Origin of the sequence: Plantactinospora sp. KLBMP9567 (assembly GCF_033446045.1) — a bacterium.
Taxonomy (GTDB): Bacteria; Actinomycetota; Actinomycetes; order Mycobacteriales; family Micromonosporaceae; genus Plantactinospora.
The window spans coordinates 342,254-399,924 of sequence record NZ_JAWQRR010000006.1 but is presented as its reverse complement, the minus strand read 5'-3'; the positions used below and the strand labels follow the sequence as shown (position 1 = coordinate 399,924).

51 protein-coding genes and 1 pseudogene (1 of these 52 cut by a window edge) are annotated in these 57,671 nt (G+C 73.3%); 12 read left to right on the top strand and 40 right to left on the bottom strand.

Annotated features, from left to right (window positions below; translation table 11 throughout):
• Positions 1-127: 127 nt before the first annotated feature.
• Positions 128-820, top strand: coding sequence for a response regulator transcription factor (locus R6Y94_RS04610; protein ID WP_318394473.1), 693 nt, complete (start codon positions 128-130; stop codon positions 818-820).
• Positions 817-2,169: a HAMP domain-containing sensor histidine kinase gene (locus tag R6Y94_RS04605; RefSeq protein ID WP_318394472.1), complete on the top strand. Its 1,353-nt coding sequence runs from the start codon at positions 817-819 to the stop codon at positions 2,167-2,169. Before R6Y94_RS04610 ends, R6Y94_RS04605 begins: the two co-directional genes overlap by 4 nt.
• 93 nt (positions 2,170-2,262) lie before the next feature.
• Here the strand turns inward: R6Y94_RS04605 and R6Y94_RS04600 are convergent, their stop codons facing one another.
• Positions 2,263-2,550 carry a helix-turn-helix transcriptional regulator gene (locus R6Y94_RS04600; RefSeq protein ID WP_318394471.1) on the bottom strand — a complete coding sequence of 96 codons (288 nt, stop codon included), beginning with the start codon at positions 2,548-2,550 and terminating at the stop codon, positions 2,263-2,265.
• 66 nt (positions 2,551-2,616) lie between these two features.
• Between R6Y94_RS04600 and map the strand changes: the two genes are divergently transcribed.
• The 3 genes from map to R6Y94_RS04585 all read left to right on the top strand — a co-directional run bounded on the left by map (position 2,617) and on the right by R6Y94_RS04585 (position 5,491).
• Entirely contained in the window at positions 2,617-3,399 is a 783-nt protein-coding gene (gene map / locus R6Y94_RS04595) for a type I methionyl aminopeptidase (protein ID WP_318394470.1), read from the top strand.
• Positions 3,400-3,657: 258 nt separating this feature from the next.
• Entirely contained in the window at positions 3,658-4,161 is a 504-nt protein-coding gene (locus R6Y94_RS04590) for a PepSY domain-containing protein (protein WP_318394469.1), read from the top strand.
• Between the two features lie 73 nt (positions 4,162-4,234).
• A complete protein-coding gene (locus tag R6Y94_RS04585) occupies positions 4,235-5,491 on the top strand; it encodes a DUF6891 domain-containing protein (RefSeq protein ID WP_318394468.1) in 1,257 nt (418 codons plus the stop codon).
• Positions 5,492-5,518: 27 nt separating this feature from the next.
• Here R6Y94_RS04585 and R6Y94_RS04580 read toward each other — a convergent pair whose 3' ends face one another.
• The gene (locus R6Y94_RS04580; RefSeq protein ID WP_318394467.1) at positions 5,519-5,872 is read right to left on the bottom strand and encodes a hypothetical protein; all 354 of its coding nucleotides are present in this window, start codon (positions 5,870-5,872) and stop codon (positions 5,519-5,521) included.
• Between the two features lie 345 nt (positions 5,873-6,217).
• Between R6Y94_RS04580 and R6Y94_RS04575 the strand changes: the two genes are divergently transcribed.
• Positions 6,218-8,044: a long-chain fatty acid--CoA ligase gene (locus R6Y94_RS04575; RefSeq protein ID WP_318394466.1), complete on the top strand. Its 1,827-nt coding sequence runs from the start codon at positions 6,218-6,220 to the stop codon at positions 8,042-8,044.
• 306 nt (positions 8,045-8,350) lie between these two features.
• The gene (locus R6Y94_RS04570) at positions 8,351-9,151 is read left to right on the top strand and encodes an ATP-binding protein (RefSeq protein ID WP_318394465.1); all 801 of its coding nucleotides are present in this window, start codon (positions 8,351-8,353) and stop codon (positions 9,149-9,151) included.
• 118 nt (positions 9,152-9,269) lie between these two features.
• Here the strand turns inward: R6Y94_RS04570 and R6Y94_RS04565 are convergent, their stop codons facing one another.
• Positions 9,270-9,668, bottom strand: coding sequence for an NUDIX domain-containing protein (locus R6Y94_RS04565; RefSeq protein WP_318394464.1), 399 nt, complete (start codon positions 9,666-9,668; stop codon positions 9,270-9,272).
• Positions 9,669-9,723: 55 nt separating this feature from the next.
• Positions 9,724-11,181, bottom strand: a complete 1,458-nt coding sequence (locus R6Y94_RS04560; protein WP_318394463.1) for a PLP-dependent aminotransferase family protein — start codon at positions 11,179-11,181, stop codon at positions 9,724-9,726.
• 128 nt (positions 11,182-11,309) lie between these two features.
• On the opposite strand from R6Y94_RS04560, the gene R6Y94_RS04555 reads away from it, so the two are divergent.
• Entirely contained in the window at positions 11,310-11,960 is a 651-nt protein-coding gene (locus R6Y94_RS04555) for a hypothetical protein (RefSeq protein WP_318394462.1), read from the top strand.
• Positions 11,961-12,143: 183 nt separating this feature from the next.
• On the top strand, positions 12,144-12,599 hold the full coding sequence (locus R6Y94_RS04550) for a hypothetical protein (RefSeq protein WP_318394461.1): 456 nt from the start codon (positions 12,144-12,146) through the stop codon (positions 12,597-12,599).
• Positions 12,600-12,689: 90 nt separating this feature from the next.
• Here R6Y94_RS04550 and hisF read toward each other — a convergent pair whose 3' ends face one another.
• From hisF to hisD, 8 genes are all read right to left on the bottom strand, one after another.
• On the bottom strand, positions 12,690-13,460 hold the full coding sequence (gene hisF / locus R6Y94_RS04545; RefSeq protein WP_318394460.1) for an imidazole glycerol phosphate synthase subunit HisF: 771 nt from the start codon (positions 13,458-13,460) through the stop codon (positions 12,690-12,692).
• 34 nt (positions 13,461-13,494) lie between these two features.
• Positions 13,495-14,220 (bottom strand): bifunctional 1-(5-phosphoribosyl)-5-((5-phosphoribosylamino)methylideneamino)imidazole-4-carboxamide isomerase/phosphoribosylanthranilate isomerase PriA, encoded by a 726-nt coding sequence (gene priA / locus R6Y94_RS04540; protein ID WP_318394459.1) that lies wholly within the window; start codon positions 14,218-14,220, stop codon positions 13,495-13,497.
• Positions 14,221-14,358: 138 nt separating this feature from the next.
• Complete coding sequence (locus tag R6Y94_RS04535) at positions 14,359-14,685, bottom strand: hypothetical protein (RefSeq protein WP_318394458.1); 327 nt, start codon at positions 14,683-14,685, stop codon at positions 14,359-14,361.
• A 55-nt stretch (positions 14,686-14,740) separates the two neighbouring features.
• On the bottom strand, positions 14,741-15,382 hold the full coding sequence (gene hisH, locus R6Y94_RS04530) for an imidazole glycerol phosphate synthase subunit HisH (protein ID WP_318394457.1): 642 nt from the start codon (positions 15,380-15,382) through the stop codon (positions 14,741-14,743).
• The gene (locus R6Y94_RS04525; protein ID WP_318394456.1) at positions 15,379-15,552 is read right to left on the bottom strand and encodes a hypothetical protein; all 174 of its coding nucleotides are present in this window, start codon (positions 15,550-15,552) and stop codon (positions 15,379-15,381) included. Before R6Y94_RS04525 ends, hisH begins: the two co-directional genes overlap by 4 nt.
• Entirely contained in the window at positions 15,552-16,163 is a 612-nt protein-coding gene (hisB, locus tag R6Y94_RS04520) for an imidazoleglycerol-phosphate dehydratase HisB (RefSeq protein WP_318394455.1), read from the bottom strand. The genes R6Y94_RS04525 and hisB overlap by 1 nt, the downstream gene beginning before the upstream one ends.
• 71 nt (positions 16,164-16,234) lie before the next feature.
• Entirely contained in the window at positions 16,235-17,389 is a 1,155-nt protein-coding gene (locus R6Y94_RS04515) for a histidinol-phosphate transaminase (protein ID WP_318394454.1), read from the bottom strand.
• Complete coding sequence (gene hisD, locus R6Y94_RS04510; RefSeq protein ID WP_318394453.1) at positions 17,386-18,720, bottom strand: histidinol dehydrogenase; 1,335 nt, start codon at positions 18,718-18,720, stop codon at positions 17,386-17,388. Before hisD ends, R6Y94_RS04515 begins: the two co-directional genes overlap by 4 nt.
• Before the next feature lie 143 nt (positions 18,721-18,863).
• Between hisD and R6Y94_RS04505 the strand changes: the two genes are divergently transcribed.
• Complete coding sequence (locus R6Y94_RS04505) at positions 18,864-19,622, top strand: LON peptidase substrate-binding domain-containing protein (protein WP_318394452.1); 759 nt, start codon at positions 18,864-18,866, stop codon at positions 19,620-19,622.
• Here the strand turns inward: R6Y94_RS04505 and R6Y94_RS04500 are convergent.
• From R6Y94_RS04500 to R6Y94_RS04365, 28 genes and pseudogenes are all read right to left on the bottom strand, one after another.
• Positions 19,537-20,370: a DUF2567 domain-containing protein gene (locus R6Y94_RS04500; protein WP_412102690.1), complete on the bottom strand. Its 834-nt coding sequence runs from the start codon at positions 20,368-20,370 to the stop codon at positions 19,537-19,539. The genes R6Y94_RS04505 and R6Y94_RS04500 overlap by 86 nt on opposite strands.
• Before the next feature lie 324 nt (positions 20,371-20,694).
• Positions 20,695-24,234: a DNA polymerase III subunit alpha gene (dnaE, locus tag R6Y94_RS04495; RefSeq protein WP_318394450.1), complete on the bottom strand. Its 3,540-nt coding sequence runs from the start codon at positions 24,232-24,234 to the stop codon at positions 20,695-20,697.
• 330 nt (positions 24,235-24,564) lie between these two features.
• A complete protein-coding gene (locus R6Y94_RS04490; protein ID WP_318394449.1) occupies positions 24,565-26,283 on the bottom strand; it encodes an AAA family ATPase in 1,719 nt (572 codons plus the stop codon).
• Between the two features lie 133 nt (positions 26,284-26,416).
• On the bottom strand, positions 26,417-27,520 hold the full coding sequence (locus tag R6Y94_RS04485) for a hypothetical protein (protein ID WP_318394448.1): 1,104 nt from the start codon (positions 27,518-27,520) through the stop codon (positions 26,417-26,419).
• A gap of 37 nt (positions 27,521-27,557) precedes the next feature.
• Entirely contained in the window at positions 27,558-28,436 is an 879-nt protein-coding gene (locus tag R6Y94_RS04480; protein WP_318394616.1) for an RluA family pseudouridine synthase, read from the bottom strand.
• A 326-nt stretch (positions 28,437-28,762) separates the two neighbouring features.
• Positions 28,763-29,380, bottom strand: a pseudogene (gene lspA / locus R6Y94_RS04475) (signal peptidase II); the annotation flags it as partial.
• Positions 29,381-29,390: 10 nt separating this feature from the next.
• Positions 29,391-29,810, bottom strand: a complete 420-nt coding sequence (locus R6Y94_RS04470; protein ID WP_101367140.1) for a TraR/DksA family transcriptional regulator — start codon at positions 29,808-29,810, stop codon at positions 29,391-29,393.
• A gap of 434 nt (positions 29,811-30,244) precedes the next feature.
• Positions 30,245-31,747, bottom strand: coding sequence for a potassium/proton antiporter (locus R6Y94_RS04465; protein ID WP_318394447.1), 1,503 nt, complete (start codon positions 31,745-31,747; stop codon positions 30,245-30,247).
• Positions 31,748-31,859: 112 nt separating this feature from the next.
• Positions 31,860-32,165: a DUF167 domain-containing protein gene (locus tag R6Y94_RS04460; RefSeq protein ID WP_318394446.1), complete on the bottom strand. Its 306-nt coding sequence runs from the start codon at positions 32,163-32,165 to the stop codon at positions 31,860-31,862.
• A gap of 60 nt (positions 32,166-32,225) precedes the next feature.
• Positions 32,226-32,951: a hypothetical protein gene (locus R6Y94_RS04455; RefSeq protein WP_318394445.1), complete on the bottom strand. Its 726-nt coding sequence runs from the start codon at positions 32,949-32,951 to the stop codon at positions 32,226-32,228.
• A 71-nt stretch (positions 32,952-33,022) separates the two neighbouring features.
• Entirely contained in the window at positions 33,023-33,832 is an 810-nt protein-coding gene (locus R6Y94_RS04450; protein ID WP_318394444.1) for a DivIVA domain-containing protein, read from the bottom strand.
• A 52-nt stretch (positions 33,833-33,884) separates the two neighbouring features.
• On the bottom strand, positions 33,885-34,181 hold the full coding sequence (locus R6Y94_RS04445; RefSeq protein WP_318394615.1) for a YggT family protein: 297 nt from the start codon (positions 34,179-34,181) through the stop codon (positions 33,885-33,887).
• A gap of 29 nt (positions 34,182-34,210) precedes the next feature.
• Positions 34,211-34,915: a cell division protein SepF gene (locus R6Y94_RS04440; RefSeq protein WP_318394443.1), complete on the bottom strand. Its 705-nt coding sequence runs from the start codon at positions 34,913-34,915 to the stop codon at positions 34,211-34,213.
• Between the two features lie 193 nt (positions 34,916-35,108).
• A complete protein-coding gene (locus tag R6Y94_RS04435; protein ID WP_318394442.1) occupies positions 35,109-35,858 on the bottom strand; it encodes a YggS family pyridoxal phosphate-dependent enzyme in 750 nt (249 codons plus the stop codon).
• Positions 35,859-35,866: 8 nt separating this feature from the next.
• Positions 35,867-36,967, bottom strand: coding sequence for a cell division protein FtsZ (gene ftsZ / locus R6Y94_RS04430; RefSeq protein ID WP_318394441.1), 1,101 nt, complete (start codon positions 36,965-36,967; stop codon positions 35,867-35,869).
• Positions 36,968-37,260: 293 nt separating this feature from the next.
• Positions 37,261-38,196 (bottom strand): cell division protein FtsQ/DivIB, encoded by a 936-nt coding sequence (locus tag R6Y94_RS04425; RefSeq protein ID WP_318394440.1) that lies wholly within the window; start codon positions 38,194-38,196, stop codon positions 37,261-37,263.
• A complete protein-coding gene (gene murC / locus R6Y94_RS04420; RefSeq protein WP_412102684.1) occupies positions 38,193-39,704 on the bottom strand; it encodes a UDP-N-acetylmuramate--L-alanine ligase in 1,512 nt (503 codons plus the stop codon). Before murC ends, R6Y94_RS04425 begins: the two co-directional genes overlap by 4 nt.
• Positions 39,705-39,981: 277 nt before the next feature.
• Positions 39,982-41,088, bottom strand: a complete 1,107-nt coding sequence (murG, locus tag R6Y94_RS04415; RefSeq protein WP_318394439.1) for an undecaprenyldiphospho-muramoylpentapeptide beta-N-acetylglucosaminyltransferase — start codon at positions 41,086-41,088, stop codon at positions 39,982-39,984.
• A complete protein-coding gene (locus tag R6Y94_RS04410) occupies positions 41,088-42,539 on the bottom strand; it encodes an FtsW/RodA/SpoVE family cell cycle protein (protein ID WP_412102689.1) in 1,452 nt (483 codons plus the stop codon). The genes murG and R6Y94_RS04410 overlap by 1 nt, the downstream gene beginning before the upstream one ends.
• A gap of 527 nt (positions 42,540-43,066) precedes the next feature.
• Positions 43,067-44,197, bottom strand: a complete 1,131-nt coding sequence (gene mraY, locus R6Y94_RS04405) for a phospho-N-acetylmuramoyl-pentapeptide-transferase (protein WP_318394438.1) — start codon at positions 44,195-44,197, stop codon at positions 43,067-43,069.
• Between the two features lie 49 nt (positions 44,198-44,246).
• Positions 44,247-45,653, bottom strand: coding sequence for a UDP-N-acetylmuramoyl-tripeptide--D-alanyl-D-alanine ligase (locus R6Y94_RS04400; protein WP_318394437.1), 1,407 nt, complete (start codon positions 45,651-45,653; stop codon positions 44,247-44,249).
• Positions 45,650-47,221, bottom strand: coding sequence for a UDP-N-acetylmuramoyl-L-alanyl-D-glutamate--2,6-diaminopimelate ligase (locus R6Y94_RS04395; protein ID WP_318394436.1), 1,572 nt, complete (start codon positions 47,219-47,221; stop codon positions 45,650-45,652). The genes R6Y94_RS04400 and R6Y94_RS04395 overlap by 4 nt, the downstream gene beginning before the upstream one ends.
• Before the next feature lie 52 nt (positions 47,222-47,273).
• Positions 47,274-49,508 carry a penicillin-binding protein 2 gene (locus R6Y94_RS04390; protein WP_318394435.1) on the bottom strand — a complete coding sequence of 745 codons (2,235 nt, stop codon included), beginning with the start codon at positions 49,506-49,508 and terminating at the stop codon, positions 47,274-47,276.
• A gap of 4 nt (positions 49,509-49,512) precedes the next feature.
• Positions 49,513-50,187: a hypothetical protein gene (locus tag R6Y94_RS04385; RefSeq protein WP_318394434.1), complete on the bottom strand. Its 675-nt coding sequence runs from the start codon at positions 50,185-50,187 to the stop codon at positions 49,513-49,515.
• Positions 50,184-51,320: a 16S rRNA (cytosine(1402)-N(4))-methyltransferase RsmH gene (gene rsmH / locus R6Y94_RS04380; protein WP_318394433.1), complete on the bottom strand. Its 1,137-nt coding sequence runs from the start codon at positions 51,318-51,320 to the stop codon at positions 50,184-50,186. The genes R6Y94_RS04385 and rsmH overlap by 4 nt, the downstream gene beginning before the upstream one ends.
• Before the next feature lie 201 nt (positions 51,321-51,521).
• The gene (gene mraZ / locus R6Y94_RS04375) at positions 51,522-51,953 is read right to left on the bottom strand and encodes a division/cell wall cluster transcriptional repressor MraZ (RefSeq protein ID WP_318394432.1); all 432 of its coding nucleotides are present in this window, start codon (positions 51,951-51,953) and stop codon (positions 51,522-51,524) included.
• 397 nt (positions 51,954-52,350) lie between these two features.
• The gene (locus tag R6Y94_RS04370) at positions 52,351-55,281 is read right to left on the bottom strand and encodes an ATP-binding protein (protein ID WP_318394431.1); all 2,931 of its coding nucleotides are present in this window, start codon (positions 55,279-55,281) and stop codon (positions 52,351-52,353) included.
• Positions 55,282-55,310: 29 nt separating this feature from the next.
• Positions 55,311-56,294, bottom strand: coding sequence for a transposase (locus R6Y94_RS04365; protein ID WP_318394430.1), 984 nt, complete (start codon positions 56,292-56,294; stop codon positions 55,311-55,313).
• Between the two features lie 34 nt (positions 56,295-56,328).
• Between R6Y94_RS04365 and R6Y94_RS04360 the strand changes: the two genes are divergently transcribed.
• Positions 56,329-56,499 (top strand): type II toxin-antitoxin system prevent-host-death family antitoxin, encoded by a 171-nt coding sequence (locus R6Y94_RS04360; protein WP_318394429.1) that lies wholly within the window; start codon positions 56,329-56,331, stop codon positions 56,497-56,499.
• A gap of 105 nt (positions 56,500-56,604) precedes the next feature.
• Positions 56,605-57,671: the 5' portion of a Mur ligase family protein gene (locus tag R6Y94_RS04355; protein ID WP_318394613.1), read on the top strand. The gene runs 181 nt beyond the window's last position; the window shows 1,067 of its 1,248 coding nt (coding positions 1-1,067); it begins with the start codon at positions 56,605-56,607; its stop codon lies off the right edge, out of view.

Sequence of the window (57,671 nt, the reverse complement as noted above, 5' to 3'; positions counted from 1 at the left end):
CGGCACCGCGCGCTGCCGCTGGGTGTCGGCGGGATGGTCGGCGACGTGGCATACGACCAGTCGGGTCCCGCCGCCACGGCACCGCCGACCGGGTGCCGGTGGGCGTTTCCGGGTTACCGTGCCGGGTGTGGCGCGCCTACTGCTGATCGAGGACGACCCGGCCATCCGCACCCCGCTGCTGCACGCGCTGCGCGACCGGGGGCACGCGGTGGCCGCCGTGCAGTCCGCGATGACCGGGCTGCAACGGGTCCTCGACGACCGGCCCGACCTCGTCGTACTCGACCTCGGGCTGCCCGACCTGGACGGGCTGGAGCTGCTCCGGATGCTCCGCGCGGTGAACAGCACCCCGGTGATCATCGCCACCGCACGGGACGAGGAGGTCGAGATCATCCGGGGGCTGGACGCCGGCGCCGACGACTACGTGGTGAAGCCGTTCACCGCCGCCCAACTCGACGCGCGGATCCGAGCGGTGCTGCGCCGCGGCGCCGGCCCGGCGAACGGCCCGGCGGTGTTGACCGTCGGGGAGCTGCGGGTCGATCCGGCGGCCCGGCAGGCGACCCTGGCCGGCGCACCGCTGGAGCTGACGCCCCGGGAGTTCGACCTGTTGCACCACCTGGCCGCTCGGGCCGGTCGGGTGGTGAGCAAGCGGGAACTGCTGACCGAGGTGTGGCAGCTCCCCTACGGCGGCGCGGACAAGACGGTGGACGTACACCTGTCGTGGCTGCGCCGCAAGCTCGGCGAGACCGCGCAACAGCCCCGATACCTGCACACCGTACGCGGGGTGGGGGTCCGGCTCGACGTACCCGGGACCCCGTCGTGAGGCGCCGGCTGACCCTGCTCGTCGCGGCCACCACCGGCCTGGTGCTGCTGGCCTTCCTGGTCCCGCTCGCGGTGCTGCTGCGCGGGGTCGCCGCCGACCGGGCGGTGGTGGCCGCCACCGCTGACGTACAGGCGCTGGTCCCGCTCGTCGGCACGGCCGGCCAGGACGGGCTGCGGCTCGCCGCCGAGCAGGTCGGAGCCGCGGCCGACCGGCCGGTCACGGTCTTCCTGCCGGACGGCGCGGTGCTCGGCGACGACGCGCCGCTGACGGACGGGGTGGAGCTGGCCGCCCGGGGCGAGAGCCTCACCGTCGCCCGGGAGGACGGCCGGGAGATCCTGGTCGCCGTGCAGGGCCGTCCGGACGGTACGGCGGTGATCCGCACCTTCGTCTCCGCCGACGAGTTGACCCACGGCGTCTACCGCTCCTGGCTGGTGCTGGCCGCGCTCGGGGTGGCGCTGCTGCTGCTCGGCCTCGCCGTCGCCGACCGGCTGGCCCGGTCGCTGACCGCCCCGATCACCGAGCTGTCGGCTGTCTCGCACCGGCTGGCCGGCGCGGAGCTGACCGCCCGGGCCACCCCGTCCGGGCCGGCGGAGCTGCGCGCGGTGGCGGGCGCGCTCAACCACCTCGCCACCCGGATCCAGGAGTTGCTGCGGGACGAACGCGAACAGCTCGCCGACCTGTCGCACCGGCTGCGTACCCCGTTGACCTCGCTGCGGCTGGAGTCCGAGTCGCTGGCCGACCCCGGGGAGGCGGCCCGGATCACCGAACGGGTCGACGCGGTGGAGCGGGCGGTGACCGGACTGATCCGGCAGGCCCGGCGACGGGGCACCGACACCGGTACCGAGCCGGTCTGCGACGCCACGGCGGTGGTCCGGGAGCGGGTCGCGTTCTGGACCGTGCTGGCCGAGGACACCGGACGGTCGCTCGGTCTCGACCTGGCCGACCACCCGCTTCCGGTACGGCTGCCCGCCGACGAGCTGGCGGCGGTGCTGGACGCGCTGCTCGGCAACGTCTTCGCGCACACCCCGGACGGGACCGGCTGCACCGTCGCGCTGGCGCCGCGCCCCGGCGGCGGTGCGCTGCTGACGGTCACCGACAGCGGCCCCGGACTGCCACCGGCCCTGGTGGGCCCCGCCTCGGCCCCGCTCGACCAAGCCGGGCTGGTACGACGTGGGGCGAGTGCCGCCGGCTCCACCGGGCTGGGCCTGGACATCGCCCGCCGGGCGGCCCGGGCCAGCGGCGGCCGGTTCGAGCTGTTTGACGTGGACGGAGGCGGCGCCCGGGTAGCGGTCGTCCTCGGCCCGCCGCTCGCTCCCCGCCGCTCGCCGTCCGGGACGGCATCGAGCTGACCTGGATGTCCTGACCGGGGACATTGGTGGAGATCTGCGCCGGCAGGCTCTCTCTCCGGCAGCTGAGAGTGTGGCCTCCACGAGGCCAAGCGGTCACGCGGCGCGAGGGCTGGAGCTCGACGGCTCGGCACCACCGTCGGGCTGGTTGATCTCAGCCCAAACCACATCGAGGGAAAGGCTGAGGACATCGGCGATCGCCGCGATGGTCGGGAAGGCAGGGGTGGCTACCCGACCAGACTCGATCTTCCGAAGGGTCTCCGGCGAGACACCCGCGTCCAGCGCGGTGTCGAGCATCGAGCGTGCTCCCCTGGCGCGACGCAGCACTGCACCGAGGCGCTGCCCGCGCTCGACCTCTGCGGGAGTGAGCGGCAACCGGACCATGGCTCCGATTCTAGTACCGGGATAGTATGGCCGGGATAGTTATTGGTTGCGCGAGGAAGGCGCCAGATGATCGAGATCCTGAGCCCGACGGAACTGCCACGAGCGAAGGAGACAGGCGCCCTGGTCGCCGACATCTTGCAGACCCTGAAGAGCCGCAGCACCGTCGGCACGAACCTCCTGGACCTCAACCGGTGGGCCCAGGACATGACCGCCGAGGCCGGGGCGCTGTCCTGCTATGTCGACTACGAGCCGTCCTTCGGACGCGGGCCGTTCGGGCACTACATCTGCACGTCGGTCAACGATGCCGTACTGCACGGACTGCCGTACGACTACCCGCTTGCCGACGGCGACCTGCTGTCGCTCGACCTCGCCGTATCCAAGGGCGGAGTCGTCGCGGACTCCGCCATCAGCTTCATCGTGGGCGACTCGAAGCCCTCGGAGAGCGTTGCGATGATCGACGCGACCGAGCGCGCATTGAGCGCGGGGATAGCCGCGGCCGGTCCCGGAGCTCGCATCGGTGACATCTCCCATGCCATCGGCTCGGTCCTCAGTGCGGCGGGGTATTCGATCAACACCGAGTTCGGCGGTCACGGCGTTGGCTCGACGATGCACCAGGACCCGCACATCTCGAACACGGGGCGGCCCGGTCGCGGATACAGATTGCGCCCCGGACTGCTGCTGGCACTGGAGCCGTGGGTCATGGCGGACACCGCCGAGCTCGTCACCGATGCCGATGGCTGGACACTCCGAAGCGCAACAGGCTGCCGGACAGCGCACAGTGAGCACACCATCGCCATCACCAACGACGGAGCCGAAGTTCTCACCTTGCCGAAGCGGGCACAACCGTGAGGTGACAGCCAGCCGGTTCCCCGCTCCCCGCAGGTCACCACCGCATCGTCGCTGAGGTGAAAGGGCTCCCCGGCCCGGCCCGCCGGTGTCGGCCGGGTCGAGGCCCGCCGGTGTCGGCCGGGTCGAGGGTGGTGGCACAGGCCCGGGTCGACTCTTTACCGCGGCTTAGCGTTCGCACAGCGCGCCGCTATCCCGATCCCGGCGAAGCTCTGTCGGGAAATCCGGAACAGGTGTTCCGCGACGATGGAGGAGACTGCGATGCGGCGTAAGACTCTGGTCCTGAGCATCGGCGGCGCGCTGGCGGCGGCCGCCGTCGTGGGCACCGCGATCGGGGCCAGCGCGGCAGAGGGCGAGCGGCAGGGGTTCGGCGCCGTCGCCACCACCGCGCCCGGTGAGCCGACGCCCGGCGCCGACCCGACGGGTACCCCCGGTGCCGGCCCGACCGGCGGTCCGACGACGGCGCCGAGCGGCACGCCGTCGGGCACCCCGACCGGTTCGCCCGCCCCGACCGGCACCGCGCCGGCCGGATCGGTCGATTCGGCGCGGGCGGTCCAGATCGCGCTGGCCAGCGCCGGTGGCGGCCGACTCGAGGAGGTCGAGCGGGAACAGGAACACGGCCGGACGGTGTGGAGCGTCGAGTTCGTCAAGGACGGCTGGGAATTCGAGGTGGACGTGGACGCGGCCACCGGCGAGATCGTCAAGACCGACCGCGACGAGGACGACGACCACGGCGACCGGGACGACGACCGCGACGACGACTGACCGGGGCGGCGGGGCGGCCGGTGTCCGGTCGGCCGTCCCCCGCTGTCCGGAGGTGCTGTTAGCGTTCCCGGCCGTGGAACCTGGAGACGACGCCGACGAGTTCCGGCACCTGGTCGAGGAGTACGTCCGGCGGCACATCGCGCTCGGCGAGCTGCCGTACGACGCGATCGTGGTGGGTGCGGTCGAACACCTGGACGACGAACACGATCCGGTGCGGGTCGAGGCGCTGGCCCGGGAGGTGGCCGCCGCGGAGTTCGCCGCGCACGCCGCCGCGCAGGCCGGCTGGCCGGAGCCGACCGACAGCGATCGGCTCACTCTCGCCTTCCGGGCCCTGGACGCGGCCGGGATCGTCGCGCGGGAGAACTTCACCTGCTGCCAGAACTGCGGCCTCGCGGAGATCGGCGCCGAGGTTGCCGACGGCGAGACGCCGCGCGGGTACGCCTTCTACCACCAGCAGGACGCGGAGCGCGGCGCCGACGGCGAGGCCGTCTGGGTCGCGTACGGGCTCTTCGAGCAGCCGCCGTCGGCGGAGATCGGCGCGGAGGTGGCGGCGGCACTGCGCGAGCGCGACCTGCCGGTGGACTGGGCCGGGGACACCGGAGCCCGGATCCGGATCCCGCTGACCTGGCAGCGGCGCCGTACCGGCCGGCTGGCGGCCTTCCCGCCCCCGGTCGACGACGACGTCACCGTCGAGATCGAGGTCCCCGGCGCCTGGCGCGGGGTGTACGCCCCGACCACCGGACCGGTCTCGGCCACCCGGCTGGCCAGCCTCTACCTGCCCTGGCTGCCCACCGGCACCCGCATCGGCATCACGGTGGACGGCGCTACCCTCACCGTGCGGCGGGACTGGGACACCCTGGTCGGCTCCTTCGCCGACCCCGACCGGCCCGACTCCCGGGTCGACCGGTACTCCGGAATGACCCTGGTCCGGCAGCTCCGCAGCGGCGCCGCCGGAACCGTGCCGGACGGATCCGGCGGCGCGTCCGGGGTCGGCGGCGACGGCGGGCTGGTGGAGGCGACCTGGGAGCATCCGGCGGGGCACGAATACCAGGGCGTGCCGCTCACCGTCCGGGAGAGTGTCGACCTGCTGCGCCGGATGCCGGTCCGCACCGGTGCCTGGGCCTCCTTCCTCGGCCGCTCCGGAGGGATCGTGCAGATGCGGTGGGCGGAGCGGAGGCTCTGGCTGGAGACGCCGGATCCGGAGGCGGGCGCCTCGCTGGGCCGGAACGTGACGATTCCGGAGGCCGAGCGGATGGTCGGCGTACTCGCGGTCGAGGACCGGGTCGCGGTGGCCGAGCTGGGCGACGTGCGTACCGTGCCCTGGGCCTGACCGCCCGGAGGTCCCGGGCGCGGGCGGTCATCCGGCCGGCGGCACCGCCCCGGCCCAGCCCGAGGTCGCGTCGATCAGTGCCCGGCGCCCGGTCGTCGCCCCGGCCGCGGCCGGCGGGCCGGCGACGCAGGCGCCCCGGTGCCCCTCCCGCTCGCCGCACCGGCCGGTGCCGAGCAGCAGCCGGTCGCAGAACACCCGGTACCGCTCGTGTTGCGCGTCCTCGGCCGAGACCGTGACCTCACCGGCGTCGAGTTCCGGCAGGAAGGCCAGCGACTCGGTCAGCCGCGCGGCCAGTTCGGTGGCGGCCTGCAAAGTATGTACGGCAACCGGAAGGTGGATGACGTGGCCCGGCACCGCGTCGCCGCGACCGGGACTTCCCATGACCGGTCCTGCATGACCCATGGTTGATGACCCTCACCCGTGGTTGATGACCTCCGCGCCCTGGTCCGGCGGCGCTTCCGGTCCGGCCGACCTGGGCCGACGCCTCGATAGCTTAGAGACGTACCCGGAAATTTCGGGTTTGCCACTCGGATCCGATCCCGGCGGCCCTCGGAAAGGGCGAGCGGGCGGCGTCGACCCGGTGCAGGGCCGTCGAAGCGGCCCGATCGGTACGGGTAGCCGGACCGATCGGCACTAGCCGAGGCGCGGGGGCACCCAATACTCTCTGGTAACCGCGATTTAACGTGATCACCGTCACGCGACGATATCCCGGAGGCACCCCCCGCCATGGCACTCGACGTCCCCTACCGGTCCATCCCCGACATGTTCCTGAAGCGTGTCTCGGCCACCCCCGACCGGGACGCTTTCGCCCACCCCGCCCCGGACGACTCCGGCCCGGTCTGGCTGAGCTGGGCGCAGGTCGGCCAGCGCGCGAAGGCCATCGCCGCCGGGCTGCGCGGCCTCGGCGTCGGCTCCGAGGACCGGGTGGCGATCCTGGCCAACACCCGGCTCGACTGGGTCCTCGCCGACCTCGGCATCATGTGCGCCGGTGGCGCGACCACCACGGTCTACCCGACCACCGAGCCGGAGGACACGGCCTTCATCATCGCGGACTCCGGCTCCAAGGTGCTGATCGCCGAGAACGCCGAGCAGGCCGCCAAGATCGCCGGAGTGGATCTGCCGGCGCTGACCCACGTCGTACTGATCGACGGGCCCGCCGACCCGGCCGCCACCCCGCCGCAGCTCACCCTCGCCGACCTGGAGGTGCAGGGCGCGCTGGCCCTGGAGAGCGACCCGGATCTGATCGAGCGGGTGGTGGCCGAGATCGACCAGGACCACCTGGCCACCCTGATCTACACCTCCGGCACCACCGGCCGGCCCAAGGGCGTCGAACTGCTGCACGCCGGGTGGTGCTGGGAGGGCGTGGCCCAGGCACAACTGGGGCTGATCAAGGCGGAGGACCTGCAATATCTCTGGCTACCGCTGTCGCACTCGTTCGGCAAGACGCTGATCTGCGGCGTGATCCACGTGGGCATGCCGACCTACGTCGACGGCCGGCTCGACCGGCTGGTCGAGCTGCTCGGCGTGGTCAGGCCGACGCTGATGTGCGGCGCGCCCCGGATCTTCGAGAAGGTCTACAACCGGGCGGTCACCACCGCGCAGACGGCGGGCGGGGCGAAGGCGAAGATCTTCGCCTGGGCGGTGCGGACCGGCAAGCACAAGGTGTCGCTGGAGCAGGCCGGCAAGCCGGTCTCGGCCGGGCTGCGGCTGCGCTACGGGCTCGCCGAGAAGCTGGTCTTCAGCAAGCTCCAGGCCCGGCTGGGTGGCCGGATCCGGGTACTCGTCTCCGGCGCCGCGCCGCTGAGCCAGGAGATCGCGCACTTCTTCGCCGCGGCCGGCCTGCCGATCTCCGAGGGGTACGGGCTGACCGAGACCAGTGCCGGAAACTTCGTCAACCGGCCCGGAGCGCTCAAGATCGGCACGGTCGGCAAGGCCATGGGCGACCTGGAGTGCCGGATCGACTCCGACGGCGAGATCCTGCTCCGGGGCATGCCGGTGATGCGCGGCTACCACAACCTGCCCGCGGAGACCGCCGAAGCGTTCACCCCGGACGGCTTCTTCCGGACCGGTGACATCGGCGAACTCGACGGCGACGGCTTCCTGAAGATCACCGACCGGAAGAAGGACCTGGTCAAGACGTCGGGTGGCAAGTACATCTCGCCGTCGCACATCGAGGGCATCTTCAAGGCACTCTGCCCGTACACCTCACAGGTGGTGGTGATCGGACAGGCCCGCAACTACTGCACCATGCTGGTCACCCTGGACGCCGACGCGATCGCCACCTGGGCCGCCGGTGGTCCCCTCGCCGGCCGCCCGTACGCCGAGATCGTCGGCTCGGCCGAGGTGCGCGCCATGGTCGACGGTTACGTCGCCGAACTGAACCAGAAGCTCAACCGCTGGGAGACGATCAAGAAGGTCACCGTGCTGACCCGCGACCTGACCGTCGAGGACGGCGAGATGACACCGTCGATGAAGATCAAGCGTCGTGCCGTGGAGAGCAGCTTCAAGACGGAGATCGACCAGATGTACCAGGGCACTCTCGCCCAGATCTGAGCCCGTCCGAGATCCGCTCTCTCCCCCCGGGATCGGATCCGGCACTCCACCGGACCGCCGTGCGACCCGCGATCGCCCGGCGGTCCGGTGCTGTCACGGCGGTCTGTCCGGTGCTGTCGCGGATGGCGTCGCCGCGCGGAGCGCTACCTGCTCTGGGCTCGGTTACCACTGGACTAGGTGACATCGGGGCGGCTTCACCGGAGCGTCGCCGGGGTAAGAACAGGGTCAGGTGAACGGCGGGCCGAGTCGGGTGGCCGGTCGTGGCGGTACGCGGGCGGCGAGGGGGTTCCGGTGATGGTGACCACGGTGGCAGCGCACGTGGAGACCGGCGCCTTGGTGATCACCATGGCGGGCCGCTGGAGCGTCGCCCAGGCGTACACGCTGCAGCGGGCAATCTCGCGCTGCGCCGCGCACCACCCGCCGTACGTGGCCGTGGACTGCACCCGGATCGCTCCGGACAAGCTGCTGCCGACCCTGCTGCCGGCGATGGTGATGCTCCGGGAGTCGTGCCGGCGCGGCATCACGGTGCTGGTCTGCGCGCCGGCCTCGGCGCTGACCGTGCTGCTCCGCCGCCTGCCGACCCGCCGGGTCCGGCTCTATCCCCGGCTCTCCGAGGCGCTCGGCCGGGTCCGGCCGTATCCCGTTCCGGCCCGCGCCCGGCAGGCCCACCGCCGGCTGGCGCCGGTGCCCCAGGCGGTGAGCGTGGCGCGCGGACTGGTCCGGGAGTGCTGTGAGCGGTGGCGGCTCTCCGACGTCACCGAGGATGCCCAACTCGTCGCCTCCGAACTCGTGGCGAACGCCGTCGAGCACGCCGGCACCGACATCGACCTCACCCTCTGCCACCACCGGCAGCGGCTGCGGATCGCGGTCGCGGACCGGCACCCCGGCATACCGGCGCTGCCCCGGCGGGCGGCGGCCCCCGATTCGCGGCAGCCGCTGGCCGTACGCGGTCGCGGGCTGGCCATGGTGACCCGGTCGGCCGCGGGCTGGGGCGTACTGCCCGGCACCGATGGCAAGATCGTCTGGGCCAGCCTGGCCGCCACCCCGGCGTCCCGGCTGCGCCTGCCCAGCCTGGTCACCATCCCCCGGGCCGGCTACCCCGCCTGACCGACGAACCGGGCGGCCCGAGACACCGGCGAGGTACCCGCCACGTCCCGGTACGCACCCGCCACGTCGCCGCGCGGCACCGGCCGGTCCCGGGGAGGTGTGTGCCGGATCGGCGGGGTCAGCGAAGTTCGCCGGTGCCGTGGAAGTGGTCGAAGATGGTCTGGTCGACCGGAGAGACCCGGTGCCGGTCGGCATAGCCCAGCCAGACGATCTCGGCGATCTCGCTGGCCGGTCGCAGCACGCCCCGGTAGTCCGCCGCGTAACAGGTCATCCGGACGACCGTACCGGCCGGATGACCGTGTGCCGGCGCCTCGAAAATGCCGGCCGGCGCGGCCGTGCCGGAGAGGATAGCGACGCTGAGCTCCTCCTCGATCTCCCGTACCAGGGCTTCGAGGTCCGTCTCGCCGGGCTCCCGCTTGCCGCCCGGGAGGTAGTAGACGTTCTTGCCGTGCGAGCGGGAGCTGAGGATCCGACCCTTCTCCAGCCGAATCCAGGCGATCTTGTCGATCATCCTCACCCGGCCGATGATCGCAGGCGGCCCGGCGGGACGCCCCGGCAGGGTGCGCCGCCGGTCAGGCGATCACCACGGGCTCCCGCCAGAGCGGGCGTTCCGCCCGGTCGATGTCGTACCGGACCGCCGCGATCCGGCGTACCGCCTCGGTCAGCTCGGCGGCGGGCAGCGTGAACGGCAGCCGGAGGAATCGTTCCAGGGTGCCGTCGAGCCCGAACCGGGGGCCGGGCGCGAGCCGTACCCCGACCTCCTCGGCCGCCCGGGCGAGCGCGCTGGCGATCGGCCCGTCCAGCTCCGCCCAGAGCGTCACCCCGCCCGCCGGAGTACGCACCCGCCAGTTGGGCAGCTCCGCCCGGAGCGCGGCCAGCAGGGCGTCGCGCTGGGCCGCCAGCTCCACCCGGCGGGCCGCCACGATCGTCTCGGCGTCGGCGAGCAGCCGCACCGCGACCAGTTGGTCCAGCACCGGACCGGCCATGTCCACCCCGACCCGGACCGCCGCCAGCCGCTGCACCTGGGGTGCCGAGGCACGGATCCAGCCGATCCGCAGACCGCCCCAGTACGGCTTGCTCATCCCGCCGATGGTGACGACCCGGGAGTGCCGGTCGAAGACGGCCGTCGGCGGGGGCACCTCGGTGCCGTCCAGAGCGAGGTCCACAAAGGACTCGTCGACCACCAGGTCGGTGCCGCTGGCGTGCGCGGTCGCCACCACCCGCTCCCGCAGCTCGGCCGGCATCAGGTGACCAGTGGGATTCTGGAACTCGGGGATCAGGTAGGCGAGCCGGGGACGGGTCTGCCGGAAGCTGCCCAGCAGCAGGTCGGCGTCCCAGCCCGTACCCTCGCCCGCCAGGCCGTGGGTGGCGATCCGGGCGCGGCGGGCGGCGAGCGCGGCGAGCGCGTTGGGATAGGTCGGCGACTCCACGAGTACGCTGCCGCCGGTCGGCAGCGCGAGCCGGAGCACCAGGTCCAGGGCGTGTTGCACCCCGTTGGTCACCATGATCTGCTCGGGACTCGTGGCCAGGCCACGCTCGGTGTACGACCGGGCCACCGCCGCGCGCAGCTCGACGATCCCGGTCGGGTGGTATCCGGCGCCGCCGAGATAGCGCGGCAGGTCCTCGGCGGCGGCCCGGGCGGCCGAGGCGAGTGCCGCCGGGGCGGCCAACGCGGCGCAGCCGAGGTCGATCATGTCCAGGTCGTCCTGCGGGGTCCAGAGTCCCGAACTGGCCACCCGGTGCCCGCCCGGCAGGGTGGTCCAACTGCCTGCGCCCCGGCGGCTGTTCAGGTGCCCGCTCTCCCGCAGTTCCCGGTACGCGGCGGTGACGGTGGTCCGGCTGACTCGCAGCGCCTCGGCCAGCTCCCGCTCGGCCGGCAGTCGTACGCCCAGCGGCAGCCGGCCGTCCGCGAGCAGCCCGCGCACCGCCCCGGCCAGGGCGACGTAGTCGGGGCTGCGGCGGCGGCCCGGCAGTGCGTGCCACTGCCCGAGCATCCGGCCGAGCTGTGCGCCTCGGACGAGGCTGGTCATAGCCACTTCACCTCGATTGGCCCTTCATGGCGACTGGATTGGCCCTCAGAGTGGCATGCATGGCAAAAATTGGCAACCGTGGCGGGATGACCGGGCGCCTGCACGGGCGGCGCGACGGAAAGGGACGGATGACGCGCGACCGAATCGCCCGGCGGCTCGGACAGCTTTACGTCGGCCTGACGCTCTACGGGGTCAGCATGGCGCTGCTGGTCGAGGCGTCCCTCGGGCTCGACCCCTGGGACGTCTTCCACCAGGGGCTGTCCGAACTCACCGGAGCCTCCATCGGCACCGTGACCATCGCCGTCGGTGCCCTGGTGCTACTGCTGTGGATCCCGCTGCGGCAGCGTCCCGGCCTCGGCACGGTGAGCAACGTCGTCGTCATCGGGCTCGCCGTCGACCTCGCGCTGGCCCTGCTGCCGACCGTCGAGGCACTGCCGACCCGGATCGGCTTCCTGGTCGCCGGCATCCTGCTCAACGGGATGGCGACCGGCCTGTACATCGGCGCCCGCCTCGGCCCCGGCCCGCGCGACGGCCTGATGACCGGGTACGTCGCCCGCCGCCCGCACCGGTCGCTCCGGCTGGTCCGTACGGTCATCGAGCTGACCGTACTGGCGATCGGGTTCGCCCTCGGCGGCCAGGTCGGGATCGGCACGGTGGCGTACGCCCTCGCCATCGGCCCGCTGGCGCACGCCTTCATCCCGATGTTCACCGTGCCGCCGCCGTCGCGGCCCGACCCCGGCGACCTGACCCGACCGGTCACCGAGGCCGGTCCCGGCTGACCCGCGACACAGCCGGTCCGGTGCCGGGGAGACAGGTGCCGGCGGACGCACCACGCACGGGCGGAAAAAGATCGTCGATCTGTACCGGATCATCCCTCGTGGAACGAGGGTCGCCCCGGTTCGGCGGAATGAACCGGTGCACAACCGTTCCGTCCGATGGCGCGGCACGGCATCATTTCTCCCATGGGGGATGAGGGATGGCGTTGGTCCGACGCATGGATCTTCGTATCGCTGATCATCGCCGGCGGTGCCGGCCGGCACCGCCGGTCGAGCAGCACCCGCCGGCCGGAAGGCGTCCGGCTCGCCGACGTGCTCTCCACCGCTGACCATCTCAACCGGGCGCTCCCGGCCCGTCACGAGATCGAGGCCGCGGTACGCCGCCTGGTGGGCGCCGGCCTGATCACCGTCTCGGACGGCTGGTTCCGGGTCACCTCGGCCGGCGAGCACCTGTGGCGTACCCGGCCGCACGGTGGTCTCGCCACCACGGTCGAGACGGTGCACGGGGTGCTGACCCGCCGGCACTCCCCCGGCAGCCACGACTGGGAACTCGCCGAGGACGAGCACGCCGCGGCGGTGCAGGAGTACGCCGCCCGGTTCACCCTGCCGATGCCGCGCCGCTCACCGGAGAACGGCGGGTAGTCACCGAGCCGACCTCCGGCCCGCCCGGCCACCACCTGACCACCTCAGGACGATTGCGCAGGCGGGCCAACGGAACAGGCGGGCGCGGGGTCAGCGGACCGGATGCCCGGCGCCACGCAGTGCGTCCTTGACCTCGCCGACGCTCAGCTCACCGAAGTGGAAGACGCTGGCCGCCAGGACCGCGTCGGCGCCGGCCGCCACCGCCGGAGGAAAGTGCGCGACCGCGCCGGCCCCGCCACTGGCCACCACCGGTACGTCCACCACCCGCCGCACCGCGCCGATCAGCTCCAGGTCGAATCCGGCCTTGGTGCCGTCCGCGTCCATCGAGTTGAGCAGGATCTCCCCGGCGCCCAGCTCGGCGGACCGGGCGGCCCAGCCGACCGCGTCGATCCCGGTGCCGCGCCGGCCGCCGTGGGTGGTCACCTCGAACCCGCTCTCGGTGCTGCTGCCGGCGGGGGTACGCCGCACGTCCAGCGAGAGCACCAGCACCTGCCGCCCGAACCGCTCGGCGATCTCGGCGATCAACTCCGGCCGGGCGATCGCGGCGGTGTTCACCCCCACCTTGTCCGCACCGGCCCGGAGCAGGACGTCGACGTCGGCGACCCGGCGTACGCCGCCGCCGACGGTGAGCGGGATGAAGACCGTCTCGGCGGTCCGGCGTACCACGTCGAGCATGGTGCCCCGGTCGTCGGAGGAGGCGGTGACGTCGAGGAAGGTCAGCTCGTCGGCGCCCGCCTCGTCGTAGGCCGCGGCCAACTCGACCGGGTCGCCCGCGTCCCGCAGGTCGACGAAGTTGACCCCCTTGACGACCCGCCCCGCGTCCACGTCCAGACAGGGGATCACCCGTACCGCCACCGTCATGGCCCGAGCCTAGCCGTCGCCACCACGCACGCCGTCACGCCCGCGCCAGCACGGCGAGGGCCTCGGCCACGGTGAACGCCCCGGCGTAGAGCGCCTTGCCGGCGATCACGCCCTCCACCCCGATCGGTTCCAGCGTGGCGAGCGCCCGCAGGTCGTCCAGGGTCGAGACGCCGCCGGAGGCGATCACCGGGGCGTCGGTACGGGCGCAGACCTCGCGCAGCAGGTCGAGGTTGGGCCCGCGCATCGTGCCGTCCTTGGTGATGTCGGTCACCACATACCGCGCCGCGCCTGCCTTGTCGAGCCGCTCCAGCACCTCGAACAGGTCGCCGCCGTCCCGGGTCCAGCCCCGGGCGGACAGGGTACGGCCGCGCACGTCCAGCCCGATCGCCACCCGGTCGCCGTACTCGCCGACGACCCGGTCGCACCATTGCGGGTCCTCCAGGGCGGCGGTGCCGATGTTGACCCGGGCCGCCCCGGTGGCCAGCGCCGCCCGCAGCGACCCGTCGTCCCGGATCCCGCCGGAGAGTTCCACCGAGACGTCGAGCCGGCCGACCACCTCGGCCAGCAGCTCGGCGTTCGAGCCCCGGCCGAACGCGGCGTCGAGGTCGACCAGGTGGATCCAGTCGGCGCCGTCGCGCTGCCAGGCCAGGGCCGCCTCCAGCGGCTCGCCGTAACTGGTCTCACTGCCGGCGGCGCCCTGGACCAGGCGGACCGCCTGGCCGTTCGCGACGTCGACGGCGGGAAGCAGGGTCAGGCTCAACGTGCTCTCCTCGGTTGGCGAAAGAGTGGTGGTCGACCGGCCGACGGGTCGGCGGGAAACGCGGCGGGCCGGGGCGTGGGATCCGCCGGGCCGTCCGGCCGGTACGGCGATCGACGGGTCGGAGGCATCTGCCCGGGCTCAGGTCCGGCGGCCCAGCGCGATCACCACCACCGCCGGCAGCACCAGCAGCAGCAGCGCGATCAGGCCGAGCCGCAGGGCCAGGTCGTCGACGAGCAGCCAGATGCCGATCACCGCCGCCACCGAGAGTACGGCCACCCCGGCCCGCTCACCCCGGCTGCGCCGCGCGAACAACCGCCCGGTACGCCGGTCCGGCAGTCGCGGGGCGAGCCGGCGCAGCAGGGCACGCCGGCGCTGGCGGCGGGCCACCTTCCGGGCCCGGGCGGCGCGTTCCCGTTCCGCCTCGGCCAGCCGGACCGCGCGGCGCCGGGCCCGTTCCTTGCTCACGGGGCGACACCTGACCCGGCACGGCCCACCGGGACGCCCCCGGTCCGGGGCGCGGTCACAGCGTGGCCAGCCAGTTGCGCAGCAGGAGCCGGCCGGCCTCGGCGGACTTCTCCGGATGGAACTGGGCGGCCGACAGCGGCCCGCGCTCCACCGCCGCCACGAACCGTCCACCGTGCTCGGCGGTGGTCGGCAGCGCACCGGCGGCGGCCAGTCCGGCCGCGTCGGTCGGGGCGTAGGAGTGCACGAAATAGAACCGGGCGTCGGCCGGCAGGCCGGCGAAGAGCCGGGACCCGGGCGGCGGTGCGACGGTGTTCCAGCCCATGTGCGGCACCCGCTGGGCGGCCAGCCCGGTCACCCCGCCGGGCAGCAGGCCGAGCCCCTTGGTGACGACGCCGTGCTCCTCGCCGTACTCGAAGAGGACCTGCATGCCGACGCAGATGCCCAGCACCGGGCGGCCCGCCGCGACCCGCTCGGCGATCACCGGACCGGCCCGCAGCGCCTCGATCCCGGCCATGCAGGCCGCGAAGGCGCCGACGCCGGGCACCACCAGACCGTCGGCGGCGGCCGCCGCGTCGAGGTCGTCGGTGACCGTCACCTCGGCGCCGGCCCGGGCCACCGCACGTTGCGCGGAGCGCAGGTTGCCCGAGCCGTAGTCCAGCACCACCACCCGGGGCGGCGCCGGCACCTGGGCGGTCATCCGCCCTCCCCGGGTACGAGCCAGAGCACGCCACCGGCGGTGGCGAGTACGGCCAGCAGGCCGACGATCCAGAGCACCCGCTGCGGGGCACCCTGCCGGTGCAGCGACCAGGCACCACCGATCAGCACACCGCCCAGCGCGAAGAGCACCACCGGCAGGACGGTGTCCATCAGAGCAGCCCCTTGGTGCTCGGCACCGCTCCGGCCGAGCGCGGGTCGACCGCGACCGCCTCGCGCAACGCCCGGGCCACCGCCTTGAACTGCGCCTCCACCACGTGGTGCGCGTCCGGGTGACCGCCCGGCCGGGCGGCCCGGAGCACCGAGACGTGCAGGGTCAGCCGGGCGGACTGGCCGAAGGACTCCCAGATGTGCCGGGTCATGCTGGTCGGATAGACCGGCCCGATGTACGGGGCGAGCGCCGGCTCGTCGTGCACCACGTAGGGCCGACCGGAGAGGTCGACGGCGGCCCGGACCAGCACCTCGTCCATCGGGATGGTGGCGGAACCGTACCGCCGGATGCCGATCTTGTTGCCGAGCGCCTGGTCCAGGGCGGTGCCGAGGGCCAGCGAGGTGTCCTCGATGGTGTGGTGTGCATCGATCTCCAGATCGCCGACCGTGTGCACGGTCAGGTCGAAACCGCCGTGCCGGGCGATCTGGTGGAGCATGTGGTCGTAGAAACCGACCCCGGTGGTGATGTCGGCCTGCCCGGAGCCGTCGAGATCCAACTCGACCAGCACCTTGGTCTCGGCCGTGGTCCGCTCGACCCGGGCGGTTCTGCTCACGGTAGGACCTTTCGCTGTCCGGGGCGGCCGACCGGTTGTCCGGGTCGGCCGGCCTGCTGTTCGGTAACGCATCACGCCGTCCCGGAATCGGTCGGCGCCGGGCCGGTGGCCGCCGGTGGTGTGCCGGAACCGGCCGGGCCGGAGTCGGAGCCGGTCCGCACCGATTCTATGGCGGCGAGGAAGGCGTCGGTCTCCTGCGGCGTGCCGGCGGTGACCCGGAGCCAGCCGGGCAGCCCGACGTCGCGGACCAGCACGCCGTGGTCGAGCAGGGCCCGCCAGGCCACCCGCTGGTCGCCGCCGACCTCGAAGAGCACGAAGTTGGCGTCGCTGTCGGCGACCGGCAGGCCGCGCGACCGTAGGCTGGCCACGATCCGGTCCCGCTGCTCCTTTATCGCCTCGACGGTGCCGAGCAGCAGGTCCCGGTGCGCCAGCGCCGCCCGGGCGGCGGCCTGGGTGAGCGCCGACAGGTGGTAGGGCAGCCGGACGAGCTGCACCGCGTCCACCACCGCCGGATCGGCGGCGAGGTAGCCGAGCCGCCCGCCGGCGAAGCCGAACGCCTTGCTCATGGTCCGGGTCACCACCAGCCGGGGGTGTCCGGGCAGCAGGGCCAACGCGGTCGGGGTGCCGGGGCGGGCGAACTCCGCGTACGCCTCGTCCACCACCACCATCCCGGGCGCCTCGGCCAGTACCGCGTCCAGCACCGCCGGGTCCAGCGCGGTGCCGGTCGGGTTGTTCGGCGAGCAGAGGAAGACCAGGTCCGGCCGGTGCCGGCGGACCTGCGCCACGGCGTCGGCGGCGGTCAGCCCGAAGTCGGCACCCCGGTTGCCGTCCCGCCAGGTCGTGCCGGTGCCGGTGGCCAGCAGCGGATGCATCGAGTACGCCGGGGTGAAGCCGAGCGCCGTCCGCCCCGGCCCGCCGAAGACCTGGAACAGTTGCTGCTGCACCTCGTTGGAGCCGTTCGCCGCCCAGACGTGGCCGGCGCCCAGCCCGTGCCCGAGATAGTCGGCAAGGTCGGCCCGGAGCGCCACCGCGTCCCGGTCGGGATAGCGGTTCAGGTCCCGCAGCTCGGCCGCGACCGCCTTGCCGATCGCCTCCACCACCGGCTCCGGCACCGGGTACGAGTTCTCGTTGGTGTTCAGCCGCACCGGCACGTCGAGCTGCGGTGCTCCGTACGGGCTGCGCCCGCGCAGGTCGTCCCGGATCGGCAGGTCGTCGAGAGAGGTCACGTCGCCGCCCCGTCGGTGCGCTCCGGGAACCGGACCCGGACCGCCTCGCCGTGCGCAGGCAGGTCCTCCACGTTGGCCAGCGCCACCACGTGCCGGGCGGTGTCCCGGAGCGCCGCCTCGTCGTATTCCACGATGTGGATGCCGCGCAGGAAGGACTGCACCGACAGTCCCGAGGAGTGCCGGGCGCAGCCACCGGTCGGCAGCACGTGGTTGGAGCCGGCGCAGTAGTCGCCGAGCGACACCGGCGCGTACGGGCCGACGAAGATCGCCCCGGCGTTGCGTACCCGCATCGCCCAGGCGCGGGCGTCCCGGGTCTGGATCTCCAGGTGCTCGGCGGCGTAGAGGTCGACCACCCGCAGCCCCGCCTCCAGGTCGTCGACCAGCACCGCCCCGCTCTGCGGCCCGCCGAGCGCGGTGCCGATCCGGTCGGCGTGCTTGGCCTGGGGCACCTGACGGCGCAGCTCCCGGTCGACCGCCTCGACCAGTTCCACCGACGGCGTGACCAGCACGCTCGCGGCCAGTGGATCGTGCTCGGCCTGGCTGATCAGGTCGGCCGCCACGTGCACCGGGTCGGCGGTCTCGTCGGCGAGTACGGCGATCTCGGTCGGGCCGGCCTCGGCGTCGATCCCGACCACGCCACGGAGCAGTCGCTTGGCGGCGGTGACCCAGATGTTGCCCGGTCCGGTGATCATGTCGACCGGCTCGCACCGGGTCTGCCCGTCTGCGTCCGTGTCCGACCCGTACGCCAGCATGGCAACCGCCTGGGCGCCGCCGACCGAGTACACCTCGTCGACGCCGAGCAGCGCGCACGCGGCCAGCACCCGGGCGTCGGGCAGGCCGCCGAACTCCTGCTGCGGCGGGCTCGCCACCACCAGCGAGCGGACTCCGGCCGCCTGGGCCGGTACCACGTTCATCACCACGGTCGAGGGATACATGGCGAGGCCGCCGGGGACGTAGAGCCCGACCCGGTCGACCGGGACCCAACGCTCGGTGACGCTGCCGCCCGGGACCACCTGGGTGGTCACGTCGGTCCGCCGCTGGTCGGCGTGCACCCGGCGGGCCCGGTCGATCACCTCGACCAGCGCGGCCCGGACCTCCGGCTCCAGCGTCGACTCGGCCTCGGTGATCGCCTCGACCGGCACCCGGAACCGGTCCAGCCGCAGGCCGTCGAGCCGATGCGTGGCGTCCTGGATCGCCGGGAAACCATGCTCGCGGACCGCCTCCACGATCGGGCGGATCTTCTCCACCGCCACGGAGACATCAAGCTGGGCACGGGGCAGCAGGGCGCGCGGGTCGCGCCAACCACCGCGCAGGTCGATCCGGTTCAACACCCTTGGCAGTCTATTCGGCGCCCACCGACCGGTCCGCGTCCGCCCAGCCGGCGGGACGGTGACCCGGGCCACCCGACGAGACGGCGGGACGATCGGCCCGGCGGGGCGGTTCACCGCCGGTACCGACGGGCTAGGCTCGACCGGTGGACGCGCGGCTGCCGGTGTTTCCGCTCGGGACGGTGCTCTTTCCCGGTCTGGTCCTGCCGTTGCACATTTTCGAGGCGCGCTATCTCGACCTGATGCAGCACCTGCGCGGCCTGCCGGAGGGCACGCCCCGGGAGTTCGGCGTGGTGGCGATCCGCAGCGGCGGGCCGGCGTCGGTCTCCGCCGGCCCCGAGCCGGAGTCCCGCAGCACCGAGGCGGAGCCGCGGTCGGGCCAGCCGGAGCTGACCGACCGGCGCCCGGACGGTCCGCCGGTCACCCTGCACGAGGTCGGCTGCACCGCCGAACTCCGGCAGGTGACCGAGCTGCCGGACGGCCGGCTGGACGTGGTCACCGTCGGCCGGCGGCGGTTCCGGATCGCTCGCGTCGAGGAGGGCTCCGCCCCGTACCTGACCGCCGAGGTGGAGTGGCTGCCCGAGCCGGCCGGACAGGAGCAGCTCGCCGACCTGCTGGCGCCCCGGGTGCTGGCGGTCTTCCGGCGCTACCTCACCCTGGTCCGGGACGATCCGGAGGAGATCTCCGAACAGTTGCCGGACGATCCCACCGTGCTGTCGCACCTGGTGGCCGCGACCGCCGCGCTCACCCTCACCGACCGGCAGCGGCTGCTGGCGATGCCCGACACCGCCGGCCGGCTGAGCGCGGAACTCCGGCTGCTCAATCGCGAGGCGGCTCTGCTGCGTCAGGTACGGGCGGTGCCGGTGCCGCTGACGGAGCTGGCGGTACCGGCAAGTCCCAACTGAGCGGCCCGGGTGCCGGCTCGGCCTCGGGCCGCAGTCCCGGATACCGGGACCAGCCGGCCAGCAGGGTGTAAATCACCGCGGCGCCGAACGCCGGCACCAGCAGGTCCTGGATGGCGGGGATGAACCCGAGCAGCAGGTCGTACTGCCCGCCGTGCAGGTCCGGCGGCTTGCTGAACGTCGCCCCGGGTGGGGCCCCGGCCAGCAGCCGCTCGTAGCCGGACAGGCCGATCTGCCGGCCGAGCTGCCAGGCCAGTACGGCGGCGCCGAGCATGCCGAGCACCACCACCAGCATCCCGACCGGGCCCCGGTGGCGGCGCAACAGCAGCCACATCGCGATCGCGGCCAGCACACCGAGACCGAACCCGAGCACGCTGAACCAGCCGTCGGCGGCGATGAACTCCTCCGGCTGCGGCGCGGCCAGCAGCGCGCCGTCCTCGGTCTGCACCACCGGCACACCCGGCGACACGGCCGACCAGACCAGGCCGAACGGGATTCCCAGCAGGATCAGCACCAGCAACGCACCGACGGCGGCCGCCCCGCCCCGGACCAGTCGGCGGGCCCGGGGACCGGCGACCGGCGGCGCGGCACCGGGCGGGCCTTCCGGAGCCGGCCAGCTTCCGTTCGCGGCGACCGGATCCGATCCAGGCCAGGTCAGCGGGTCCACGGCCGGCACCACCACGGCCGGCGGACCCGGCGTTTCCGGGGCAGATCCGGTCGGCGTGCCACCCGCGCCTGGTCCGGTCGGGATGCCCGGCGCCGCCCCGGCGGGTACGCCGTACGGCGGGTTCGGGGCTGCCGGAGGAGGTGCCGGCGGTACGCCGGGACCCCCGTGGTCGCTGTCGCCGAGCGGGCCGTCGGAAGGGGAGGTTGCCGGACTCACGAGATGATCCTCTCAGGCCGGGCCACCCTCCGGAGGCCCGACCCGGAGGTGGCTCGTGCGGCCACGGCCGGCCGCCCCACCGCGCTGTCCCGGCCGGCGGTCGTCGTCGCGTGGTCCGGGGACTGTCTAGGTGTCCAGGGAGCTGCGGTTTGTCCCGGGATGACGAGGGCGCGGCTCAGCCCGCCACGACACTCAGCCCGCCACGGCGCTCGGCCCGAGCAGTGCTTTGAGGTCGGCCATCAACGCGGTGGTGGGGGCGACCCGGAGCGGGCTGAGCCGCAGCAGGGTGGCCCGGGAGCCGTTGACGAGTTTGACGTGCACCTCGGCCGAGCCGGGATGGCTGGTCAGCACCTCGCGCAGCCGTTCCACCAGCGGCGGCGTGCAGCGGGACGGCGGCAGGGCCAGTACCACGGGCTTGACCTCGTCCGCTGCGGTGATGTCGGGCATCGACAGGTCCATCGCCATCAGCCGGGGCTGGTCGTCACGGCGGTCGACCCGCCCCTTGACCACCACGATCGCGTCCTCGGCGATGTACTGCCCGACCAGTTCGTAGGTGTTCGGGAAGAAGAGCACCTCGACCGCGCCGCCGAGGTCCTCCAGGGTGGCCGAGGCCCAGGCCCGACCCTGCTTGGTGATCCGGCGCTGCACTCCGGAGAGGATGCCGGCCAGGTTGAGCACCTGCCCGTCGGCGACCCCGCCCTCCTCGGCGAGCGCCGCGATGGACATGTCCGCGGCCGCGGCGAGCACGTGCTCGACCCCGAAGAGCGGATGGTCGGAGACGTAGAGGCCGAGCATCTCGCGCTCGAAGGTGAGCAGGTCGGTCTTGTCCCACTCGCCGGCCGGGATCGGCGGGGTCACCACCATGCCGCCACCGGCCCCGCCGTCACCGCCGCCGCCGAACGCGTCGCCGAAGAGGTCGTACTGGCCGACCGCCTCGTTGCGCTTGAGCGCGATGAACGAGTCGATCGCGTCGGTGTGCACGGCGAGCAGCCCCTTGCGGGTGTGCCCGAGCGAGTCGAACGCGCCCGCCTTGATCAGCGATTCGACGGTCTTCTTGTTGCAGGCCACCGCGTCGACCTTGCGCAGGTAGTCGTAGAAGTCGGTGAAGTTGCCCTTCTCCTTGCGGGACCGGCGGATCGACTCGACCACGTTCGCGCCGACGTTGCGGACGGCGGCCAGCCCGAACCGGATGTCGGTGCCGACGGCGGCGAACCGGGCGCTGGACTCGTTGACGTCCGGCGGCAGCACCTTGATGCCCATCCGCCGGCACTCGGCCAGATAGACCGCCGACTTGTCCTTGTCGTCGCCGACGGAGGTGAGCAGCGCGCTCATGTACTCCGCCGGATAGTTCGCCTTCAGGTAGGCGGTCCAGTAGGAGACCACGCCGTATGCGGCGCTGTGCGCCTTGTTGAACGCGTAGTCGGAGAACGGGACCAGGATGTCCCAGAGCGTCTTGATCGCCGCGTCGCTGTAGCCGTTGTCCTTCATGCCGGCGGCGAACGGCGCGAACTCCTTGTCGAGGATCTCCTTCTTCTTCTTGCCCATCGCCCGGCGCAGCAGGTCGGCCTTGCCGAGCGAATAGCCGGCCACCTTCTGGGCGATCGCCATGACCTGCTCCTGGTAGACGATCAGCCCGTAGGTGTCGCCCAGGATCTCTTCCAGGGACTCGGCGAGTTCGGGGTGGATCGGCACCACCGGCTTGCGGTTGTTCTTGCGGTCGGCGTACTCGTTGTGCGCGTTCGCACCCATCGGGCCGGGCCGGTAGAGCGCGCCGACCGCGGAGATGTCCTCGAAGTTGTCCGGCGCCATCGACCGCAGCAGCGCCCGCATCGGACCGCCGTCGAACTGGAACACCCCCAGGGTGTCGCCCCGGCCGAGCAGCGCGTACGTCGCCTTGTCGTCCAGCGGCAGGTCCTCCAGGACCAGGTCCTCGCCCCGGTTCTCCCGGATGGCCTCCAGCGCGTCGTCCATGATGGTCAGGTTGCGCAGGCCCAGGAAGTCCATCTTGAGCAGACCGATGGTCTCGCAGGCACCCATGTCCCACTGGGTGATGATCGAGCCGTCCTGCTCCCGCTTCTGGATCGGCAGCACGTCCACCAGCGGATCCCGGGACAGGATCACCCCGGCCGCGTGCACCCCCCACTGCCGCTTCAGCCCCTCCAGGCCCTTGGCGGTGTCGACGACCTTGCGTACCTCGCCGTCGCCGTCGTAGAGCTGCCGGAACTCGGCCGCCTCCTGGTAACGGGGGTGGCCGGGATCGAAGATGCCGCCGAGCGGGATGTCCTTGCCCATCACCGCCGGGGGCATCGCCTTGGTGATCCGGTCACCCATCGCGAACGGATAACCCAGGACCCGGGCCGCGTCCTTGATCGCCGCCTTGGCCTTGATCGTGCCGTACGTGATGATCTGCGCGACCCGCTCCTCGCCGTACTTCTCGGTGGCGTAACGGATCATGTCGCCGCGCCTACGCTCGTCGAAGTCCATGTCGATGTCGGGCATCGACACACGATCCGGGTTGAGGAACCGCTCGAAGAGCAGACCGTGCGCCATCGGGTCCAGCTCGGTGATGCCGAGCGCGTACGCGATCAGCGCACCCGCCGCCGAACCACGCCCCGGCCCGACCCGGATCCCCTCCCGCTTCGCGTACGCGACCAGGTCGGCCGTGACCAGGAAGTAGCCCGGGAAGCCCATCTTGAGGATCACGTCGAGCTCGTACTCGGCCTGCCGGCGACGGTCCTCCGGCACCCCGCCCGGGAAGCGCCGCTCCAGCCCGCGCATCACCTCCTTGCGCAGGAACGTCTCCTCGGTCTCCCCCGCCGGCACCGGGAACTGCGGCATCAGGTTGCGCGACGCGAACAGCTCGGAGTAGTCGCCGATCCGCTCCGCGATCTCCAACGTGCTGTCGCAGGCCCCGGGCACCTCCGAGTCCCACAGCGCGCGCATCTCGGCCGGCGACTTCAGATAGAAGTCCCGGGCGTCGAACTTGAACCGCTTCGGGTCGGCCAGCGTCGAGCCGGACTGCACGCAGAGCAGCACCTCGTGCGCGTCCGCGTCCTTCTCGTACGTGTAGTGCAGGTCGTTGGTGGCCACCGGCTTCAGGTTGAGCTTCTTGCCCAGCCGGATCAGGTCCTGACGGATCCGGGTCTCGATGTCGAGCCCGTGGTCCATCACCTCCAGGTAGTAGTTCTCCGCCCCGAAGATGTCCCGGAACTCGGCCGCCGACTCGCACGCCTTGTCGAAGTTCCCGATCCGCAGCCAGGTCTGCACCTCGCCCGAGGGGCAGCCGGTGGTGGCGATGATCCCCTTGCCGTACTGGTGCAGCAGCTCGCGGTCGGCCCGCGGCTTGAAGTAGTAACCCTCCAGGCTGGCCCGGGACTGCAACCGGAACAGGTTGCGCAGCCCGTCGGCATCCCCCGCCAGCATGGTCATGTGGGTGTACGCGCCACCACCGGAGACGTCGTTCTCGCCACCGTCCGCCCAACGGACCCGGGTCCGCTCCCGCCGGTCCGTCCCCGGCGTCAGATACATCTCGCTGCCGATGATCGGCTTCACTCCGGCGGCCGTGGCCTGCTTGTGGAAGTCGTACGCGCCGAAGAGGTTGCCGTGGTCGGTCATGGCCAGCGCCGGCATGCCCAGCCGGTCGGTCTCGGCGAACAACTCCTTGAGCCGGGCGGCCCCGTCGAGCATCGAATACTCGGTGTGCACATGCAGGTGCACGAACGAGTCAGACACCCAGGGCCCCCTTCCCTCACGCGGCTGCCGGCCGGCCCGCCGACGAACGGTCGACGGCGGCTGCCGGTCACCCAGCGACGCATCCCCCAAACGGCACCACGCAGCGCCTGGCGAGCGCAGGCCGGACGGCACGATCCGTGCCCCGACGGCAGGGCGCGTACCCCGACGCGCGACCGCCGGCACCCGAGCCTAGTCCCAGGGCCGCGCGGTCTCCAGGCTTGACACCCGTCCGGGCGAGGTGTCCCACATTCCGTCTCCGGGCGTGTGTCGTCCGACCGGTTCGTCCCGGCCGACCGGCGACCGGACACGCCCGGACGGCACGGTGCCGGGTCAGCGGGCGAACGGCTCCAGCATCATCGACGCCGCCTGGAGCCAGGCGTCCCGGGTCTCCTGCGCCAGGTGGGCGTACTCGATCGACGAGCCGGTCTCCAGCGCCGGGTCGTACGGCACCACCGCCACCGCGCGGGTCCGGGTGCCGAAGTGCCGCACCAGGTCGTCGAGCAGCGGAGACCGGCCCGGGGTCGGACAGGAGAGCAGGGTGACCGCGTTGTCCGCCAGCTCGCTCATCCCGATGTCGTGCAGCAGGTCGAGCATCCAGTCGGCGGTGAACGCGGCGTCCTCCCGGGGCACCGTGGTGACCACCAGCTGGTCGGCGGCGCGCAGCACCGTCTGCCAGTTGGAACTCTCCACGTTGTTGCCGGTGTCCACGCAGATCACGTCGTGGGTGCGGCGGAGCAGCTCCAGCACCCGCCGGACGGTGTGCTGGTCGAGGCGCTGGGCGAACCGGGGACTCTCCTCGCCGGCCAGCACGTCGTACGAGCCGTCGGAGGCGTGCCGGAGGTAGTCGTCGAGCCGGTCGATCAGCTGGGTGCTGGACAGCGCCTCGATCTCGATCAAATCGGCGACCAGGTGCCGGATCGTCCGGGCGTGCCGGGCGCTGCCGGCCCGCAGGCCGAGGGTGCCGCGCAGTTCGTTGTCGTCCCAGGCGAGCACGCCACGGCCGCGTACGCTGCCCACCGTCGCGGCGGCCAGCACTGTCGCCGTGGTCTTGTGCACCCCGCCCTTCGGATTGGCGAAGGCGACCACCCGGGGTGAGCCGAGTTCCCGGCGGAGCACGTTGCGGGCGCGTTCCACCTCGGGGTCGGCCGAGCGCTGTTGCCGGCTCGGATAGGACTCGACGCTGGCCCGACGGGCCACCGGGGCGTACCCGACGTCCCCCGCCGGATACCCGGCGGCGGACGGATGCGGCGGTGCCGGGCCGGGTGGCGGGGCCATGGACGGTGCGGCCGGCGGCGCCAGCGAGGCACGCGGCGCCGGAACCGACCGACCGGTGGCGGGGGGCGGCACCGCCCGCTGCGGCAGGGCCGGCGCGGCCCCCGGGTCGGGGCGGCGGGCCGGGGTCGGCGGGCTCGGCAGGGCCGGTCGCGGCGCCGGCACCACCGGCGGCGGAGGCTGGTAGCCGCTGCTGAGCGCCGCGTAGCGGGACTCGCCCGGATAGTCCGGGCCGGCCGGCTCGGGCCGGTAGGGCTCCATCGGCTCGGGCCGGTGGCCGGGGTCGGGCCGGTAGCCGAGGTCGGACCGGTAGCCGCCGGGCGGATGGTCGGGCTCCCGCCGGTCGGCGCCCGACCGGTAGTCCGGGCCGGGCCGGGCGCCCGGCTCGGCGGGAAGACCCGCGCCGGGCCGGTAGCCGGAGTCGGCCGGTCGCCCGGCACCGAAGCCGGGATCGGGCCGGTAGCCGTTCTCCAGCGCGGCGTAGCGGGACTCGCCCGGATGACCGCCCCCGCCGTAGCCGGGCGCGGGCGGATATCCGGGCGTGACCGGGTGGCCGGGAGTAGACGTCCGGGGATCCGCCTCCGGCCTGCCGGGATAACCGTTACCGGCGAACCGGCCGGCGGCGTGGCCGCCCTCGGCGGCCGGTTCGGAGCCGGGTCGTTCGTCGAGAACCTGCTGCTCGTCGGTCCGGCCACCGTGCAGGGCCCGGTCGAGCAGCGCCCGCCAACGCGGCCCTGATTCTGCCGGCCGGCCCCAGCCGGTCTCGGTGCCGTCCACGGCTCGCCCCTCCCAGCACCATCGGTCCCCGCCCTGACAGGCTACGAAGCAAACCCTATTCGGGCCACCTTAGGAGCGCATCCACCGCCGTCGGCGTGCCCGCCGTCGTAGACGTCCATCATGCCGTCCACTGTCATGTTCCGCCGCTCCCCCCGGTGGTGGCCAGGTCGGCCAGGGGTGCCTCGACCGGCGGCCGGTCCGACGGTATCTCGACCGGCGGCGACCCGGCTGGCGGTTCGGGCGGTGGGTCCGGGGTGGCTGGCGGTTCGGTCGCACCCGGATCGCCCGGGCCGGGGGTCGCGACGGCCGGCGGAGCGACGGGCGAATCGGCCGCCGGGCCGGCCGAGGTCGTCGGGACGGCCCGGTCCGGCGCACCTCCGGCGTCCGGCCCGTCGGTACCGTCACCGTCGATCGCCGGCAGGCTCACGTCGGCCGGCGGATGCGCCACGTCCTTCTGCTCGGGCAGCGGCGGTGTGAAGACGGTACGGTCCAGCCGCTGCACCTCCGGCGCCGGGTCCACCGCGCGTACCTCGGGTCGGGCGGCGATCCGCTCCAGCGTGGCCGGTTCGCCCCGCACCACGGCGGCGTAGACGCACGAGCACCGGGCCCGGTAGGCGGTGGCCTCCTCGTCGGCGACCCGGGCACCACTGGAGTAGAACCGGCGCAGCTCCTGCTCCTGCGGCCCGTCGCCGGTGACCCCGGCGGCCCGCTCCTGGTAGTCCCGGGCCTCCCGGTCCTTGCGCGCCGCGACCTCCGACATTCCGCCGACCACGTCGTCCGGGAGGCGCAGGGCCGGGATGCGCACGATCTCGGTCTGGGTGCCGGGGCGCCACAGCCGGGCGAAGACCTCCGAGACACCGATCCCGGTCAGCACCGGGGTCAGCCGGTCCGGCGCCAGGTAGGCCGACATGGTCACCAGGGCGTACGTCGGCCGCGCCGGGTCGGCCGCGCCGGCCGCGACCAGCGACCGCAACTCTCCCCGGGTCGCCTCCAGGTAGCCGGGGATGGACTCGCCCTGCACCACCCCGACCCGGGTGACCTCGCCGACGGTCTGGTCGCCGGCCGGCCGCCGATCGGCCGCCCACACGGCGGTGACCAGTACGGCCGCCGAGCAGAACAGCGCGACCGTGGCCAGCAGCCGCAGCCGCGGCCGGCCGTGCCCGAGCCGGGCCATGCCCCGGGCCAGGGGCGGCAACAGTCGGCTGTCCAACTGTCGCAACAGGTCGCCGAGGCGCACGGACGAACTCCCTCGTCGGGTGATCCCTGCCGGTCGGTCAGTCACGCAGGATGCGGAGTGCAACTTCCAGGTCGTCAGGGTAGTCGCTGACGAACCGGACCTGCTCGGCCGTCCGGGGGTGCGCGAAGGCCAACTCGCGGGCGTGCAGCCACTGCCGGGTGAGCCGGAGCCGGGCCGCCAGGGTGGGATCGGCACCGTATGTCAGATCACCGACACACGGGTGCCGCAGGGTGGAGAGGTGTACCCGGATCTGGTGCGTACGCCCGGTCTCCAGCCGTACGTCGAGCAGGCTGGCCGCCGGAAACGCCTCCAGGGTGTCGTAGTGGGTGATGCTCGGCTTGCCGCCGGCCATCACCGCCCAGCGGTAGTCGTGGGTCGGGTGCCGGTCGATCGGCGCGTCGACCGTGCCGCGCAGCGGGTCCAGGTGGCCCTGCACCACCGCGTGGTAGCGCTTCTCCACCTCGCGTGCCTTGAACGCCCGTTTCAGCAGGCTGTACGCCTGCTCGCTCTTGGCCACCACCATCACACCGGTGGTGCCGACGTCCAGCCGGTGCACGACGCCCTGGCGCTCGGCGGCACCGCTGGTCGCGATGGTGTGCCCGAGCGCGGCCAACCCGCCGATCACCGTCGGCCCGCTCCACCCCGGGCTCGGATGCGCCGCCACCCCGACCGGCTTGTCGACCACCACGATGTCGTCGTCGGAGTAGACCACCCGTAGCCCGGGCACCGTCTCGGAGATGACGGTCGGGGCGGTGGGCGGCGCGGGCAGCACCACCTCCAGCCACGAGCCGGCCGAGACCCGGTCGGACTTGGGCCGGGCGGCACCGTCGACGAGGGCGTCACCGGCCTCGACCAGTGCCGCCGCCACGGTGCGGGAAAGGCCGAAGAGCCGGGACACCGCCTGGTCCAAGCGCATGCCGTCGAGTCCGTCGGGTACCGGCAGGGAGCGGCGGTCGCCGGCGGGCCGCACCGGACCCGCGTCGGAGATTGAGGTCACGACAGGTCCCGTCGCTCGGTCTCGGCCTCGGTCCGGCTCCCGGCCGGCGCGGAATCGGTCGGCGCCCCGGCGGCCCCGGCGGGCTCGGCCGAGGCTCCTGGGACTGTCGGGTGCTCGGTCGACGCCCCGGCGGCTGCCGGGGACCCGGTCGACGCCCCGGCGACCGGCTCGGCTCCGGACCCGTCCCGCCCGGACCCGCGCAACGGCGTGCCCGAACCCGGGTCGGTGCTCTTCGGCCGGGAGCGCAGCCGGGTGCCGTCCCGCTGCCGGCCGCCCAGTTCCAGCAGCACCGCCAGGACGACGCCGCTGACCAGGGCACTGTCCGCCAGGTTGAAGATCGGCCAGACCTGCCCGTACGGGTCGAAGAGGCTGACCATGTCGACGACGTGCCCGACGAAGGGACCGGGGGCCCGGAAGATCCGGTCGGTCAGGTTGCCGAGGGCGCCGCCGAGGACCAGGCCGAGCGAGATGGCCCAGGGCAGCGAGCGCAGCCGGGCCGCCATCCAGCCGATCCAGCCGATCACCCCGGCGGTGACCAGCGGGAAGACCCAGGTGTGGTCGGAGGCGAGACTGAACGCCGCTCCGCTGTTGCGGGTCAGGCTCAGATAGACCGCGCCGCCGAGCAGGCGTACCGGGTCCCGGTCGGTCAGGGCCGCCAGGGCGAGGTGCTTCGTGCCGAGATCGGCGAGCCAGGCCAGTACGGCGGTGGCCAGCAGTACCGTGACGGCCACCCGCCGGGCCCGCCCTGGGGTGGCTCGATCCGGCCCGGACCCGCTCGCCAGAGCCTCGGCGGTCGGCCCGTCGTCGTTGGTCGTCCGCTCGTCGTCGATGTTCAGCAGGAGTCCCTTTCCTCCATTCACCACCCGGTGGGGCTCACCGGCGCTCCTCCAACTGCTTGCACGAGACGCACAGCGTGGCGGAGGGGAACGCGGCGAGCCGCTCCACCGGGATCGGATTGCCGCACCGCTCGCACCAGCCGTAGCTGCCCTCGTCAAGCCGCTCCAGGGCCCGCTCCACCTGGGTGATGCGTTCCAGGATGCTGTTGGCGAGGGAGATCTCCTGCTCCCGCTCGAACGTCTTGGTGCCGGTGTCGGCCTGGTCGTCCCCGGCCGAGTCGGTCAACCGGTCGCGCTGCAGCTCGGTGATCTCGCTCAGCGTCTGATCGTACTCGGCACGGAGTTCGTCCCGGCGGGCCGCCAGTGCGGCGCGGATCTTCTCGGTCTCCGCGGCGCTGCGCGACGTCTTCGGTGCCGACTTGCGGCCGGCGGTCCTGGTCTCTGCTGGCTTAGCCATCGTCGCTCCCTCGGCCGCGGACTCCGCGGCGATCGGCCGTGCCTGGACAGGAACCTCCGACGCTCCCGTGACGGTCCGGCGGGTCCTGCGCGGTGCGGTCGCTCCGGCGGGCGCGACCGGTGGGGTGCTGCCGGCGACGGGATCCACCGTCACCGGGTCCCGGGGGCGCCGGTCGCCGATGCCGCGCGGCGGTGCGGGGCTGCCGGGCGGTGTCGGGCGCGAGCGACGAGCCGGACATTCCGGTTGTCTTGCCTCCGACCCTCGCCCGTCCGACCACGACGTCCCCCAATTGCAAAACGGGCGCGCGGCGGGACGCCGCGCACTCCGGAGGTTGGCAAGAATACGGAACGTACAGACGTCCGACAACATGCCGCACCGATGTTACCGATTTCAACCCGTAATAATCCGCAAACCGGGCAAAAGGAACAATAGCACTATTTGTTGCGATCGTCGCCGTGCTCCCCAAACCACCGGGCCAGCCGACCGCGCCGGTTCACCGCCCGCAGCCGGCGCTCGACCTCGTCCCGGGCCAGGGCGGTGGCCACGATCAACAGGCTGTCACCCACCTTCAGCCGGGTGTCCGGGCCGGGCACGAACCCGACACCGTCCCGGGAGACCAGGGTGACCGAGGCACCCACCGGCAGCCGCAGCTCGTCCAGGTGTACCCCGACCAGCCGGGAGCCCGGCGGGATCTCCAACTGCAACAGGTCGGCCTGCATCCGTTCCAGCGGAGCGGTCTCCACCCGCAGTTCGGTCAGCTCGGCCGGGGCGGCGATGCCCAGCCGGCGGGCCACCGGGCCCAGGGTGCCGGCCTGCACCAGCGTGAAGATCACCACCAGCACGAAGACGGTGTCGAAGAGCTGGACGGCGCCGGGCAACCCCTCGGAGAGCGGGATCGTGGCCAGCACGATCGGCACCGCACCGCGCAGCCCGGCCCAGGACAGGAACGCCTGCTCCCGCGGACCCACCCGGAACCCGGTCACGCTGACCAGTACCGACAGCGGCCGGGCCAGGAAGGTCAGCGCCAGCCCGGCGACCACGGCGGGCAGCAGCGCGTCCTCCAGCCGGCCCGGCACGCTGAGCAGGCCGAGCAGCACGAACAGGCCGATCTGGGCCAGCCAGGCCAGCCCGTCGGCGAAGCCGAGGATCGCCTGCCGGTGCGGCAACCGCGAGTTGCCCAGCACCACCCCGGCGACGTAGACCGCGATGAAGCCGGAGGCGTGCAGCACGGTCGCCACCCCGTACGCCAGCACGGTGAGGCCGACCGCGGCGATCGGATAGAGCCCGGAGGACGGCAGGGCGGCCCGGCGCAGCGTCCACCGCCCGAGCATCCCCACCCCGAAGCCGAGTACGGCGCCGACAGCGAGCTCGTAGCCGACCAGCAGCACCTCGTACCACCAGACGTGGCCGGCCAGCGACGAGGTGGAGAGCAGCACCACCAGCAGTACCACCGGGGCGTCGTTCATCCCCGACTCGGCCTCCAGGGTGGCCACCAGCCGGCGCGGCAGCCGCAGCCAGCGCAGCGTGGCGAAGACCGCCGCCGCGTCGGTGGAGGAGAGCACCGCGCCGTAGAGCAGCGCGAGCCGCCAGTCCAGGCCGAGCAGGGCATGCACCACCACCCCGACCACCGCGATGCTGACCACCACCCCGACGGTGGCCAGCGTGACGGAGATGCCGAGTACCGGTCGCAGCGTGCTCCACCGGGCGGTCAGGCCGCCCTCGGCGATGATCACGATCAGCGCGCAGAAGCCGAGCGCCCGGGTCAGGTCGGCGTCGTCGAACCGGATGCCGAGGCCGGACTCGCCGATCGCCACCCCGATGGCGAGATAGACCAGCAGGCTCGGCACACCGAGCCGGGTCGAGAGCCGGACCGCGCCGACCGCGACGAGGAGTACCGCCGCGCCGATCAGCAGGGCGATGTCGAGCCGGTCGGTCACGGCCGCCGCGCACGGGGCCGGGTGAGCGCTGACCCCTCGTCGGCCTGGACCGCTCGGCGTATCCGCCCCGACTCGCGGCCACGGCAGAGCCCGAGCGGAGGTGGCAGAAGGTTCACCGCACGGGTCCGTCGCGCAGTTGGCGCAACCGCGCGTCGACGTCGGAGTCGGCCCCGTCGACCAGGAAGAGTTTGTCCCGGCTGGCCGCGCCGGTACGCAGGCTGACCGCCGCCGGCCGCAGCCGGAGCGCCTCGGCGAGCGCCCGCCGGGCCGCCTCGGTGGCCCGGCCGTCGGCCGCCGGCGGATGCACGGCGATCACCAGCGCGGGCCCGTACGGGCCGTCGAACCGGCCGCCGACCCGGGCCCGGGACGCGCCGGGCTTGACCCGGACCGCGACGGTCAGCGCTGCGGGCTCGGTCACGGCGGGCACACCGGAACCGTCTGCGCCCCCGACCCGCCGGAAGCCACCGGCGCCCGGCCGTCAGCCTTGGTGCGCATCGGTGAGCAGGGCAGTGTCCGGCTCGCAGCGCCCACACGGGGTGAAGCCGAGCTCCACCGCCTCGCTCACCGGAAGCGGTTCGCTCTCCCGACCGGACAGGTGTGGACAGTCGGCGAGGTGGTAACGCGGCCGGCCGTCGACCACGTACACGTCGTCGAGCAGCGCGGCGACAAGCGCGGCGTCGGCCTCGGAGACCGGCTGGGGTGCCGGCTCGTCCGCCGGGACGTCGTCGTCCGGCTCGCCCTGCCCGACCGGACCGGCCGCGGGCCCCTCCGACGCGCCGGCCGGTTGCCGCCAGCCGGTGTCGTCGTTGTCTGCGCCGGGCCGGGTGGCCTGGGCGGGAACCGTGACCTCGACGGGCTCGGTCAGCACCGACCCGCTCTCGGGGAACGGATCGGCCCCGCCGTTGCCGCTGAGGCGGGGGTCGGTCGGTGCCATCCGGGGGCCGGTCGGTGGCCGGCGACGGCGGGTCTCGCCCGCCTCGCCGCCGCCACGCGCGGCCTGCCCGTCGTCATCGAGCCCGTCCGGGGCGAAGCCGCTGGCCGCGCCCCGCATCCCGGCCGCCTGCCGGGCGCCCACCACCAGCGCGACGGCGGCCAGCAGGCTGACCGCGATCGAGCTGATCAGCAGCCCGCTCGACCCGCTCCCCAGGCCGAGCACCAGCAGCGTGACGGCGGCGAGGATGAGCACCAGACTGCCGACTATCACGGCTCACCCCCGACGCATCGGTTCCGGTTGTCGTACGGCGTCCTGTCGTACGGCGTTGGTCCCCGGCGGGATCAGCGCCCGGTCTCGAGTGCGCCGGAGCGTCCACCCCCGCCGTACGAGTTCGCCAGGCCCGCGGTGGCGAGGCCGGGGGTGCTGCCGCCGGACCGATTGCCGTCGGTCCGGGTCATCTCCACCTCAAGGCCCTGGCCACGCCCGTCGAGGTCGCGCAACTGGCTCTCCAGGTACGCCTTGAGCCGGGTGCGATACTCGCGCTCGAACTGCTTGAGCTCCTCGATGTGCTTCTGCAGCGCGGTGCGCTTGGCGTCCAGGCCGCCCATGGCCTCCTGGTGCCGCTGGCGGGCGTCCCGCTCCAGCGCGTCGGCCTTGGCCCGCGCCTCGCGGGTGACCTCCTCTGCCTTGGTCCGCGCCTCGGAGAGGAGCTGGTCCGCCTCGCGGCGCGCGTCGGAGACGTGGTCGTCCGCCGTGCGCTGCGCCATCATCAGCACCCGGAGAGCCTGCTGCTCCCCGTCGCCGCCGCCGACCGCCGGGCCGCCTTGGGCCCGGACCTGCTCCAGCTCGGCCTGCATCGCCCGGGCGGCCTGTTCGGCCTGGGCCTTGTCCCGCTGCACCCGGTCGAGCTGGGCCTTGACGTCGTTGAGCTCGGCGGCCAGGCGTGGGTCGGGGCCCGGGCCGGCTGGCGCGCCGCCTCGGCCGCCGCGCTCCACCTGGGCGCGCAGTTCGTTGTTCTCTTCGATCAGACGGGCGAGCTCGCGCTCGACCTCGTCCAGAAACGCGTCGACTTCCTCCTCGTCATACCCCCGCTTGCCGATAGGCGGCTTCTTGAAGGCGACGTTGTGCACGTCGGCCGGGGTCAGCGGCATCGAAACTCCTCGGGTCAGTTGCGGCCGCGCGGCACGCCGGTCACCAGGTTGTTCAACTGAAGATCAACGGCCTTAACACGAACTCCATCAGCACGAACAGGATAACCAGGAGCACAAGGGAGGCCAGGTCGATGCTCACGGTACCAATTCGCAATGGAGGGATCACACGCCTCAACGCCTTGAGAGGCGGATCAGTGACGCTCCACACCGACTCCATTCCTGCCGCCGCCCCCCGGCTCGGTTGCCAGCGACGACCGTACTGCAGAACGGCACTTAGGACAAACCGGGCCAAAAGCACCAGGAGGAAGACGTAGAGAATCAGGTAGAGGACCTGAAACAGGATGGGCAGAAACACGGCAGGCGGATCCCTCGGTCGGGCTAGCTCAGGCTGAAAAACCCACCCTCAGCGATCTTGGCCTTGTCCTCCGCGGTGACCTGGACATTAGCCGGTGAGAGTAGGAACACCCGGTTGGTCACGCGCTCGATCGTACCGCGCAGCCCGAACGCCAGACCGGCGGCGAAATCGACCAATCGGCGGGCATCGGCCTCGTCCATCTCGGTGAGGTTGATGATCACCGGAACGCCGTCCCGGAAGTGCTCGCCGATCGTACGGCCCTCACGGTAGGTCGTGACATGCAGCGTCGTGATCTGGTAGCGCTGCTCCGGCTGCTCGGCAGGCACCGGTCGCTCACGCAACTGGGCCTGCGGGGCCAACGCGAGATTGTCCCGGGTCTGGTACGTCAGCGCGGTGGACGGCTCGGCGCTGCTCGGCCGGCTGATCGACCGTACGCTGGATCGCTCCGCGCGCTCAGTCCGCTCCGGACGGTCACCGTCGGCGCGGTCGTGCTCGACGGAGCGGCCGACGTTGCGCTCGGCCAGCCGGGTCCGCTCACCGGCCCGGGGCCGGGGCGGTGGCGCCTCGTCCTGCTCCTCGTCCTCGTCGGCGAACTCGTCGGCGTACCGGCTCTGCCGGTAACGCGACTCGCGGTAGCCACTCTTCTCGTAGCCACCGTCGTCGTAGGCCCGCTCGTCGTCCTCCTCGACGAGGCCGAGCCAGACCCCCGCCTTGCGCAGTGCACCCATCCCGCGCCCCTCCGTCCGCCGTGCGACACACACCCCCCGTGCCGTGCCCCTGTCACGCGCGTGAACACTGCAGTGCCCACCGGCCCGAGACGGCAACCCCCGGCACGACCGTGAAACCGGTCTCACCCCGACCCCCGCCAGTAGGGATGTCGCCTCAAACAACACTGATGTAGTTTGGTGTCCGCTTGTCAGGCTACCGCAGCGTGCTACGCATTCCGAGCAACGCGCTGCCGATCCGCACATGTGTCGCGCCGTGTGCGATCGCCGCCTCCAGGTCACCGCTCATCCCGGCCGACACCGCGACCGCCCCCGGATATTCGGCCCGCAACGCGGCGGCGACCTCGGCCAACGTGACGAAGGCGGGCTCCGGATCCACTCCGAGCGGGGCGACCGCCATCACCCCGCCCAGGCGCAGCCGATCCGACCCGGCCACCGCCGCGGCGACCGCGCCGACCCCCCGGTCCGGGTCGTTCCCCGCGACCAGTGCACCGCCCCGGTCGGTCGCACCGTCCAGGTTGACCTGGACCAGCACGTCCAGCGGACGCTCCCGGTGCCGCCCCGCCGCGTCGGCGAGGGCGCCGGCCAGCCGTACGCTGTCCACCGAGTGCACCAGGTCGGCGTACCGGACCACCGAGCGGGCCTTGTTGCGCTGGAGCTGCCCGACGAAGTGCCAGCGCACCCGGGCACCGGTCGCCGCCACCTCGGCCGCCTTCGGCGCGGCCTCCTGGTCGCGGTTCTCCCCCATGTCGCGTACGCCCAGCTCGGCCAGGAGCGCCACGTCGGAAGCCGGATAGGTCTTGGTCACCGCGACCATGGTCACCTCGGCCGGATCCCGGCCGGCCGCGGCACAGGCGGCGTCGATCCGGGACCGTACCCGGGCCAGGTTGGCCGCGAGTTCGGCCCGGCGCGCGTCGTCCGGCGCCGGGCGGGGTGGTTCGGTCATCTGGCGGCTCAGGAACCGTTCTTGAGGAAGTCCGGCACGTCCACGTCGTCGAAGAGCACCCGACGCGGGGTCTGCGCCGGCGGCGGAGACGCCGGCGGCGAGACCGGCGCGACGGCCGGCGGGGTGACCTTGCGGGCCTGCTCCACCGGCTTGTACGCCGGGGCTCCGCCGTCGAAGCCCGCCGCGATCACCGTCACCCGGACCTCGTCGCCGAGCGCGTCGTCGATCACGGCACCGAAGATGATGTTCGCATCCGGGTGCGCGGCGTCGGTGACCAGTTGCGCCGCGTCGTTGATCTCGAAGAGGCCGAGGTCGGAGCCGCCGGCGATGGAGAGCAGCACGCCCCGGGCACCGTCCATGCTCTGCTCCAGCAGCGGGCTGGAGATGGCCGCCTCGGCCGCCTCCACCGCCCGGTTGTCCCCCCGGGCGCTGCCGATGCCCATCAGCGCGCTGCCCGCGCCACTCATCACGCTCTTGACGTCGGCGAAGTCCAGGTTGATCAGACCCGGCGTGGTGATCAGGTCGGTGATCCCCTGCACACCGGAGAGGAGCACCTGGTCGGCCTGCCGGAAGGCGTCCATCATGCTGATGCCACGGTCGCCGAGCGCGAGCAGCCGGTCGTTCGGGATGACGATCAGGGTGTCGCACTGGTTGCGCAACTCGTCGATGCCGGCCTCGGCCTGCACCTGCCGGCGCTTGCCCTCGAACGAGAACGGCCGGGTCACCACGCCGATGGTGAGCGCGCCCAGCTTGCGGGCGATGTTCGCCACCACGGGCGCGCCGCCGGTACCCGTGCCGCCGCCCTCGCCGCAGGTCACGAAGACCATGTCGGCGCCCTTGAGCACCTCCTCGATCTCGTCGCGGTGGTCCTCGGCGGCGTTCTTGCCGACGTCCGGGTTGGCGCCAGCGCCCAGCCCCCGGGTCAGCTCCCGGCCCACGTCGAGCTTGACGTCGGCGTCACTCATCAGCAGGGCCTGGGCATCGGTGTTGATCGCGATGAACTCGACGCCCTTGAGCCCGACCTCGATCATCCGGTTCACGGCGTTGACGCCGCCGCCGCCGATGCCGACGACCTTGATGACCGCCAGGTAGTTGTGCGGAGGTGTCATCGCCGGTCCCTTTCCTTCGATCTCGGCGGCCGCTACCCCGCCCGGCGATCCGGCCGGAGCGAGGCCGACGACCATTCGGTACGAGAGGCGAAGCGTAACCCTCACCCTCTACTAGAGGCTTACAGTTATGTCAACCATTGATCCTCTCGGGGCAACGTATGCGTACGCGCGGCCGAACCCAAGGACCTGCGCGGCGTGTCGGCACGCCCGCCGACAAACGTCACCGGCGAGCCAGCCGGCCGTCGTGTCGACGCGACCGGCCGGGAGCCGGACGGGACCATCGGAACTTCCGGTCAGCGGATGGTCACCACGTCCGGCGTCCGCACGTCGATGGTGTCCCCCTCGCGCGCCAGCAACGACGTCGCCACCTGGGCCTTGGTCTCACTGCGCGACGCGTCGCCCCAGAGCACCGTACGGCCGCCGCGCAGCTTGACGGTGATCCGGGCCGGACCCTCCACCACCAACTCGACGAGGCGGTCCCGCAACTCCGGGGTCAGGTTGGCGAGCACGGTCAACGCCCCCTTGGTAGCGGCGTCGTCGGGGCCGGGAGTGCCCAGCCGGGCCAGCGGCAGCCCGGCCGGCCGGTCCGACCGGGTCTGGAAGACCACCCCGGCCGCGTCGACCACCAGGAACCGCCGGTTCTGCGGCACCACCGCGACCGGGGTGCGTTCCACCACCTCGACCCGCAGGGTGTGCGGCCACTGTCGGGACACCGTCACCCGGGCCACCGGCGGCAACTCGGCGACCCGGCCCCGGACCGCGTCGAGGTCGACCCGGGCCAGCGGAACGCCCTCGGTCACCCGGGCCGCCTGGCGTACCTGGTCGTCGGTGACCAGGGTGGCGCCGACGACCCGCAGCGTGCGGAAGCCGAAGAGCGGGGTGCCGTACACGATCCCGGCACCGGCCAGGCTGAGCACCAGCACCCCGGCGAGCACCGTCCACGGCAGCGCGGCACGTACCCGGCGCTGCCGGGCCCGGCGGGTGAACCGGCGTACCGACGGCGGCACCGCGTCGGCACCGGCCCGGACCAGCCGCCAGCTCCGGCCCGTGCCCGACCGGCCGGTCCCCGGACGGCCCGCCCCGGAGCGGGCGCCGCCGCCGGCCGGACCGCCCGGGGCGGAGCGGCCGGCGCCACGTCCACCGGCTCCCCGGCCGCCCTGCCCCGGTCCGCCGGAGCGACCACCCGGAGCCGGACCCGCGGACCGGCCCCGGGACGTGCCCGGGCTCATCCGGCGTCGCTGGCTGCCCCGGGACCACGCGGGGTCGCCCCGGCCTCCTGCCCGGCCCCGCCCGCCGTCCCGGTCGGCTGGCCGGTGGCCGGGCCGCCGGCCAGCGCGTCGAGCAGTTCGTCGCCCATCAGCGAGATCGGCGGTGCGCCCATGGTCACTACCACGTCACCCCGGCGGGCCCGGCGGGCCACCTCGGCCGGCACGTCCTCCCAGGAGGGCAGGAAGATCTTCTGCCCGGCCGGCAGGTCGATCGCGTCGGTCAGCGCCGCCCCGCCCTCGCCGGGCGCCCGGACCTCGCCCGGGCCGAAGACCTCCAGCATCACCACCTCGTCGGCGATGGCGAGCGCGGTGGCCAGTTCGGCCTGGAGGTCCCGGGTTCGGTAGACCCGGTACGGCTGAAAGACGACGACCAGCCGACCGTCGCCAGCCACCTCGCGCAGGGTCTTCAGCGCGGCGGTCATCGAGGTCGGGTGGTAGGCGTACTCGTCGTAGACCTGGACGCCGGCCACCACCCCCTTGCGCTCGAACCGGCGGCGTACCCCGGGGAAGGAGGCGAGCGTCGAGGTCACGGAGTCCATCGGCAGGCCGAGCCTGCAGGCGGTGAGCACCGCTGAGGCGCTGTTCAGCCCGATGTGTGCGCCGGGCACCGGCAGCCGGACCTCGCCGAGCGGCTGGCCGTGCAGGGTGGCCAGATAGCGTACGCCGCCGGCCGCCGAGACCACGTCGGTCAGCCGCAGGTCGGCGTCGGGGGCCGTGCCGTAGGTGTACACCGTCCGCCCCTCGGCGCGCAGCGTCTCGGCCATCCGCCGGGTGCCCGGGTCGTCCGCGCAGGTCACCACGAACCCCTCGGGGTCGGTCAGCCGGGCGAAGTCGGCGAACGCCTCCTCCAGGCCGGCGTAGTCGCCGTAGGTGTTGAGGTGGTCCTCGTCGATGTTGGTGATGATCGAGACGTACGGCCGGTAGAGCAGGAAGGACCGGTCGCTCTCGTCGGCCTCGGCGACGAAGTACTCCCCGCTGCCGTGGTGGGCGTTCGAGCCGACCTCGGAAATCTCGCCGCCGATCACGAACGACGGGTCCTGGCCGGCGTGCTGGAGGATCAGCGTCACCATCGAGGTGGTGGTGGTCTTGCCGTGCGTACCGGCGACCGCGATGGTGCGCCGGCCGGTCATCGCGGCGGCCAGCGCCTCCGACCGGTGCAGCACCCGCAGTCCGCGCTCCCGGGCGGCGACCAGCTCCAGGTGGTCCTGCGGGATCGCGGTGGAGTAGACCACCGTGTCGACGCCGTCCAGGTTGGTCGGCGCATGGCTCATGTGGATCGTGCCGCCCAGCGCCCGCAGCCCGGCCAGCGCCGGCCACTCCCGCAGCTCGCTGCCGGAGACCCGGATGCCCCGGGTGAGCAGCAGCCGGGCCAGCCCGCTCATGCCGACCCCGCCGACCCCGATCAGGTGGATGCTGCCCAGGTCTTCGGCGGACAGCGTGCCGACCGGGCTGAACTGCGCGGTGTTCATGACACCAGCCTTCCACTCGGAATCCGTCGGGTCACCGGCTTGCCCAGCTCGACCGCACCCGATCCGGCGACCACCCCGCTACGCAGGCCCGACGCACTCATCGGGCCGACTGTCGATCGCGACTGCGGGGCTCGCAAACCCGGCTCACTCCTCGCGCTCACTGGGCCGACTGTCGATCGCGACTGCGGGGCTCGCAAACCCGGCTCACTCCTCGCGCTCACTGGGCCGACTGTCGATCGCGACTGCGGGGCTCGCAAACCCGGCTCACTCCTCGCGCTCACTGGGCCACCGCCTCGTAGACGAAGTCGAGCAGCGCCTCGTCGCCGTCACGCCGGCCGTACGCGGCCGCGGCGGCACCCATCGCGGCCAGCCGGCGCGGGTCGCGGATCAGCGGGATCAGGGTGTGCTCGACCCAGGCGGCCGTCATCTCGGAGTCGTCAACCAGCAGCCCGCCGCCGGCCTCGACCACCGGCAGGGCGTTGCGCTTCTGCTCCTGGTTGCTGTGCGGGTACGGCACGTAGACGGTGGGCAGCCCGATCGCCGCCACCTCGGCGCAGGTCATCGCGCCGCCCCGGCCGAGCATCAGGTCGGCGGCGGCGTAGCCCAGCTCCATCTGGGAGAGGTACGGCAGAGTCACGTACGGCACCGGCAGGTCGTGCGGGACGTGGACCGGCTCGTTGCGGGCGCCGATCACGTGCAGCACCTGCACGCCGGCGGCGGCGAGCGACTTGGCCGCCCCGGCCACCGCCAGGTTGATCGAGCGGGCGCCCTGTGAACCGCCGGCCACGAAGAGGGTCGGCAGATCCGGGTGCAGGCCGAACTGCCGGCGTGCCGCCGCCCGGTGTGCCACCCGGTCGAGCGTGGTGATGCCGCGCCGCAGCGGCACCCCGACCACCCGGGCGTTGCGCAGCGACTCGGCCTGGGCCGGCTGGTGCGGGAAGCCGACCGCCACGTGCTTGGTGAACTTCATGCCGAGCCGGTTGGCCACCCCAGGCGGCACGTTAACCTCGTGGATCACGATCGGCAGCTCCCGCCGCCACGCCGCCAGGTAGGCGGGTACCGAGACGTAGCCACCGAACCCGATCACGACGTTGGCGCGTACCTCGTCGATCACCTTTCCGGCGGCCCGGGCGGCTTTCCACATCCGGTCCGGCGTACGCATCAGGTTCATGTTGACCGACCGGGGGAGCTGATAGGCCGGGATCTGCCGCAGATCGTAGCCATGCGGCGGAATCAGGTCGTTTTCCAACCCTTTCGGGGTGCCGACGCAGGTGATCCGTACTCCCGGGTCGTGCCGGCGCAGGCAGTCGGCGAACGCCAGCAACGGGTAGATGTGCCCACCCGTGCCTCCTCCCGCTAGCAGCACCGACCGCAGCGGACCCATCAGCGTCTCCTCTCGCTCGCCGTACCGGCGCGCCCTCGCCTTGCCTGGCCACCTGCTGGCCCGGCCTCAGGCTCCCGCCGCCTCCCGGTCCCGGACCCGGACGCGGGCTCCCGGGGGGCCGGCGCGGGTAGCTTCCCACGGCGGCGCGCCGAGGGAAGCGGCGGCAACGGGGCCCAGAGTAGCCGTACCCATCGGGGCGCCGGACGGGCGTGCAGGGCCCGCGCGGCGTCCGGTTCGGCACGGGCGAACGAGGCGAGCATGCCGATCGCGGCGAGGGTCACCACCAGGGCGCTGCCGCCGTCGGAGATGAACGGGAGCGGCAGGCCGGTGATCGGCAGCAGCCCGACCACCCCGCCGATGTTGATCACCGCCTGGCTGACCAGCCAGGCGGTCGCGGCGGTGGCGGCCAGCCGGCGGAACGGATCGGCGACCCGGCGGGCGATCCGCAACCCGGTGTACGCCAGCACCGCGAAGAGGGTCAGCACCACGGCGCAACCCACCACCCCCAGATCCTCGGCCAGGATGGCGAAGATGAAGTCGTTGTGCGCCTCGGGCAGCCAGTTCCACTTCAGGCTGCTCTTGCCCAGCCCGACGCCGAACCAGCCGCCGTTGTCGATCGCGTACCGGGCCTGGAGGTATTGGTAGCAGTCGGTCAGCCCGCACTCGTCCGGCGGTGGCGGGTTGAAGAACATGGTGAGCCGGGCCAGCCGGTAGTTCCTGGCCCCCTCCTCACCGGACCCGGCGCCGATCGACGCGGCGGCGATCAACAGCCCGACCCCGATCAGGCCGAAGACCGAGAGGGTGGCGAAGACCCGCTTGCGGATGCCGGCCGCCCAGAGCAGCCCGACCACCACGGCGAGCAGGCAGAGCATGGTGCCCAGGTCGTTGTAGCCGACCAGCAGGAAGAGCAGGCCGACCACCGGGAAGAGCGGGGTGGTCAACTCCCGCCACCAGCCGAGCGCGGCGCCCTTGCGGGCGATCATGTCCGCACCCCAGAGCACCAGCCCGAACTTCGCCAGCTCGGAGGGCTGCACCTGGATCGGGCCGATGTACAGCCAGAGCAGCCGGGCCTCCAGCGGGCCGAGGACGGCGTCCCGGTCGCCGTTGAGCTTGTCCCACAGGTGCAGCACGTCCAGCACCACCAGCAGCAACGCCGCGACGCCGAGGGTCGGCAGCCCGAGCGCCCGGAAGGTGCGGGCCGGCAGGCGCTGGCAGACCCAGAACGCCACCAGCCCGATCAGCGCGAAGAGTGCCTGCTTGGCGACCATCGCGAAGGCGTTGCCGTCGGCGGCGGACGCCCGGACGCTGGTCGCCGAGAAGACCATTGTCAGCCCGATCAGCAGCAGCAGTCCGGAGCTGGAGATGAGCAGGTAGTAGGAGGCGAGCGGCCGGGCCAGCAGCCCGCGCAGCGCGGCCAGCCCACCGGCCAGGTCGACCCCGGCGGGAGCCAGGTCGACCCCGGCCGGGGCGCCCGGTGGGCGCGCCCCGGCGGGGGCACCCCGGGTGCCGCCCGGCCCGCTCTGCGGGCGTACCCCAAGGGGGCCGTCGCCGTCGGCGGCGTTCTCCGGCCGTCCGGTACCGCTGCGCGGGCGCCCGCCGCCGGTCGGCTCCGGGCGCTCGGTGGCGCCGCCCGGGCGTCCGCCGCCCGCCGGGTCACGCCCGATGTCGTCCGCCGGCCGTCCGCCGGCGGCGGACCGGCCACCGGCCGCCGGTCGACCGCTGGCGCGGGAGCCGGCGGAGCCCGCCGGCCGTCGTGGCTGCTCCCCGGTCACCGCGCCGCCCCCTCGTCCTCCCCCATCCGCCCATCATCGACGCTGGTCCGGCCACCCTGGCGCAGGGTGGCCGGCCGGCGTGTCGGACCGGTACGGCGTGTCCCGGGCCGGGGAGCGGCTCCGGTGCTCGCCGCGGGCGGGTCCGGAGCTGGTCCGCTCCGGGCCGAGGTCGGGCGGCGGCGGCGAGGTCAGGTGACTGGCGAGGGTCAGGTGACGGCGGCGAGGAACTCGCTGTAGAACAGGCCGAGGGCGATCGCCACCCCGATCCCGGCGATGATCCAGAACCGGACGACGATGTTGACCTCGCTCCACCCGGCCAACTCGAAGTGGTGCTGGAGCGGCGACATCCGGAAGACCCGTTTGCCCGTGGTCCGGAACGAGATGATCTGGATGACCACCGACATGGTGATGATCACGAAGAGCCCGCCGAGGATCGGCAGCAACAGCAGGGTCCGGGTGGACATCGCCATCCCAGCGATCAGGCCGCCCAGCCCGAGTGCCCCGGTGTCGCCCATGAAGATCCGGGCCGGCGAGGTGTTCCACCAGAGGAAGCCGACACAGGCCCCGGCCGCCGCCCCGGCGATCAGCGCGATCTCCAGCGGGTCCCGGACGGTGTAGCAGTACGCGCCGCCCTGGACGTAGTCCGGGTCCGCGCACCAGTGCCGGTACTGCCAGAACGCGATCAGGGCGTACGCGGCCAGCACCATCACCGAGGCGCCGGTGGCCAGCCCGTCCAGTCCGTCGGTCAGGTTGACGCCGTTGGTCGCGGCCATCACCACGAAGATAATGATGATCACCGAGGCGACCTTGCCGACCTCCAGCGCGTCGATGTCGCGGATGAAGGAGAGGGTGGTGCTGCCGACCGTCTCGGTGTTGGTCGCCACGCCCGACGCGTCGGTCATGGTGCTCGGGAAGTAGAGGGCGATCACCCCGAAGACTGCACCGACCAGGATCTGGCCGAGCAGCTTGCCCCGCTTGTTCAGCCCGGCGCTGTTCCGCTTGCGCACCTTGAGGAAGTCGTCGATGAACCCGACCGCGCCGGAGAAGACCATCAGCCCGAGCAGCACCAGCGCGGTGATGGTCGGCTCGACCTGAGCGATCTGCTGGTCGGGAAGGGTGGTCAGGGCAACGTGTCCGGCGACGTACGCGATCACCGTGGCGACGATGAAGACCACGCCGCCCATCGTCGGCGTGCCCTTCTTGCCCTGGTGCATCACCGGGCCCTCGGCCCGGATCGGCTGGCCGGCCTTGAGCCGGGTGAACACCTTGATGGCGATTGGCGTGGTGAAGAGCGAGATCAGGAACGCCACACCGATGGCGACGATGACCGCCCTCACGCCGCAACGCCTTCCGCCGCAGCCGACCCGACGACCACGACCAACCCGCTCACCGGGACCCGTTCCCGGGCTCGACGGCCTCGGCGCGCAGCGCGTCGGCCACCTCCCAGGTGCGGTAGCGCGAGCCCTTCACCAGGACGACGTCACCCGGCCGCAACTCGCGGCGCAGCGCCTCGACCGCCGCCGCCTGATCGCTAACCAGCACCGACTCTCCTCCCCAATTCGCCATCGCCACCGCGCCGTCGTGGATCGGCGCGGCCGGCTCGCCGACCACGATCAGCCGGTCGACGCCCAACTCGGCCGCGAGCCGGCCGACCTGCTCGTGCCCGTCCCGCTCGAAATCGCCCAGCTCGGCCATGTAGCCGAGTACCGCGAAGGTGCGCCGCCGCTCGCCCATCCCGGCCAACGCCCGCAGCGCCGCGGACGTCGAGGCGGGGTTGGCGTTGTAGGAGTCGTCGATCACCGTCACCCCGTCGGTGCGGTCGAAGACGTCCATCCGGCGGGTCGAGGGCAGGCCGAGCCGGCCGAGCGCCTCGGCCAGTTCGGCCAGCGGCATGCCGAGCTCCCGGGCCACCGCCGCCGCGGCGAGCGAGTTGCCGACCTGGTGCCGGCCGCTGATCCCGAGCCGGACCGCCGCCCGTCCCTCCGGGGTGACCAGGGTGTAGGACGCCCGCCCGCGATCGTCCAGGCCGACCTCCTCGGCCCGCACCTCGGCATCCGCGGCCTCGCCCACCAGTACGGTCCGGGCGGCGGTGCGGGCTGCCATGGCGCGTACCCGCTCGTCGTCGGCGTTGAGCACGGCGAGCCCGTCGGCCGGCAGCCCCTCCACCAGTTCGCCCTTGGCCTGGGCGATCGCCTCCTGCGAGCCGAACTCGCCGATGTGCGACACACCCACGTTGAGCACCACCGCGATCCGGGGCGGCGCGATCTCGCACAGGTAGCGGACGTGCCCCAGCCCCCGGGCGCCCTTCTCCAGCACCAGGAACCGGGTGTCGGCGTCGGCCTGCAACGCCGTGTACGGGTGCCCCAGCTCGTTGTTGAACGAGCCCGGCGGCGCCACGGTGGGACCGAGCCGGGTGGTGAGCTGGGCGACCAGGTCCTTGGTGGTGGTCTTGCCGGACGACCCGGTCAGCCCGATCACGGTCAGTTCGGGGAGCCGGTCCAGCACCGCCCGGGCCAGCCTGCCGAGCGCGGCCCGGGCGTCGGGGACCAGCACCATCGGCACTCCGTCGACCGGCCGGGAGCCGAGCACGGCGACCGCGCCGCCGGAGGCGACCGCCGCCGCCGCGAAGTCGTGCCCGTCCACCTTCTCGCCGGGGAAGGCCACGAAGAGCCCGCCGGGGCGTACCTTGCGGGAGTCGAACTCGACCGGGCCGGTGACCCGCAACGCCGGATCAGCGGCGACCAGCCGGCCGTCGACCGCGGTGGCCACCTCGGACAAGGTCAGCGGGATCATCGGCGGCCCTCCACCAGGTTGCCGAACCGGGCGGCGAGCGCGGCGGCCAGCTCCACCCGGTCGTCGAACGGGTACGTCCGGCCGGCGATCTCCTGGCCGCGCTCGTGCCCCTTGCCGAGTACCGCGACCACGTCACCGGGCTCGGCGAGCCGGACCGCCTCGTCGATCGCGGCCCGGCGGCCGGCCACCTCCCGCACCCGGCCCGGCCCGCCGTCCCGCTCGGCCCCGCGCCGCACCTCGGCCCGGATCACCCCGGGGTCCTCGCTGCGCGGGTTGTCGTCGGTGACCACCACCAGGTCGGCTCCGGCCGACGCGGCGGCGCCCATCAGCGAACGCTTGCCGTGGTCCCGGTCGCCGCCGGAGCCGAGCACGCAGATCAGCCGGTTGCCGGCGGTGGTCAGGTCGCGCAGCGCGGTCAGCGCGGCCACCACCGCGTCGGGGGTGTGCGCGAAGTCGACCACCCCGCGCACCGGGCCGGGCGCCTCTACCAGCTCCAGCCGGCCGGGAACTCCCGGGCAGCCGGCCACGCCCCGGGCCGCGACCGCCGGCGCGACCCCCGCACCGACCAGCGCGGCGATCGCCAGCAGCGCGTTCGCCACGTTGTGCCGGCCGGGCAGCGCCACCCCCGCCTCGACCGCCACGCCGTCCGGGCCGTACGCGGTGAAGGTCTGGGTGTAGCCGGATTCGCGGACCGCTCCGGCCCGCCAGGTCGCGGCCGGATCACCGGCTGCCGAGTAGGTGACGGTGGCCGGCCGGCGCAGCGGCGCGAGCGCCGGGTCGTCGTGGTTGAGCACCTCGACGTCGCACCGGCCGTCGAAGAGCCGCGCCTTGGCCGCGAAGTAGTCGGCGACGTCGGCGTGGAAGTCCAGGTGGTCGTGGCCGAAGTTGGTGTAGCCGCCGACGGTGAACCGGACCCCGCCGACCCGGCCCATCGCCAGGGCGTGGCTGGAGACCTCCATCGCCACCGCCGTGACTCCGCGTTCCCGGGCCGCCGCGAGCATCGCATGCAGGTCGGTGGCCTCCGGAGTGGTCCGGACGCTCTCCACCACCAGGTCGCCGAGCCGGCACTCCACGGTGCCGATCAGCCCGGTCACGTGCCCGGCGGCCCGCAGCCCCGACTCGATCAGGTAGGTGGTGCTGGTCTTGCCGGCGGTGCCGGTGATGCCGATGACGGTCAGCCCGGCGGTGGGATCGCCGTAGACCGCGCCGGCCAGCTCGCCGAGCACCGCACGCGGCTCCGGCACCACCAGGGCCGGCAGCCCGGCCTCGGCCGCCGCCGGGGCGCCGGCCGGATCGGTGAGTACGGCCACCGCGCCGGCCGCCACCGCCGAGGCCACGAACTCGGCGCCGTGCCGACGGGCGCCCGGGAGCGCCGCGTAGAGGTCGCCGGGGTGGACCTCACCGCTGGCATGGGTCACCCCGGTGACCACCAGGTCGGTGGCGTCCGGAGGCGACTCGGCGGCGACTCGCGCGGCGAGATCGGCGAGCCGGACCGGCGTCACGGCGCGGGGACGGGGATTGCCGGGCACGGCGTCAGACCCTACCCCGTCGGGGGGTCCACCCCGCACAGCCGCCCCGGTGGTTTGCCCGCACCCACCGATGATGTCCCGTTTCGGCAGGTCATCGCGGATAGACGACGAACTTCGGCGGCGCGGTGCCGGTGGCGGGCACCCGATAGTGACGGAGTACGTACTCCATCATCTCCTTGAAGGCCGGTGCGGAGACGTCGCCGCCACCACCGGACGGGGTGTGCGCGAAGACCGCGATGACGTAACGCGGGTCGTCCGCCTGGTCCATCCCGATGAACGAGGCGACCTCGCCGGGGGCGTACCGGCCGTCGACCACCCGGGATCCGGTGCCGGTCTTGCCGGCGACCCGGTAGCCCCTGATCGCCGCCTGGGTGGCGGTGCCGCCGTCGATGGTCACCGGGGCCTCCAGCAGAGTACGCAGGGCGGCGGCGGTCTCCGGCCGCAGCACCTGCCGGGTCTCCGGGGCGGGTACCGGCTTCCGCTTGCCGTCCGGACCGATGATCTCGCGTACCAGGTGGGGCTGGACCCAGGTGCCGTCGTTGGCGATCGCGGCGTACGCGGCGGCCATCTGCAACGGCGTGACGTCGACGCTGTGCCCGATCGGCACCGACCCGTACGTCGAGCCGCTGTATTCCGACGGCTTGAGCACCCGGCCGGACGCCTCGCCGAGCACCCCTTCCCCGGTCGGCCGGCCCAGCCCGAACCGGAGCTGGTATTCGTAGAGCTTCTCCGCGCCGAGCTTGTCGGCGACCCGGATGGTGCCGACGTTGGAGGAGAACCCGAGCATGCCGGCGACGCTGAGCTTGCGGCCCTGCACCGGGTGGGTGTCCCGGAACGGCTGGTCACCCTTGCGGATGCTGGACGGCGTCGGCCAGGCGGTGTTCGGGGTGATCACCCCTTCCTCCAGTCCGGCGCCGAAGACGATGGCCTTGTGCACCGACCCGGGGTCGACCACGAAGCTGGTGGCGGCGTCGTTGCGGTCGCTGGCTTCGTACTTCTTCCAGTCGGCCGCGTCGTAGGTGGGATAGCTCGCCTGGGCCAGCACCTCGCCGGTGCGTACGTCGAGCACCACGGCCGCCCCGGTGGTGCCGTTGACCTCCTGCATCCGCTTGGCGAGGATCCGCTGCACCATGAACTGCAGGTCCCGGTCGATGGTGAGTTGCAGCGAGCTGCCCGGCCGGGCCGGAGTGACCTTGTTGTGGCCGCCCGGGATCTCGGCGGCCAGGTCCCCCTTGCCGACCTCGTACTCCCGCTCGCCGTTCACCCCGCGCAGCAGCCCGTCGTAGCGGGCCTCGATCCCCTCCAGGCCGACCCGGTCCTGGCTGGTGAAGCCGAGCAGGTTGGCGGCCAGGTCGCCGCCGGGGACCTCGCGCCGCTCGTCCCGCCCGGTGCCGATGCCCTTCAGGTTGAGGTTCATGATCTTCTCGGCGGTGCCGACCTCGACGGCCCGGGCCAGGTATTCGAAGTTCGACGGGCGCCCGTCCGGCCGCTTCCGCTTGCGCATCTCCTCGGTCAGCGTGGAGGCGGGGATGCCGAGCAGCGGCGAGAGCGCCGCAGCCGCCGTGGCCGGGTCGTCGACGAGTTCCGGGTCGGCGTAGACGTACCGGGCCTCGACGCTGTGCGCCAGCGCCGCTCCGGTGCGGTCGTAGATGGCTCCCCGGGGGGCCGGCAGGACGACCGTACGCAGCCGGTCACCGACGCCGCCGCCGTCATACTCCGGGGCGTCGACGACCTGGAGCGCGACCAGCCGGATGCCGATGGTGGTGAACATGGCGAGCGCGAGCAGCGTGCCGAGGCGCAGCCGCCGGTGCGGGTCGGCCAGCCGGGGTGGCCGGCGCGGTCGCCGGGCCGGGCGCCGGGCGGGCGCACCGGCTGTCCGGGTCCCGCCACCGGCCGGCTCGGCCGGCCGCCGTCGGGCCGGCTTGGCGACGTCGCCGCCGCCCCGGACCGGGCGCGGGGTGATGGTGCGGCCGGCCCCGGTCGGCACGGTCCGCCGGGCGGTCCGGGCCGCGCCGGCCCGGCCGCCGTCGAGCACCTGCAACGCCGGCCGGAACGGGTCCGCCGACCGTTCGGTCCTGGGGGTACGCCGGGACCGGCCGCCCGGGTCGCCGGAGCCGCCCGCGACTCCGGGCGTACGCCGGAGTTCCGGACTGTCCCGCACGGTCCGGCCGCGCGGGGTGTACGCCCGGGCGTCGGAGATGCCGCCCAGCCCGGAACCGGACCGGCCGCCGGACTCGGCACCGCGTTCGGTGTCCCGACCGGCACGCGACGAGCCGCGCCGGGACACCGAAGCGTCCCGGCGCGGCTCGTCGGACCGCGGCGTCACCGGATCATCCCCCGGCGCCCTGCTGGCTGGTGATCGCCGGTTCGCCACCGGCCGGTTGCGGCACTCCGATCACCCGGCCGTCCGGCAGCCGGATGAAGGCCGGTGGGCCCGAGTCGACCAGGCCCAGTTGGCGGGCCCGGGCGGTGAGGTTGCCCGGCACCTCGGCGTCGGCGATCTTCTGCTTCAGCTCCTGCTCCTGGATGTCCAGCGTGGACTGCTGCTGCTGCAACCGCTCCAGCCGGAACGCGTTCTCGTTGACCTTGCTGTTGACCACCAGGATGCCGAGCATCCCGCCGACCACCAGCACCAGGATCAGCGCCACGAACGAGACCCGGGGTCGGGCCACCGGCAGCGGTGGCGCCACCCGGAGCCGAGAGCGCCGGGCCGGCGTCGCCGGCTCGGGTGCCCCCTCCGGCCGTTCCTCGGAGCTGTCCCAGACCCGCAGCCCCCGGGCGGATTCCGCCGGCTGCTCCCAGTCCCGCTCACGCAGTGCGGCACTGCCCTGGGTCGGATACCGTCGTGCCCCCCGCACCCGGGCCTCCGACGCCGGGTTCGACCGGCCGTCGCCCGCCCGCTGCGCCCGCTGCACCGTGGTCCGGCCCCCCGACCGCGGTGTGCGCTGCTGTGCGCCACGCGCCGCGTCGGGCTGTTCCCGGCGCTCGCGCTTGTTGACGTTCATCTTCCCTCCCCCTGTACTGTCGTGCCGCCGCCGTCGGATGCCGGCCGCGGCATGTCCCGTCGCGCTCCGTCGGACCCGCCCGGTGCCCCCGCACCGGCCGGACCTGTTGCCCCGACGACTCGCCCGGGCCGTTCGCGGACAGCCCGCCTCGTCGTCGTACTCGTTCCGCCGTCCCGCTCGATCCGCTCGGCCGCCCGCAGCCGCACCGATGCGGCCCGCGGGTTGGCCTGGACCTCCGCATCGCCCGGCAGCTCAGCTCCCCTGCTGAGCAGCCGCAGCATCGGTCCGGTACCGGGCAGTTCGACCGGAAGGTCGATCGGCCCGGTGCTCCGGGCACGGCCGGCGAACACCTGCTTGGTGATCCGGTCCTCCAGTGAGTGGTAGGACAGCACCACCGCGCGACCGCCCACGGACAACGCGTCCAGAGCGGCCGGCAGCGCCGTTTCCAGCGCGGCCAGCTCCCGGTTTACCTCGATCCGTAAAGCCTGAAACGTCCTCTTGGCCGGATGTCCCCCGGTACGTCGAGCGGGTGCCGGAATGGACTCCTTGACCAGCTCGGCCAGCCGGGCCGACGAGGTGAGCCGGTTGCGTTCCCGCTCCCGGACGATCGCCGAGGCGATCCGGCCGGCGAACCGCTCCTCGCCGTAGACCCGCAGCACCCGGGCCAGCTCGCCGTGCGAGTAGCTGTTGACGACCTCCTCGGCGGTCGTACCGGCCGACTGGTCCATCCGCATGTCCAGCGGCGCGTCCTGCGCGTAGGCGAACCCGCGATCGGGCGCGTCGAGTTGCAGCGAGGAGACACCCAGGTCGAACAGCACGCCGTCCACCCGGTCGTAACCGAGCCGCTCCAGCACCTCGGCCAGCTCGTCGTAGACCGCGTGTACCAGGTGGATCCGGTCGGCGTACCGGTCGAGCCGGGCCCGCGCGTGTGCCAGTGCCTCGGTGTCCCGGTCGAGTCCGATCAGGACGGTACGCGGATGCGCGGCGAGCACCGCCTCGGCGTGCCCGGCCAGCCCGAGCGTGGTGTCGACGTACACGGTCGTCCGGTCGTCGGCCCGGTCCAGGGCGGGGGCGAGCAGCTCGAGACACCGCTCAAGCAGCACCGGCACATGCGTACCGCGTAGCTCCCCCATGTCGACCCCCAGTGACCCCTGTCTCGTCCGGACGTGCCCGGTATCTGTCGCGCTCGTCGTACCGCCAGATCCCCATCCGCTCTGTTCCTCCGGGCCGACCTTCGGACCGTCGGAGGATCGCGCCTGGCACCGGGGAAGAGGCGCCAGGAACCTCGAGCGGGTGGAGATCTCGCAGTACGTCGGGCGTCGGCACGCGCCGCCCTACAGTCCGCCCGGCAGCACCCCCTCCTCGATGTCGGCGAAGTCCTCTTCGCTCTCCGCGAGGTAGGTCTCCCAGGACCGCTTGTCCCAGATCTCCACCCGGGTGCTCGCCCCGATCACCACCAGCTCCCGATCAAGTGCGGCGTATTCGCGCAGGTGGATCGGGATGGTGACCCGACCCTGCTTGTCCGGGATCTCGTCGTGCGCACTGGCGAAGAAGACCCGGCCGTAGGCCCGGGCCGCCTTGTGCGTCATCGGCTGTTCGCGCAACTGCCCCGCGATCCGCTGGAACTCGGGCATCGGGAAGACGTAGAGGCAGCGCTCCTGCCCTTTCGTGATCACGACACCTCCCGCCAGCTCGTCCCGGAACTTGGCCGGAAGGATCAGCCGGCCCTTGTCGTCCAGGCGCGGGGTGTGCGTGCCGAGAAACACCGGCCCAACCCCCTCGCCCTACCAGCGGCGTTCGCGGCGCCGCTGCCCCCCGGGCCGGCGGGCCTTCCTGGCCCCCCATCGCGCCCCACTCTACTCCACTTCCCTCCACCCGCAACCGGAATCGCCCGGAAAGACCGGCTGTCCCCCAGATGAAACCGCACGTCAGAAGGGGTGGCCGGCGGTGGAGGGAAGTGGGCCCCCCGCCGCGGAGGTCCACTATCCGACACCGGTACGCCGGACGCGCGACGCCCGGATATACACGCTTTTTCCGACTAATCCGGTCGCCCCGACGGTCCCGCCGAAGCGGGGCGGGAGGAAAGTGGAGGAAAAATTCGCTGCGGCGGTCCCACTCCGCCGCGATCGACCGGGCGACGCCCCGCGGCCGGGTGGCGACGGCTCAGGTCAGCTCCGGCCACCGGGCCGCGACGTCCAGGGCGGCCCGGACCGGATCGCCGCCCCACCGGCTGGCGAACGCGTCGATCACCACCCACCCGGCCTGGACCAGCGCGCGGTGCCGGGCGATGTGTGCCGCCGGGCCGGACGGCTGGACGGCACAGTTCAGCCCGACCGCCGACGCACCGGCGCCGACACAGAGGTCCACCGTCCAGCGCCCGACCGGAAAGTGGCGCCGGACCGGCAGCCCGATCCGGGCCAGTTCGACGGCCAACTCGCCCGCCCAGCCGCCCGGCACCGGGCTGCCGGCTCGGACCGGCGCCGGGCCTCGGGCTGCGATCGGCGCCAGGCTGCCGACCCCCGCCGGGCCGCGTGCCGTCGTTGCCGCGGCAGCGGGCCGGGCCTGCCCGCCGCACGACGCGCCACCGCCTGCCCGCCCGGCGGCGGACGTGCCCGGAACGGCGACCGGCTCGCCGCGCGGCTCCGGCGGCAGCGCCGCGTACCGCAGATAGTCGCCGAGCAGGCCGTTCGGCGCGGACTGCGAGGTCAGCACGACCATCCGGCGCCGTGCCCGGGTGATCATCACGTTGAACAGGTTCGGGTCGGTCAGGAACCGGATCCGCCCGGCGGGAACCGGATCGGTCACCGCCAGCGACACCAGTACGGTCTCCGCCTCGCTGCCCTGGAACGAGTGGACGGTGCCGACCCGCAGCCCCAGCCGCTCGATCTCGGTCACCGGAAACTCCGCCACCAGCGCCGACTCCAGCGCGTTGGCCTGGGCCCGGAACGGGGTGATCACGCCGATGCCGACCCGACCCGCCTCGGCCAGCCGGCGTACCTCGGCCACCACCGCCGCCACCTCGGCCCGGTTCACCCCCGCCTCGGTACCCTCCGCCGGCACCGTCCGCACGTCGATCACGTCCGCCGTCTCGTTGCCGGGATGCCGGGTGGCCACCGCGATCCGGTCACCGTAGAAGCGGTGCGCGGAGAACTCGATCAGGTGCGGGGCGCAGCGGTAGTGCTCGTCCAGCCAGGTCACCGGGGCGGCCCCGGCGGCCAGGTCGAAGGCGCTGATCCGGCGTACGTCGACCCGGTTGTCGAGGCCGTGCCGGTGCAGGGTCGCCACCACGTCGACGTCGGCGACGAACGAGACGAACCGCAGTTGCCGAGGATCGCCCACCACCAGCGCCCGACGGGCCCGGGCCAGGACCGGCGCCGCCCGGATCTGGTCGGTGTGCGACGCCTCGTCCAGGATCACCAGGTCGAAGAGCCCGGCGATCGGCGGCAGCAGCTCCTCGACGTCGGTTACCGTGCCGATCCACAGTGGCAGCGCCCGGACCAGGGACTCCCCGCTCAGTTCGGCGAGGAGTTCCCGGCGCCGGTTGCGGCCCGCCCGCAGCGCACCGGCCAGCGCGGCGGCGCTGCGGCGGCCGGCGGAGTCCCATCGCTCCGGGCCACGGCTGCGATGCCGCATCGCGGTGCCCAGCGCCGCCGACAACCGCTGCCGCGCCTGCGCCAGCACCGGCCACAACGGGCCCGGGTCGGCACCGCCGACGGTCGCCAGCCGGGCCGCCGCCATCTCCGCCCGGGCCGCCGCGATCGCGTCGTCGAGCCGGTCCAGCGACACCGTCTCCGCCGCACCGAGCCGGCGGCGCAGCCGGCGGCCCGGTCGCCCCGGCAGCCAGCGCCGCCACCACGTGCCGGCCGAGGCCCGGGCCCGCCCGGCCGCCCGGGCCGCCGCCACCAGGTCGGCACCGGGTTCGAAGGCACCGGGTACGTCGAGTCGCAGCCCGCCGGCCACCGGCGCCCAGCGCTGCACCTCGCTGGCCAGCAGTTCGAGGTCCAGCAGCTCGGTGAGTTGCCCGGTCACCCGTTCGACCTCGGCGGTCGCCTCGGCCACGGCGGCCCGGTCCGCGTCCAGGGTCGCCGCCGTCACCTCAGGCTCGGCGGTCACGTCGAGGGAGGCCGCCAGTGCGGCCCGGCGTTCCGCGTCGCCGAAGAGCACCGGTCGCGGGCCCGGATAGCGCTCCAGCAGTTCGCCGAGCACGTCGGCGGCGTGCGTGGACTGGGTGACGACCAGTACGCTGCCGCCCCGGTCGACCACGTCGAGCGCGGCGGCGACCACGGCGTGGCTCTTCCCGTTGCCCGGTGGGCCGGAGACCACGGTCACCGGCTGGTGCCGGACCCGGCGTACCACCTCGGTCTGGGCCTCGTTCAGCGGCAGCGGCGAGTCGACCGGTCCGGAGTCGGCCGGGGCGGCGGGTGCGTCCGGGGCGGCGGTGCCGTACACCACGGCCAGGGCGGTGGACTCGACGCCGGGCCGGGCGGCCCAGGCGCGCAGCCGGTCACCGAGCGCCAGCCCGGCGACGTCCCGCACGCTGAACAGCACCGCCGAGACGTAGAGCACCGGCGGCCGGGCCGGAAAGCTCGCCCGACCGGTACGCCGGGTCCGGTCGTACCCGTGTATCGGCAGGCCGGCGGCCTGGGCGACGGTACGCAACCAGGCCTCGGCGCCGGTGCTGGCCAGCCACCCGGATCCGCCCAGGCCCGGCGCCACCTCCAGCCGGGCGGCCAGGTCGCGGTCCTCGACCAGCGGAGTGACCTCGAAGTCGCCGGCCGGGACGACCCGGTACCCGCGCAGCGTGCGCTCCAGCCGGACCGGCTCGCTGAGCAGCGGGAAGCGCACCTTCCTGGTCACGCCGTCGGTCTCCACCACCCCGGCGACCAGGCCCCAGCCACGGCGCAGCGTCCGAAGGTCGCGGTGCAGCAGGTCGGCCGCGGCCAGCCGCTCCACCTCGCGGGACGGGCGGCAGGACTGCGGGTCGGCCAGCCAGATCAGCGGTTGGCCGGGACGGGTCACGTCGAGCACCCGCTCGGGTGCGGCCGGGGCGAGGTCGGCGAGGGCCCGCAGCACGGACGCGACGGAGGGGCTCATCGGCAGCCGAGCTTGACATCCTCCCCGCCCTAAAGGACGGGGATTCCCTCCACGCTGCGCGTAGAACACGCGGCGTCCGGGTGGGTTACCGCTTCGCCGCGCGGTGCCACCATCGCTGGTGGTCTGACCCGCGCTCCACGGTCGTTTGAGTTGTCCGCCCGTCCGGCGGCCAACACGTTGCTGGCGGCGTTCACGTCCCGGTCGTGGGCTGCTCCGCAGGGGCAGCCCCACGCTCGGACGTTGAGGGCCATCTTCTCGTGGATACGGCCGCACTGCGAGCACATGCGAGTGGACGGGAAATACCGGTTGGCCGAGCCCTTCTGCTTACGCGAGAGTGCCTGCTGCAACCGCTTGAACTTGCGGGCCGCTCGGCGCAGGAACTTCGGGGCCGCGACCTTCGTGCCATCCGACAGCACCGCGAAGTGGGTCAGGCCCAGGTCGATACCCACCTCGGACTCTGCGGGCGGCAACGGCTCAACCATGGTCCGCACGACGAACGAGGCGAAGTACCGGCCGGCCGCGTCCTTGATGATCGCCACAGACGACGGGTCCGACGGCAGCGAACGCGACCGGCGCACGGCGACGTCTCCGATCTTCGGCAGCCTGAGCTTGCCGTTGTCGAGGACCTTGAACCGGGCATTCTTGGTGAACCGGATCGCCTGCCGGTTGTCCTTGCGTGACCGGAACCTCGGCGGCGCGACCTCGCGGCCCTTGCGCTTGCCCGAGACCGAGGCGAAGAAGTTGCGGTACGCGGTGTTCAGGTCCGCCGGCGCCTGCTGCAACACCACCGCCGACACCTCGCCCAGCCACGCCCGTTCTGGCGTCAGCTTGGCCTGCGTGATGACCCGCTTGGACAGCTCGACGTCCGAGACGTACGGCAAGCCCTGCTCACGGGCCTCCTGCCGGGCGCGCAGCCCGTCGTTGAACACCACTCGAGCGCACCCGAACGCCCGAGCCAGCTCGATCTGCTGGCCGGGCGTCGGATAGACGCGGTGGTTGTAACGAAGCAGCACGTACAACAGAGTACAGCAATGTACGATAATTGCCGTGACCGACTTGAACGAGATCAGTGTGGCCGACCTGCGCAAGAATCTGGCCCAGGTTCTGAACGACACCGCAGTGCAGGGCAAGACCTTCTACGTGACCCGTAACGGCCGCCGGATCGCCGCCGTGGTGCCCGTACCCCTGGCCGAGCAGCACGAGCAGGCGCGAGGTTAGGGCACTGCTCGGGCCTGGCCGCGGCCCGGTGGCGCCGGGTACTTTCGTGCGGCGGTCACCCGCCCGGCGTCGTCCGGTAACCTCGCTCGCGTGACGGACGGGAAGATGCCTCTTCGGGCGAAGGTGGCCAGTTCGGTGTCGCGCACCGCCGCAGCCCTGTCCCGGGCGGCCGGCCGGGGTGACGGCTCGGTGATCGGCGGGTGGATCGGTCTCAAGATCGATCCTGATCTCCTCGCCCATCTGGCGTCCGGCCGGGCCATCGCGCTGGTCTCGGGCACCAACGGCAAGACGACGACCACCCGGCTGACCGCGGCGGCGGTCGGCGTACTCGGCCGGGTGGCGACCAACTCCTTCGGGGCGAACATGCCCACCGGACACACCTCGGCACTGGCCAAGGCCGGCACCACTCCCTACGCCGTGCTCGAGGTCGACGAGCACTACCTGGCCCAGGTGCTGGAGGCGACCGAGCCCCGGGTGGTGGCCCTGCTCAACCTCTCCCGGGACCAGCTCGACCGGGCCAAGGAGGTGGCGATGATGGCCCAGCTCTGGCGGGCCGCGCTGGTCCGGCACCCCTCGGTACGGGTGGTCGCCAACGCCGACGACCCGATGGTGGTCTGGGCGGCGACCCCACCGGCGACCCGCAGCCCGCAGCTGGCCCCGGCACCGGTCACCTGGTTCAGCGCCGGCCAGCGCTGGCACGACGACTCCTGGGTCTGCCCCGAGTGCGGCTCCCCGATCGAGCGGATGGCGGACCAGTGGTGGTGCACCGGCTGCTGGCTGCGCCGGCCGGAGCCGCAGTGGGTGGTCGAGGACGACGGTGTGGTCGACCCCGCCGGTGACTGGCACAAGGTGGTCCTGCAACTGCCCGGCCGGGTCAACCTCGGCAACGCGGCGACCGCGCTGGCGGTGGCGGCCGAGTTCGGCGTACGCCCGACCGACGCGGTGTCCCGGCTCGGCGGGGTCGCCTCGGTCGCCGGCCGGTACGCCCAGGTGGTCAAGGACGGCCGGACGATCCGGCTGCTGCTGGCCAAGAACCCGGCGAGCTGGCTGGAGGCGTTCGACATGGCGGAGGTGGCGCCGACGCTGCTGTCGATCAACGCCCGGGACCCCGACGGGCTGGACACCTCCTGGCTGTTCGACGTCGACTTCGCCCCGCTGCGCGGGCGGCAGGT

What these genes read in the sequence shown, in the direction of transcription:
- rsmH (WP_318394433.1), bottom strand. Translation starts at nt 51,320, where the DNA reads ATGGGGGAGCTACGCGGTACGCATGTGCCGGTGCTGCTTGAGCGGTGT.
- R6Y94_RS04385 (WP_318394434.1), bottom strand. Translation starts at nt 50,187, where the DNA reads ATGAACGTCAACAAGCGCGAGCGCCGGGAACAGCCCGACGCGGCGCGT.
- map (WP_318394470.1), top strand. Translation starts at nt 2,617, where the DNA reads ATGATCGAGATCCTGAGCCCGACGGAACTGCCACGAGCGAAGGAGACA.
- hisH (WP_318394457.1), bottom strand. Translation starts at nt 15,382, where the DNA reads ATGACCGCCCAGGTGCCGGCGCCGCCCCGGGTGGTGGTGCTGGACTAC.
- R6Y94_RS04575 (WP_318394466.1), top strand. Translation starts at nt 6,218, where the DNA reads ATGGCACTCGACGTCCCCTACCGGTCCATCCCCGACATGTTCCTGAAG.
- R6Y94_RS04480 (WP_318394616.1), bottom strand. Translation starts at nt 28,436, where the DNA reads ATGCGCTTGGACCAGGCGGTGTCCCGGCTCTTCGGCCTTTCCCGCACC.
- murG (WP_318394439.1), bottom strand. Translation starts at nt 41,088, where the DNA reads ATGGGTCCGCTGCGGTCGGTGCTGCTAGCGGGAGGAGGCACGGGTGGG.
- ftsZ (WP_318394441.1), bottom strand. Translation starts at nt 36,967, where the DNA reads ATGACACCTCCGCACAACTACCTGGCGGTCATCAAGGTCGTCGGCATC.
- R6Y94_RS04580 (WP_318394467.1), bottom strand. Translation starts at nt 5,872, where the DNA reads ATGGGAAGTCCCGGTCGCGGCGACGCGGTGCCGGGCCACGTCATCCAC.
- murC (WP_412102684.1), bottom strand. Translation starts at nt 39,704, where the DNA reads ATGAACACCGCGCAGTTCAGCCCGGTCGGCACGCTGTCCGCCGAAGAC.
- R6Y94_RS04450 (WP_318394444.1), bottom strand. Translation starts at nt 33,832, where the DNA reads ATGCCGCTGACCCCGGCCGACGTGCACAACGTCGCCTTCAAGAAGCCG.
- R6Y94_RS04370 (WP_318394431.1), bottom strand. Translation starts at nt 55,281, where the DNA reads ATGAGCCCCTCCGTCGCGTCCGTGCTGCGGGCCCTCGCCGACCTCGCC.
- R6Y94_RS04440 (WP_318394443.1), bottom strand. Translation starts at nt 34,915, where the DNA reads ATGGGTGCACTGCGCAAGGCGGGGGTCTGGCTCGGCCTCGTCGAGGAG.
- R6Y94_RS04470 (WP_101367140.1), bottom strand. Translation starts at nt 29,810, where the DNA reads ATGGCTAAGCCAGCAGAGACCAGGACCGCCGGCCGCAAGTCGGCACCG.
- R6Y94_RS04590 (WP_318394469.1), top strand. Translation starts at nt 3,658, where the DNA reads ATGCGGCGTAAGACTCTGGTCCTGAGCATCGGCGGCGCGCTGGCGGCG.
- R6Y94_RS04550 (WP_318394461.1), top strand. Translation starts at nt 12,144, where the DNA reads ATGGGGGATGAGGGATGGCGTTGGTCCGACGCATGGATCTTCGTATCG.
- R6Y94_RS04525 (WP_318394456.1), bottom strand. Translation starts at nt 15,552, where the DNA reads ATGGACACCGTCCTGCCGGTGGTGCTCTTCGCGCTGGGCGGTGTGCTG.
- hisF (WP_318394460.1), bottom strand. Translation starts at nt 13,460, where the DNA reads ATGACGGTGGCGGTACGGGTGATCCCCTGTCTGGACGTGGACGCGGGG.
- R6Y94_RS04425 (WP_318394440.1), bottom strand. Translation starts at nt 38,196, where the DNA reads ATGAGCCCGGGCACGTCCCGGGGCCGGTCCGCGGGTCCGGCTCCGGGT.
- R6Y94_RS04435 (WP_318394442.1), bottom strand. Translation starts at nt 35,858, where the DNA reads ATGACCGAACCACCCCGCCCGGCGCCGGACGACGCGCGCCGGGCCGAA.
- R6Y94_RS04400 (WP_318394437.1), bottom strand. Translation starts at nt 45,653, where the DNA reads ATGATCCCGCTGACCTTGTCCGAGGTGGCCACCGCGGTCGACGGCCGG.
- R6Y94_RS04600 (WP_318394471.1), bottom strand. Translation starts at nt 2,550, where the DNA reads ATGGTCCGGTTGCCGCTCACTCCCGCAGAGGTCGAGCGCGGGCAGCGC.
- R6Y94_RS04555 (WP_318394462.1), top strand. Translation starts at nt 11,310, where the DNA reads ATGACGCGCGACCGAATCGCCCGGCGGCTCGGACAGCTTTACGTCGGC.
- R6Y94_RS04560 (WP_318394463.1), bottom strand. Translation starts at nt 11,181, where the DNA reads ATGACCAGCCTCGTCCGAGGCGCACAGCTCGGCCGGATGCTCGGGCAG.